This window comes from Piezobacter thermophilus, assembly GCF_055386745.1.
In genome coordinates this window covers 2994624-3051761 of record NZ_AP042380.1, presented here as the reverse complement: position 1 = coordinate 3051761, position 57138 = coordinate 2994624, and the positions used below count along the sequence as shown (strand labels likewise).

52 protein-coding genes and 1 other RNA gene (2 of these 53 running past the window's edge) are annotated in these 57138 nt (G+C 66.0%); 29 read left to right on the top strand and 24 right to left on the bottom strand.

The features are described from left to right. Positions 1–249, bottom strand: partial view of a transcriptional regulator FnrL gene (fnrL, locus tag ACZ5CM_RS14800; protein WP_464639739.1) — the 5' portion only. It extends 495 nt beyond the left edge of the window; 249 of the gene's 744 nt are visible here — the first part of the coding sequence; it begins with the start codon at positions 247–249; its stop codon lies beyond the left edge, outside the window. Between the two features lie 60 nt (positions 250–309). On the opposite strand from fnrL, the gene hemN reads away from it, so the two are divergent. From hemN to ACZ5CM_RS14750, 10 genes are all read left to right on the top strand, one after another. Next, positions 310–1665, top strand: a complete 1356-nt coding sequence (gene hemN, locus ACZ5CM_RS14795) for an oxygen-independent coproporphyrinogen III oxidase (protein ID WP_464639737.1) — start codon at positions 310–312, stop codon at positions 1663–1665. Between the two features lie 291 nt (positions 1666–1956). Further along, positions 1957–3885 carry an elongation factor G gene (locus tag ACZ5CM_RS14790; RefSeq protein WP_464639735.1) on the top strand — a complete coding sequence of 643 codons (1929 nt, stop codon included), beginning with the start codon at positions 1957–1959 and terminating at the stop codon, positions 3883–3885. A gap of 320 nt (positions 3886–4205) precedes the next feature. Continuing rightward, complete coding sequence (sdhC, locus tag ACZ5CM_RS14785; protein ID WP_464639733.1) at positions 4206–4589, top strand: succinate dehydrogenase, cytochrome b556 subunit; 384 nt, start codon at positions 4206–4208, stop codon at positions 4587–4589. A gap of 11 nt (positions 4590–4600) precedes the next feature. Beyond that, positions 4601–4978: a succinate dehydrogenase, hydrophobic membrane anchor protein gene (gene sdhD / locus ACZ5CM_RS14780; RefSeq protein ID WP_464639731.1), complete on the top strand. Its 378-nt coding sequence runs from the start codon at positions 4601–4603 to the stop codon at positions 4976–4978. Positions 4979–4990: 12 nt separating this feature from the next. Then, positions 4991–6796, top strand: coding sequence for a succinate dehydrogenase flavoprotein subunit (gene sdhA / locus ACZ5CM_RS14775; RefSeq protein ID WP_464639730.1), 1806 nt, complete (start codon positions 4991–4993; stop codon positions 6794–6796). Between the two features lie 81 nt (positions 6797–6877). Continuing rightward, on the top strand, positions 6878–7684 hold the full coding sequence (locus ACZ5CM_RS14770; RefSeq protein WP_464639729.1) for a hypothetical protein: 807 nt from the start codon (positions 6878–6880) through the stop codon (positions 7682–7684). 75 nt (positions 7685–7759) lie between these two features. Beyond that, positions 7760–8542, top strand: coding sequence for a succinate dehydrogenase iron-sulfur subunit (locus ACZ5CM_RS14765; RefSeq protein WP_464639727.1), 783 nt, complete (start codon positions 7760–7762; stop codon positions 8540–8542). Between the two features lie 201 nt (positions 8543–8743). Further along, positions 8744–8899 (top strand): hypothetical protein, encoded by a 156-nt coding sequence (locus ACZ5CM_RS14760; protein WP_464639726.1) that lies wholly within the window; start codon positions 8744–8746, stop codon positions 8897–8899. A gap of 462 nt (positions 8900–9361) precedes the next feature. After that, the gene (locus tag ACZ5CM_RS14755; RefSeq protein WP_464639724.1) at positions 9362–10531 is read left to right on the top strand and encodes a type III PLP-dependent enzyme; all 1170 of its coding nucleotides are present in this window, start codon (positions 9362–9364) and stop codon (positions 10529–10531) included. A gap of 63 nt (positions 10532–10594) precedes the next feature. Continuing rightward, the gene (locus ACZ5CM_RS14750; protein WP_464639723.1) at positions 10595–11443 is read left to right on the top strand and encodes an urea carboxylase-associated family protein; all 849 of its coding nucleotides are present in this window, start codon (positions 10595–10597) and stop codon (positions 11441–11443) included. Between the two features lie 26 nt (positions 11444–11469). Here ACZ5CM_RS14750 and deoD read toward each other — a convergent pair whose 3' ends face one another. The 3 genes from deoD to ACZ5CM_RS14735 all read right to left on the bottom strand — a co-directional run bounded on the left by deoD (position 11470) and on the right by ACZ5CM_RS14735 (position 14594). Beyond that, the gene (gene deoD, locus ACZ5CM_RS14745) at positions 11470–12174 is read right to left on the bottom strand and encodes a purine-nucleoside phosphorylase (RefSeq protein ID WP_464639722.1); all 705 of its coding nucleotides are present in this window, start codon (positions 12172–12174) and stop codon (positions 11470–11472) included. Between the two features lie 32 nt (positions 12175–12206). Then, entirely contained in the window at positions 12207–12518 is a 312-nt protein-coding gene (locus ACZ5CM_RS14740; protein WP_464639720.1) for an H-NS histone family protein, read from the bottom strand. 105 nt (positions 12519–12623) lie between these two features. Beyond that, positions 12624–14594 (bottom strand): methylmalonyl-CoA mutase family protein, encoded by a 1971-nt coding sequence (locus tag ACZ5CM_RS14735; RefSeq protein ID WP_464639718.1) that lies wholly within the window; start codon positions 14592–14594, stop codon positions 12624–12626. A gap of 341 nt (positions 14595–14935) precedes the next feature. On the opposite strand from ACZ5CM_RS14735, the gene ccrA reads away from it, so the two are divergent. The 5 genes from ccrA to ACZ5CM_RS14710 all read left to right on the top strand — a co-directional run bounded on the left by ccrA (position 14936) and on the right by ACZ5CM_RS14710 (position 20441). After that, positions 14936–16222, top strand: coding sequence for a crotonyl-CoA carboxylase/reductase (ccrA, locus tag ACZ5CM_RS14730; protein WP_464639716.1), 1287 nt, complete (start codon positions 14936–14938; stop codon positions 16220–16222). 371 nt (positions 16223–16593) lie between these two features. After that, a complete protein-coding gene (locus tag ACZ5CM_RS14725) occupies positions 16594–17313 on the top strand; it encodes a helix-turn-helix transcriptional regulator (RefSeq protein WP_464639714.1) in 720 nt (239 codons plus the stop codon). Between the two features lie 83 nt (positions 17314–17396). Next, positions 17397–18023, top strand: a complete 627-nt coding sequence (locus ACZ5CM_RS14720; RefSeq protein WP_464639712.1) for an acyl-homoserine-lactone synthase — start codon at positions 17397–17399, stop codon at positions 18021–18023. 160 nt (positions 18024–18183) lie between these two features. Continuing rightward, positions 18184–19716, top strand: coding sequence for an ATP-dependent DNA helicase (locus ACZ5CM_RS14715; RefSeq protein WP_464639711.1), 1533 nt, complete (start codon positions 18184–18186; stop codon positions 19714–19716). Then, a complete protein-coding gene (locus ACZ5CM_RS14710; protein WP_464639709.1) occupies positions 19713–20441 on the top strand; it encodes an SDR family oxidoreductase in 729 nt (242 codons plus the stop codon). Before ACZ5CM_RS14715 ends, ACZ5CM_RS14710 begins: the two co-directional genes overlap by 4 nt. A gap of 33 nt (positions 20442–20474) precedes the next feature. Here the strand turns inward: ACZ5CM_RS14710 and ACZ5CM_RS14705 are convergent, their stop codons facing one another. From ACZ5CM_RS14705 to ACZ5CM_RS14660, 10 genes are all read right to left on the bottom strand, one after another. Then, entirely contained in the window at positions 20475–21239 is a 765-nt protein-coding gene (locus ACZ5CM_RS14705) for a TIGR02186 family protein (protein WP_464639708.1), read from the bottom strand. 3 nt (positions 21240–21242) lie between these two features. Continuing rightward, entirely contained in the window at positions 21243–22169 is a 927-nt protein-coding gene (locus ACZ5CM_RS14700) for a sulfite exporter TauE/SafE family protein (RefSeq protein ID WP_464639707.1), read from the bottom strand. 79 nt (positions 22170–22248) lie between these two features. Continuing rightward, complete coding sequence (locus ACZ5CM_RS14695) at positions 22249–23172, bottom strand: sulfite exporter TauE/SafE family protein (protein ID WP_464639705.1); 924 nt, start codon at positions 23170–23172, stop codon at positions 22249–22251. A 166-nt stretch (positions 23173–23338) separates the two neighbouring features. Next, entirely contained in the window at positions 23339–24304 is a 966-nt protein-coding gene (locus ACZ5CM_RS14690) for an ABC transporter permease (RefSeq protein WP_464639703.1), read from the bottom strand. 10 nt (positions 24305–24314) lie between these two features. After that, positions 24315–25463 (bottom strand): ABC transporter permease, encoded by a 1149-nt coding sequence (locus ACZ5CM_RS14685; RefSeq protein ID WP_464639701.1) that lies wholly within the window; start codon positions 25461–25463, stop codon positions 24315–24317. Between the two features lie 135 nt (positions 25464–25598). Next, on the bottom strand, positions 25599–27206 hold the full coding sequence (locus ACZ5CM_RS14680; protein ID WP_464639699.1) for an ABC transporter ATP-binding protein: 1608 nt from the start codon (positions 27204–27206) through the stop codon (positions 25599–25601). Positions 27207–27315: 109 nt separating this feature from the next. Beyond that, entirely contained in the window at positions 27316–28311 is a 996-nt protein-coding gene (locus ACZ5CM_RS14675; protein WP_464639697.1) for a BMP family lipoprotein, read from the bottom strand. Positions 28312–28465: 154 nt separating this feature from the next. Further along, on the bottom strand, positions 28466–28879 hold the full coding sequence (locus ACZ5CM_RS14670; RefSeq protein WP_464639695.1) for a GNAT family N-acetyltransferase: 414 nt from the start codon (positions 28877–28879) through the stop codon (positions 28466–28468). Further along, a complete protein-coding gene (gene tsaB / locus ACZ5CM_RS14665; RefSeq protein ID WP_464639693.1) occupies positions 28879–29475 on the bottom strand; it encodes a tRNA (adenosine(37)-N6)-threonylcarbamoyltransferase complex dimerization subunit type 1 TsaB in 597 nt (198 codons plus the stop codon). Before tsaB ends, ACZ5CM_RS14670 begins: the two co-directional genes overlap by 1 nt. Continuing rightward, positions 29465–30019, bottom strand: coding sequence for a NifU family protein (locus tag ACZ5CM_RS14660; protein ID WP_464639691.1), 555 nt, complete (start codon positions 30017–30019; stop codon positions 29465–29467). The genes tsaB and ACZ5CM_RS14660 overlap by 11 nt, the downstream gene beginning before the upstream one ends. 191 nt (positions 30020–30210) lie before the next feature. On the opposite strand from ACZ5CM_RS14660, the gene ACZ5CM_RS14655 reads away from it, so the two are divergent. The 4 genes from ACZ5CM_RS14655 to ACZ5CM_RS14640 are packed head-to-tail and all read left to right on the top strand — an operon-like array spanning position 30211 to position 37221. Then, positions 30211–33195 carry an error-prone DNA polymerase gene (locus ACZ5CM_RS14655; protein WP_464642636.1) on the top strand — a complete coding sequence of 995 codons (2985 nt, stop codon included), beginning with the start codon at positions 30211–30213 and terminating at the stop codon, positions 33193–33195. A gap of 33 nt (positions 33196–33228) precedes the next feature. After that, the gene (gene gpmI, locus ACZ5CM_RS14650; RefSeq protein WP_464639690.1) at positions 33229–34746 is read left to right on the top strand and encodes a 2,3-bisphosphoglycerate-independent phosphoglycerate mutase; all 1518 of its coding nucleotides are present in this window, start codon (positions 33229–33231) and stop codon (positions 34744–34746) included. Continuing rightward, a complete protein-coding gene (locus tag ACZ5CM_RS14645; protein WP_464639689.1) occupies positions 34743–35879 on the top strand; it encodes a murein hydrolase activator EnvC family protein in 1137 nt (378 codons plus the stop codon). The genes gpmI and ACZ5CM_RS14645 overlap by 4 nt, the downstream gene beginning before the upstream one ends. 7 nt (positions 35880–35886) lie before the next feature. Continuing rightward, on the top strand, positions 35887–37221 hold the full coding sequence (locus ACZ5CM_RS14640; RefSeq protein ID WP_464639688.1) for a S41 family peptidase: 1335 nt from the start codon (positions 35887–35889) through the stop codon (positions 37219–37221). Between the two features lie 94 nt (positions 37222–37315). On the opposite strand, the gene ACZ5CM_RS14635 is transcribed toward ACZ5CM_RS14640, so the two are convergent. Together ACZ5CM_RS14635 and ACZ5CM_RS14630 are read right to left on the bottom strand one after the other, a co-directional pair. After that, positions 37316–37693: a hypothetical protein gene (locus ACZ5CM_RS14635; protein WP_464639686.1), complete on the bottom strand. Its 378-nt coding sequence runs from the start codon at positions 37691–37693 to the stop codon at positions 37316–37318. Between the two features lie 10 nt (positions 37694–37703). Next, complete coding sequence (locus ACZ5CM_RS14630; RefSeq protein WP_464639684.1) at positions 37704–38465, bottom strand: DUF6478 family protein; 762 nt, start codon at positions 38463–38465, stop codon at positions 37704–37706. Between the two features lie 238 nt (positions 38466–38703). Between ACZ5CM_RS14630 and ACZ5CM_RS14625 the strand changes: the two genes are divergently transcribed. Genes ACZ5CM_RS14625 through ACZ5CM_RS14615 form a run of 3 tightly spaced genes read left to right on the top strand, consistent with a single transcriptional unit; the run spans position 38704 to position 41862 of the window. Further along, a complete protein-coding gene (locus ACZ5CM_RS14625) occupies positions 38704–39591 on the top strand; it encodes a lysostaphin resistance A-like protein (RefSeq protein WP_464639682.1) in 888 nt (295 codons plus the stop codon). A gap of 58 nt (positions 39592–39649) precedes the next feature. After that, on the top strand, positions 39650–40591 hold the full coding sequence (gene accD / locus ACZ5CM_RS14620; RefSeq protein ID WP_464639680.1) for an acetyl-CoA carboxylase, carboxyltransferase subunit beta: 942 nt from the start codon (positions 39650–39652) through the stop codon (positions 40589–40591). Beyond that, positions 40588–41862: a bifunctional folylpolyglutamate synthase/dihydrofolate synthase gene (locus ACZ5CM_RS14615; protein ID WP_464639678.1), complete on the top strand. Its 1275-nt coding sequence runs from the start codon at positions 40588–40590 to the stop codon at positions 41860–41862. The genes accD and ACZ5CM_RS14615 overlap by 4 nt, the downstream gene beginning before the upstream one ends. Before the next feature lie 158 nt (positions 41863–42020). Here ACZ5CM_RS14615 and ACZ5CM_RS14610 read toward each other — a convergent pair whose 3' ends face one another. From ACZ5CM_RS14610 to ACZ5CM_RS14590, 5 genes are all read right to left on the bottom strand, one after another. Then, a complete protein-coding gene (locus ACZ5CM_RS14610) occupies positions 42021–43601 on the bottom strand; it encodes an ABC transporter ATP-binding protein (RefSeq protein ID WP_464639676.1) in 1581 nt (526 codons plus the stop codon). Then, entirely contained in the window at positions 43598–44704 is a 1107-nt protein-coding gene (locus tag ACZ5CM_RS14605; RefSeq protein ID WP_464639674.1) for an ABC transporter permease, read from the bottom strand. The genes ACZ5CM_RS14610 and ACZ5CM_RS14605 overlap by 4 nt, the downstream gene beginning before the upstream one ends. After that, complete coding sequence (locus ACZ5CM_RS14600) at positions 44705–45820, bottom strand: microcin C ABC transporter permease YejB (protein WP_464639672.1); 1116 nt, start codon at positions 45818–45820, stop codon at positions 44705–44707. Between the two features lie 5 nt (positions 45821–45825). Then, a complete protein-coding gene (locus ACZ5CM_RS14595; RefSeq protein WP_464642634.1) occupies positions 45826–47628 on the bottom strand; it encodes an extracellular solute-binding protein in 1803 nt (600 codons plus the stop codon). A gap of 376 nt (positions 47629–48004) precedes the next feature. Further along, a complete protein-coding gene (locus ACZ5CM_RS14590; RefSeq protein WP_464639670.1) occupies positions 48005–48511 on the bottom strand; it encodes a c-type cytochrome in 507 nt (168 codons plus the stop codon). Between the two features lie 115 nt (positions 48512–48626). Here ACZ5CM_RS14590 and ACZ5CM_RS14585 point away from each other — a divergent pair, with 115 nt between their 5' ends. After that, positions 48627–49460 (top strand): prephenate dehydratase, encoded by an 834-nt coding sequence (locus ACZ5CM_RS14585; protein ID WP_464639668.1) that lies wholly within the window; start codon positions 48627–48629, stop codon positions 49458–49460. 2 nt (positions 49461–49462) lie between these two features. Here ACZ5CM_RS14585 and ACZ5CM_RS14580 read toward each other — a convergent pair whose 3' ends face one another. Both ACZ5CM_RS14580 and nudC read right to left on the bottom strand, forming a co-directional pair. Then, the gene (locus ACZ5CM_RS14580; RefSeq protein ID WP_464639666.1) at positions 49463–49930 is read right to left on the bottom strand and encodes an SRPBCC family protein; all 468 of its coding nucleotides are present in this window, start codon (positions 49928–49930) and stop codon (positions 49463–49465) included. A gap of 47 nt (positions 49931–49977) precedes the next feature. Further along, complete coding sequence (gene nudC / locus ACZ5CM_RS14575) at positions 49978–50967, bottom strand: NAD(+) diphosphatase (RefSeq protein WP_464642632.1); 990 nt, start codon at positions 50965–50967, stop codon at positions 49978–49980. 182 nt (positions 50968–51149) lie between these two features. Between nudC and ACZ5CM_RS14570 the strand changes: the two genes are divergently transcribed. Together ACZ5CM_RS14570 and ffs are read left to right on the top strand one after the other, a co-directional pair. Next, complete coding sequence (locus ACZ5CM_RS14570) at positions 51150–53042, top strand: 5'-nucleotidase C-terminal domain-containing protein (RefSeq protein ID WP_464639664.1); 1893 nt, start codon at positions 51150–51152, stop codon at positions 53040–53042. A gap of 45 nt (positions 53043–53087) precedes the next feature. Then, positions 53088–53184, top strand: an RNA gene (ffs, locus tag ACZ5CM_RS14565) — signal recognition particle sRNA small type. Between the two features lie 104 nt (positions 53185–53288). Here the strand turns inward: ffs and ACZ5CM_RS14560 are convergent. Next, positions 53289–53789 (bottom strand): protein-tyrosine phosphatase family protein, encoded by a 501-nt coding sequence (locus tag ACZ5CM_RS14560; RefSeq protein WP_464639662.1) that lies wholly within the window; start codon positions 53787–53789, stop codon positions 53289–53291. Between the two features lie 142 nt (positions 53790–53931). On the opposite strand from ACZ5CM_RS14560, the gene ACZ5CM_RS14555 reads away from it, so the two are divergent. From ACZ5CM_RS14555 to ACZ5CM_RS14540, 4 genes are all read left to right on the top strand, one after another. After that, a complete protein-coding gene (locus ACZ5CM_RS14555) occupies positions 53932–55704 on the top strand; it encodes a DNA polymerase III subunit gamma/tau (protein WP_464639660.1) in 1773 nt (590 codons plus the stop codon). A gap of 76 nt (positions 55705–55780) precedes the next feature. Further along, entirely contained in the window at positions 55781–56125 is a 345-nt protein-coding gene (locus ACZ5CM_RS14550) for a YbaB/EbfC family nucleoid-associated protein (RefSeq protein ID WP_464639659.1), read from the top strand. A 78-nt stretch (positions 56126–56203) separates the two neighbouring features. Continuing rightward, entirely contained in the window at positions 56204–56797 is a 594-nt protein-coding gene (gene recR / locus ACZ5CM_RS14545; protein ID WP_464639657.1) for a recombination mediator RecR, read from the top strand. Positions 56798–56857: 60 nt separating this feature from the next. Next, positions 56858–57138, top strand: partial view of a PaaX family transcriptional regulator gene (locus ACZ5CM_RS14540; protein ID WP_464639655.1) — the start only. Its footprint extends 517 nt past the window's final position; the window shows 281 of its 798 coding nt (coding positions 1–281); the start codon lies at positions 56858–56860; the stop codon falls past the right edge of the window.

Genomic DNA, 57138 nt, shown 5'->3' with positions numbered 1-57138 from the left:
AAGACCCACCATCTGGGTGCGCCCGTCCTCCATCGTCTGGGTGAGGGTCGCGATGCCCGAGACCACGGAGCCCACGAATCCCATCTTGTCGCCCGACCAGATGATCGTTTGACCCGCTTCGAAAGTGCGATAATACTTGATCGCGTCGAGTTCCTCGAGCTCCTGCGGGTCGCAGTGGGCACAGACCGCGCGGTGCCGGATCGGGCAGTCGTCGCACTTGTTATGGAGGCTCATCACGGCTGCGTTCATGGGAAATCCAGTTGATCTGCGTCAAAGAGCATCTGCTCGGGTTCCATCTAATCTAGGCTGATGGGAACGAAATCACAATTCGCCAGGCTTGGTTTGTTCGAGGCCAAAGTGCCGCGGTACACCAGCTACCCGACCGCGCCCCACTTCAATAATGACGTGGGGCCTGAACTTTTTGGCGAGTGGATCGCGTCCATCCCGCCGAAAAGCGAGATTTCGCTTTATGTGCATGTGCCGTTCTGTCGCAACCTGTGCTGGTTCTGCGCGTGCCGAACGCAGGGCACGCAGACTGATTCGCCGGTCGCGGCCTATCTGGAGACGCTCAAGGCCGAGCTGAAGCTTCTGGGCGAATGCCTGCCCGAGGGTGTGAGGCTGTCGCGCCTGCACTGGGGCGGCGGCACGCCCACCCTGTTGCGAGGGGGGATGATCGACGAGCTGGCCGGCGCCATCTTCGAGGTGGCGCCGATGGCCGAGGGCGGCGAATTCTCGGTCGAGATCGACCCCAACGAGATCGACGAGGACCGCATGGCGGCGCTGGCCCGCAACGGGCTCAATCGCGCCTCGATCGGGGTGCAGGATTTCGACGACGAGATCCAGAAGACCATCGGGCGCATCCAGGGCTATGACGTGACCCGCGATGCGGTCGAGTTGATCCGCGCACACGGGATACCCAGCCTGAACGCGGATATCCTTTACGGGTTGCCGCACCAGTCGCGGGCCCGGATGACCGAAAGCGTCCAGAAACTGCTGTCGCTGCACCCCGACCGGGTGGCGCTGTATGGCTATGCGCATGTACCGTGGATGGCCAAGCGCCAGCAGCTGATCCCCTCGGACGCCCTGCCCACCCCCGAGGCGCGGCTGGATCTGTTCGAGACCGCCCGCCAGCTGTTCCTGTGGGACAATTACGCCGAAATCGGCATCGATCATTTCGCGACGCAGGAGGACGGCCTGACCCGCGCCCTGCGGGAGGGCCGGCTGCGCCGGAACTTCCAGGGCTATACCGACGACACGGCGCAGGTGCTGATCGGGATCGGGGCCTCGTCGATTTCGAAATTTCCGCAGGGTTATGCGCAGAACGCACCGGCGACGGGGGCGCATACGGGCGCGATCCGCGCGGGGCGGTTCTCGATCACGCGCGGGCACGTGTTCCGGGGCGAGGATCGCCTTCGTGCCCGGATGATCGAGATGCTGATGTGCGAATTCCGCATCGATGCCGCGGAAATCCGGGAAAGCTTCCATGTTTCGCGCGAGTGGCTCGCAGGCGAGTTCGCCCGCGTCAATCGCGATTTCGAGGGGCTCTTGCAGGTCTCGGAAGAGGGGTTGATCATTCCCGAAGCCGTGCGCCCGCTGACCCGGATGATCGCGCGCGATTTCGACGCCTATGACCTGAGCAAGGCGGGACACAGCTCGGCGATCTGAACCTCGCCGGGCCGGAGGGGGCGTGCGAGTGAACGTCCCGGCGCGCTCATGCGCGCCGGCTGACCGTGGAGATTGCAGGCTGAAATGCGGCCGAGACACTTGACGGGGCGGGGATTGGTTTCCAACATCCTCACGGCAGGGCGCGCCACATCCGGTCGGGGATCGGAAGGTGCGGTTTGCGCCGAGGCAGGATCTCAGATCAAGGCGAAACCTGCGGATGCCGGCCATCCGTCTGTTCTCAGGTCGTGTAGTGACCATGAATCATGAAGCGGACGAAAGGGGCAGATCATCATGCGAGTCTTCACCGTTCTAGGCCCGACCCAGTCGGGAAAGACCACTCTTGCCCGGGCCCTTGCCGGCCTGGACGGCCGACCCACCCGGTTCGACGTCTGCGGTGTCGTCACGCTGCACGAATTCACCTATCTGGACGAACCCTGGATGGCGATCGACCTTGATGGCGGCGCCGACAGCATGGCCTATGCGGGCCCGGCCCTTGCCATCAGTGATGCCGTGGTCCTGTGCGTACCGCCCGACCCGGATGCGGCGGTCCTTTCGGCGCCCTATCTTCGCTTGATCGAAGAATCCGGCGTGCCCTGTTTCCTGTTCATCAACCGGATGGACAGTGCCGATGGCCGCATCCGCGATATCGTTTCGGCACTTCAGGGATATGCCCGCCACCACATCACGCTTCGCCAGGTTCCGATTCGCGAGGGCGGCCGGATCGTCGGTGCGGTCGATCTCATTTCCGAGCGCGCGTGGAAATACCGCGAGGGCGAACCCTCGGCATTGATCGAGATCCCGCAATCGGTCGAGGAGCGCGAGCACGAGGCCCGCGCCGAGTTGCTGGAAGAATTGTCGGATTACGACGATCATCTTCTCGAACAGCTGATCGAGGACAAGCAGCCGCCCAGCGACGAGATCTACCATCTTGCGGCCGAGGTCGTTCAGCATCAGCAGCTGATCGCGGCCTGCATAGGTGCGGCGGCGCATGGCAATGGCGTTCGCCGCCTGATGAAGGCGCTGCGGCACGAGGCGCCGGGGCTCGACGTCCTTGGCGAGCGGCTGGGGGTCGGTGACGGCGCGGTGGCGCTGGGCGGTTTTGCCGACGTGAAGAAGCATATCGGCAAGATCACCGTGCTGCGGGCCCTGGGTGCCGGTGTGAAGGCCCATGATCAGCTGGATGGTGCCGCCATCGGCAGCCTTGTGGCGCTGGATGCCAAGACCCCTGTCGAGGCGTTGGCGCCGGGCGCGGTGGGGCTGGCGGTGAAATCCGATCACCTGGTCCCCGGCAGACTCTATGCGGCGGGCGGTGCCACGCCGTTTCCCGAATGGGCGCATGGAAGGCCCGGCGGCACCCGGCAGCTGGTTCTGCCCGCGCATGAGCGCGACGACGTGCGTCTTTCCAGCGCGCTGGCGCGACTGGCCGAGATCGATCCCGGCCTGGCGCTGACCCAGGACGAGATGTCCGGTCAGGCGATCCTGAGCACGCAAGGGCCGTTGCACATGCGCCGGGTGGCCGAGAAGCTGGAGACGGATTTCGGCGTCGAGGTCCGGGTGGAGCCGGTTCAGAGCGAATACCGCGAAACCATCACCCGCAAGGTGGAGCAGCATTATCGTCACCGCAAGCAGTCGGGCGGGGCCGGCCAGTTTGCCGACGTGGTCATCGACGTGGAGCCCCTGCCCCGGGGGACGGGTTTCGAGTTCGAGGAGATCGTCAAGGGCGGAGCGGTGCCGCGCAACTACATCCCCGCCGTCGAGCAGGGCGCCCGCGATGCGCTTGAGGAAGGGCCCAAGGGCCATCCGGTCGTCGATGTGAAGGTGACGCTGAAGGATGGCAAGCACCATTCGGTGGACAGTTCCGACTATGCGTTCCGGACCGCCGGCAAGATGGCGGTGAAGGAGGCTATCGCCAAGGCGAACCCGGTTCTCCTGCAGCCGATCCTGCGGGCCGAGATTCACCTGCCTTCGGATTTCGTGGGCGATCTGGTCCCGACCATCAGCAGCCTTCAGGGGCAGGTGCTGGGGTTCGAGGCGCATCCACAGGCGGCCGGCTGGGAGGTGTTCAACGCCCTGCTGCCGGCGATTGCGCGCGACGATCTGATTCATTCTCTCGCAAGTGCCACGCGCGGCACCGGCTGGGCCGAGTTCCATTTCGACCATTACGAGGAGGTGCACGGCCCGGTTCCGGAAGCGGCAAGGCGCAAGGTTGCCCCTGCCTGAGGTGACCGAAGGGGGGCTCTGCCCCCCTCGGCCCTGCGGGCCTCACCCCCCGGAGTATTTGGGGCAAGAGGAAGTCCGCATCCTGTCTCTGCCTCGACGTGTGATCACAAATGATCCAACCGGTATGCGGCTTCATGGGGCGAGTCGGGGTGGGAAAGCGCCCTCGGGTCTTCGGCTGCGATCACGGTCGTGGTATTTGTGATCGCAAATTTGCCATTTCCTTTGCATCGGACAAAAAAATCGATCCTGTTTCCGCTACCCCACGTGACAGGGCCATGAAATCGAGTAAAAACGACGCAACCCAACGGAAAGGAGCCGCCATGGCAAGTCCAACTCCGCGTGAGCGTCCGCTCAGCCCGCATCTTCAGATCTATCGTCCGCAGATGACGGCCATCTCTTCGATCCTGACCCGGATCTCGGGAAACGCGCTGATTGTCGGCGCGTTTCTTCTGGTCTGGTGGCTGATGGCCGCGGCGACCTCGGAAAGCTATTTCGCCTTTGTCGATGGCGTGATCACGTCCTGGTTCGGGGATCTGGTGATGATCCTGTCGCTGTGGGCGGTCTGGTATCACTACCTGGCGGGGCTGCGGCATCTGTATTTCGATGCCGGCAAGGGCATGGATATCGAAACCGCCGAAAGGCTTGGCTGGGCATGTGTCATCGGGTCGGTCGTGCTGACCGCCGTGACGCTGCTGATCATCTGAGGGAGGCAGGCATGCGCTATCTGACCGACCGCAAGCGCGCCGAGGGGCGCGGGGCGTCGCACACGGGCACCGAACATCACTGGTACATGCAGGTCAGCGCCTTCGGTCTGGCCCTGATCGTGCCGACCTTCATTGTCATCTTCGGGCAGGCGCTGGGCAGCGGGTACGACAATGTCATCGCTGTCTTTTCGCGCCCGATCCCGGCGATCGTGACCGGGCTGGTGCTGCTGGTGGGGATGCAGCATTTCCGCCGTGGTGCGCAGATCATGATCGAGGACTACACCAGAAAATCCACCCGCAAGGTGCTGATCATGTGCGTGATCGTGCTGAGCTACGGGCTGACCGCCACCGGCCTGTTTGCGCTGGGCAAGCTGGCGCTGACGCAGTGAGGACCTGACGAAATGGCTGCATATGAATACGAAAGTCACGACTACGATGTCGTAGTGGTCGGCGCCGGGGGCGCGGGGCTGCGGGCCACGCTGGGCATGGCCGAACAGGGGCTGCGCACCGCCTGCGTGACCAAGGTGTTTCCGACCCGGTCGCATACGGTTGCGGCGCAGGGTGGTATCGCCGCCTCCCTGGGCAACATGGGCCCCGACCACTGGCAGTGGCACATGTACGACACCGTCAAGGGGTCGGACTGGCTGGGCGACATGGACACGATGGAATATGTGGCCCGTGAAGCGCCCAAGGCGGTTTACGAGCTGGAGCATTACGGGGTGCCGTTTTCGCGCACCGAAGAGGGCAGGATCTATCAGCGCCCCTTTGGCGGTCATACGACCGAGTTCGGCGAAGGCCCGCCCGTGCAGCGCACCTGTGCCGCGGCCGACCGCACCGGGCATGCCATTCTGCACACGCTGTATGGCCAGAGCCTCAAGCAGAACGCCGAATTCTTCATCGAGTATTTCGCCATCGACCTGCTGATGAGCGAGAACGGCGCCTGCCGCGGCCTGCTGGCCTGGAAGCTGGATGACGGCACCCTTCATGTCTTCAACGCCAAGATGGTGGTGCTGGCCACGGGCGGCTATGGGCGGGCCTATTTCAACTGCACTTCGGCCCATACCTGCACCGGCGACGGCAACGGCATGGTGGCCCGCGCGGGCCTGCCTCTGCAGGACATGGAGTTCGTGCAGTTCCACCCCACCGGCATCTACGGCCCCGGAATGCTGATCACCGAGGGCGTGCGCGGCGAGGGGGGGTATCTGACCAACTCGGAAGGCGAACGCTTCATGGAGCGTTACGCTCCCACCTACAAGGATCTGGCCAGCCGCGACGTGGTCAGCCGCTGCATGACGCTGGAGATCCGCGAAGGCCGCGGCGTCGGGCCGCGCAAGGACCACATTCATCTGAACCTGTCCCACCTGCCGCCCGAGGTCATTCACGAGCGCCTTCCCGGCATCGCCGAATCGGCGCGCATCTTTGCCGGTGTGGACGTGACCAGGGAACCGATCCCGGTCCTGCCCACGGTGCATTACAACATGGGCGGGATTCCCACCAACTACTGGGGCGAGGTGCTCAACCCCACCAAGGACGACCCCGATGCGGTGGTCCCCGGCCTGATGGCGGTGGGCGAGGCCGCCTGCGCATCGCTGCACGGGGCCAACCGGTTGGGCTCGAACTCACTGATCGACCTGGTGGTGCTGGGGCGGGCGGCCTCGCTGCGGGCCGGCGAGGTGGTCGAGGCGGATGCGCCGGTGCCCGAGGCTCCGAAGGCGCAGATCGACAGGGCGCTGGACCGCTTCGACCGGTTCCGCCATGCCGACGGCAACGTCCCCACGGCCGAGCTGCGGCTTGAGATGCAGCGCACCATGCAGGAAGACGCCGCCGTGTTCCGCACCGACAAGACCCTGGCCGAAGGGGTCGAGAAGATGACCGCCGTGGCCGCCAAAATGGACGATCTGAAGGTGACCGACCGCTCGCTGGTGTGGAATTCGGACCTGATGGAGACGCTGGAGCTGGCAAACCTGATGCCCAATGCCCTAGCCACGATCGTCAGTGCCGAGGCGCGCAAGGAATCGCGCGGCGCCCACGCGCACGAGGATTATCCCGAGCGCGACGACGAGAACTGGCGCAAGCACACGCTGGCCTGGGTCGAAGGGAACAAGGTGACGCTGGACTACCGCCCGGTGCATACTAGGCCCCTGACCCCGCCCGAAGAAGGCGGGATCGACCCGGACAAGATCAAGCCCAAGAAGCGGGTCTATTGATCACATGCCCCGGCGCGCCCTCCGGCGGGCCGGGGGAAACCCCTTGGCGGAACAGGTGCAGTGACGCAGGAAACCGACAGAATGGCCCGCCGGCGCCTGATCGTCCATTGCGGCGTCCAGAAGACCGCCTCCACGTCGCTGCATCATTTCCTGCAGCGCAACGCCGAGGCGCTGGCCGATGTGCTGGAGGTGCTCACCCCTGCGCGGGGCACGCTGACGCGTCGGCTGGGACGGGCCGCGATGCAGTTCAGCCTTGACCCCTCGCCCGAGCGGCAGGCGGTCCTGAGCGGCCTTGCGGCATCGCTTCGCGACGGGTTGCGCGGTGGCGAGGTGCCGGTTCTGCTCAGTCACGAGAACCTGGCCGGCGCGATGATGGGGAAAGGCGGTGTCGTCACGCTTTATCCCTGGTTCGAGAAGATCATGGATCTTCTTGACGCCGCCCTTGCGCCATGCGCGCCGGAATACGTGATCTACACCCGCGAAATGAGCGACTGGAAACGAAGCGTCCACAGCCAGGCTGTCCGCTCGGACGGTTATGCGGGGTCGCTTGGCGCCTTTCTGGAGGAAACCGCCGGCTGCGGCACGTGGGAGGATCTGGCCGAACGGATGGTCGCCCATGTCGGCGAGCACCGGGTGCGGGTTTTCCGCCTCGAGGACGAGACCGACGAGACGCGGCCGGGTCTCCAGCTGCTTCGTCACGCGGGCGTGCCCGAGACGCGGCTTGCGGCGTTGAGTCCGCTTTCAGGGCGTCGCAACCGTGGTCTCAACGCGGGTGCTCTGGAATTCGTGCGGCTGCTCAACGGGTTGAATCTGGATGCCCCGGCGCGCGCACGCATTGTCGATCTGGTGAGTGCGAACCAGAACCTGTTCGTTGCGGGGGGTGCGTGATCCGATGTCCGCTGCCTGCCCGTCAATCATATCGTCTCCGATTTCGGAGGCCCCCACCCCCCAGGAGGTGAAAACATGGTCCAGCTGACCCTTCCCAAGAATTCCCGGATCGTGACCGGCAAGACCTGGCCGAAACCGGAGGGCGCCACCAATCTGCGCCAGTTCCAGATCTACCGCTGGAACCCCGATGACGGGCAGAACCCGCGCGTGGATACCTATTTCGTCGATCTCGACGATTGCGGGCCGATGATCCTGGACGCCCTGATCTACATCAAGAACAATATCGACCCGACCCTGACCTTTCGCCGGTCGTGCCGCGAAGGCATCTGCGGTTCCTGCGCCATGAATATCGACGGCATCAACACGCTGGCCTGCCTCTATACGATGGACGAGGTGAAGAAGCCGGTGGTCAAGATCTATCCCCTGCCACACATGGCCGTGGTCAAGGACCTGATCCCGGACCTCAACCATTTCTATGCCCAGCATGCCTCCATCATGCCGTGGCTGGAGACCCGTTCGCCCACGCCGCAGAAAGAGTGGAAACAGTCCGTCGAGGACCGCAAGAAGCTCGATGGCCTCTATGAATGCGTGATGTGCGCTTCCTGCTCCACCGCCTGTCCCAGCTACTGGTGGAACTCGGATCGCTACCTTGGCCCGGCGGCGCTGCTGCATGCCTATCGCTGGATCATCGACAGCCGCGACGAGGCAACGGGCGAGCGGCTGGACAATCTCGAAGATCCGTTCCGGCTGTATCGGTGCCACACCATCATGAACTGCACCAAGACCTGCCCCAAGGGCCTGAACCCGGCGAAGGCCATTTCGAAGATCAAGCACATGATGGTCGAACGCCAGCTTTGACGCCGCTGGCTGCGGGCGATGCGTTGCAACTCCGCCTGCGCCCCGCGGGCGGAGTTTCCTTTTCGGGGCGGGTCACGGGCAATGAGCGGTCAGCCATGCTTTCCCCGCATGTCGAGATTGCCGGGTTGGGGGGTGAAACCGGCGCCGGTCAGGCATAGTCTGGTTCCCGGGAGGAGCTTGTCGCAGCTCATGGAGAACAGCATGGAGAAAGGTGTCGAACTCCCGCTCAGCCCCGCCGAAAGCGCATTGCGGATCCTCGAAGACGCGTGGGCCTATTACGAGCCAGCCGAAGCCGCAGGGGGCATCGATGATGCCGGGGCCGAGGCCGAAGCGATCGAGTATCACCAGGCCGCGTGAAGACCTGACGGGCATGGCAAGTCCGGCCCCGACATGTCAGGTCTGGCATGGAGCGCCGGAATGACGGAGGGTGCCGGTCTTGCCGATCCTGTTGCTGATCCTTCTTGTCGGGGTGCTGATCTATTTCGCCTGGCGGCACCGGACGACGACGCTGACGCGTGACTGCCGCTGGCGGCAGGATCGCAGGCAGAGTTTGTGGCGATGCGCGTTCTGCGGCGCAGAATCAGCCGCAGACGCCCCCCCGCGGGATTGTCTGCGGCACCGGCGGGGCGGGGTGAAACGAAACTGATCGAGCTGCAAGAAAGGGCTTGAACGAGTCGGCCTCTTGCAGCATATGCGCGCGCAAGACGCCAACGCACGCGCCTCTGCCCAAGGGCCCGTCCCCGCGCGGTCATGCAGCGACGGTAACGTCTCCGCTCGAAATGCGGCCGGTTGTCCGGCCCGGTCCTGATGGAGATGGCCATGAATGCCCGCGCGGCCCGCTTTGCCGTAGGTTCCGGTGACCCCGCCTCGCGGATCGAGGCATTCATCTGGTCGAACAGGTTCGATCGCCCGACGTTGATCCTGGACCCGTCCATTGCCGTTCGCAACTTCCATGCGCTTCGGGAAGGGCTGGGACGCACCCGCATCCATTACGCGGTAAAGGCCAACCCCGCGCCCGAAATCATTTCGGCGCTGGCCGAGGCCGGTTCGCGGTTCGACGCGGCCAGCAGATCCGAGATCGAACTTTGCCTCTCTTGCGGCGTGCGGCCCGGGGATATCTCCTTCGGCAACACCGTCAAGAAGCCTGCAGACATCGCCTTTGCCCATCGCGCGGGCGTGTCGCTCTTTGCCGCCGATGCCGAGGCCGAGCTGGAAAAGATTGCCGCCCATGCCCCCGGCTCGCGCGTCTGTATTCGCCTGCTCGTCGAGGCGAGCGAAGCCGACTGGCCGCTTGCGCGCAAGTTCGGATGTGGCCGCGACCTGGTGCTGCCGCTTCTGGCGCGGGCGCGCGCGCTGGGTCTTGATGCGGCGGGGTTGAGCTTTCACGTCGGTTCGCAGACCCGGCGGGCGGCCATGTGGGCGCCGGTTCTCGATCAGGTGGCCGAGGTCTGGCATCGGGCCCGTGCTGCCGGGTACGATCTGAGGCTTCTCAATATCGGGGGCGGCTTTCCGGCATTCTATGGCGAACGGGTGGAACCCCCTGCACGCTATGGCGCGCGGGTCGTGCAAATGCTCGGGGAGCGCTTTGGCGAAGTGCCCGAGATCATGGCCGAACCGGGGCGCGGACTGGTGGCCGATGCCGGGGCCATCGCGGCCGAGGTGCTGCTGGTTTCCCGCAAGTGCGCCCGCGACATGCACCGCTGGGTGTATCTGGATATCGGCAAGTTCTCGGGGCTGGCCGAAACCATGGATGAGGCCATCCGCTATCAGTTCGTCACCCGGCGCGATGGCGAACCCACCGGTCCCTGCATTCTGGCCGGCCCGTCCTGTGACAGTGCTGATGTCCTTTATGAGAAGCATCTCGTTCAACTGCCGCTGAGCCTTGCCGCCGGCGACCGCATCCTGATCCGCAACTGCGGGGCCTACACGTTCACCTATGCTTCGGTGGGGTTCAACGGATTCCCGCCGCTGGATGTCGTGGTGATCTGATCGCCGGGGCTTTCCCCGAGACGCGATCGGTGTTCAATTTGGTGCAACGGAGGAGACACGCCGATGCCCCAGAGACCGCCCCCCGATGCCGATGCCCGCCGCGCCGTCGCCCCGGTGATCTGCTATCCGACGGACAGGTTGCCGCAACCCGATCTCGCGCTTTATCGCCGTGCCCGCAAGGGGGCGCAACGAACTGCGGAAGTGGTGGTGCCCCCGCGCGACGGGCGCTGTTTCACGGTGCCGGCGGGGCATTTCTTCCGTATTTCCGCGCCCGAAGGCCCGCAGGTGGGCGATCTGAACCTGTGGCACCTGCACGACCTGTCCGAGCGATTCTATTCCGGCAAGACCCGCGCCCTGCACGGCACCCATCTGAGTACCGGGGATCGCCTGTGGTCGTCCTTTCCGGCATTGCGGCCCATGGCCACCATCATCGAGGATACGCTCGACTGGTATGGAATCGACGAACATGGCGGCGCGGTCCATGACGTGATCGGCACCCGCTGCGATCCCTATACCGGCAATCTTCTTTCCGGCTGCCAGTATCACCACTGCTGCCACTCAAACCTGACCCGGGCGCTGGCCGATCACGCGGGAATGTCACTGTCGCAGGCCGAACCCCATGTGCATGACGTTCTCAACGTCTTCATGTGCACCGGTTTCACCCGCGACTCGGGACGGTATTTCATGAAGGCCAGCCCGGTGCGCCCTGGCGATTTCATCGAATTTTTTGCCGAGATCGATCTTCTGGGCGCACTCAGCGCCTGTCCCGGCGGTGACTGCTCGGCCGAGCATTCCAGCGATGCGGCCGCCTGCTTCCCGCTGCTGGTGGAAATCTTCGCCCCGCCGCCGGGGGCGCTGGAGGGATGGCAGAGCCCGCCGGTCAACGGCTATGACCGCAGCCACGGGCGATAAGCGCCGAAGGCGGGCGCGGGCGGAGGTCACGCGAAGGCGGCCTCCAGCGCGATCTCGACCATGTCGGCGAAGCTGGTTTCGCGTTCGGCCGAGGACAGGGCGGCACCGGAGAGCAGGTGATCGGACACGGTCAGCACCGCCAGCGCCCGGCAACCGTGCCGCGCCGCCAGGGTGTAAAGCTCGGCCGTTTCCATCTCGACCCCGAGAATGCCGTGCCGGACCATCTGTTCGTTCAGGTCGGGGCGTTCGTCATAGAAGACGTCCGACGAATAGATCCCGCCCACATGGGTGCGCGTTCCCAGCCTCTGCGCCGCCTGTGCTGCCGCCTGCAACAGCGACCAGTCGGCGCAGGGGGCGAAGTTGAGTTCCCGCAGGATCCCCTTCGAGGGGGTGCTGATCGAGGAAGCGGTCATCGCCAGGATGACGTCGCGCAGGGCCACATGGTCCTGCATGCCGCCGCATGATCCGATGCGGATCAGGGTTCTGGCACCGTAATCGCGGATCAGCTCGTTCACATAGATCGACAGCGACGGCATGCCCATGCCGCTGCCGTGAATCGTCACCCGGTGGCCTTTCCAGGTGCCGGTAAATCCCAGCATCCCGCGCACCTCGTTCACGAGGCGGGCGTTTTCCAGAAAGTTTTCCGCCGCCCATCTGGCCCGATACGGATCTCCGGGCAGCAGAACGGTTTCCGCGATTTCGCCGGGTTTGGCGCCGATATGAATTGTCATCAGGAATTTGTCATCCCGGTTCGCGGCGGATTTCAGATTTCGAGTTCGGAAATATCAACGCCCCGCGCCATGGCCTGAAGGAACCAGGCGGGTTTGCGTCCCCGGCCGGTCCAGGTTTGCGACGGATTGTCCGGATTGCGGTATTTCGGGGCCGCCTTGGATCCCCTGGTTTTCACGACGCCGGATAGTTCGCTCAGCGAAAATCCGTATTCCGCCGCGGCCCGCTCGGCCGCTTTCAGCGCTTCGATCTTTTCCTTCTGCTCGGCCGCGCGAATTGCCTTTTCGACGTCGCGCTTGAGTTTCAGAAGTTCTTTTCGCGACATCGCGTTCAGGTCGATATTCATGAAGGTTTTCCTACCAGTTTCCGTCAGCACCAATCACCTGACACGGAACGATAACGGAAATCGTTCCATCCGTCAGTGTCAAATTGACAGGGAAACAGTATTTTTCTATTCGGCCGCGATTGCCCTGGGATCGGCCAGCACGACGATATCCTTCATTATCGTGTTCAGTTCGAAATCTTTCGGGGTATAGACTTTTGCGACCCCCATTTTCCGCAGTTTCCGGGCATCCTCATCGGGAATGATTCCGCCCACGATGACCGGCACCTCGCCCAGCCCCGCCGCGCGCATGCGCTCCATCACCTCCTGCACCAACGGCAGGTGACTGCCCGAGAGAATCGACAGCCCGACCACATGCGGGTGCTCTTCCTGTGCGCGGGCCACGATCTCTTCCGGGGTCAGGCGAATGCCGTCATAGGTGATGTCCATGCCGCAGTCGCGGGCACGGAAGGCGATCTGCTCGGCCCCGTTCGAATGGCCGTCAAGCCCCGGCTTGCCGACAAGGAATTTCAGCCGCCGACCCAGCCGGTCGCTGACCGCGTCAACAGCGGCCCGCAAGTCGTCCAGCCCCTCGGTCCGGTTCGAGGGCGAAGGCGAAACCCCGGTCGGCCCGCGATAGGTGCCGTGCACCTGCCGCATCACCGCGGCCCATTCGCCGGTGGTGACCCCCGCCCTGGCGGCGGCGATCGAGGGTGGCATGATGTTCGCGCCGCTGCGGGCAGCCTCGCGCAGATCGGCCAGGGCCTTCTGTACCGCGGCGGTGTCGCGTTCGGCACGCCATGCGTCGAGGCGCGCAATCTGCTCTTCCTCGACTGCCGGGTCCACGACCATGATGCCGCCGTCCTCGCTCATCAGCGGCGAGGGCTCGGTGGTGGTGAAGCGGTTGACGCCGACGACCACGGTTTCGCCCGCCTCGATCCGGGCAAGCCGCTCGGCGTTGGACTCCACCAGGCGGGCCTTCATGTAGTCGATGGCCGCCACCGCGCCGCCCATGGCGTCAATGGTGGCCAGTTCGTGCCGCGCGCCTTCCTTCAGTTCCTCGACCTTGCGCGCAACCGCCGGATTGCCGTCGAACAGGTCGTCGTATTCCAGAAGGTCGGTCTCGAAGGCCAGGATCTGCTGCATCCGCATGGACCACTGCTGATCCCACGGGCGCGGCAGGCCCAGGGCCTCGTTCCAGGCGGGCAGCTGCACCGCCCGCGCGCGGGCCTTCTTCGAAAGCGTCACCGCCAGCATCTCGATCAGGATGCGATAGACGTTGTTTTCCGGCTGCTGCTCGGTCAGGCCAAGGCTGTTGACCTGCACGCCATAGCGGAAGCGGCGGAACTTGGGGTTGTCCACGCCATAGCGGGTCTGGCAGATCTCGTCCCACAGATCGACGAAGGCCCGCATCTTGCACATCTCGGTGACGAAACGGATGCCGGCATTGACGAAGAAGCTGATCCGCCCGACCATCGCCGGGAAATCCGCCTCGGCCACCCGCGGGCGCAGTTCGTCCAGCACCGCCTGGGCCGTGGCCAGCGCATAGGCCAGCTCCTGCTCGGGGGTCGCGCCGGCCTCCTGCAGGTGGTAGGAACAGACATTCATCGGGTTCCATTTCGGCACGTTGGCATAGCAGTACTCGGCCACGTCCGCGATCATCTTCAGCGATGGTTTCGGTGGGCAGACATAGGTGCCGCGGCTGAGATATTCCTTGATCAGGTCGTTCTGCACCGTGCCCTGCAGCTTCGAGACGTCCGCGCCCTGTTCCTCGGCCACCGCGATGTAGAGCGCCAGCAACCACGGCGCGGTGGCGTTGATCGTCATCGAGGTGTTCATCCGCTCCAGCGGGATGCCCTCGAACAGCACCCGCATGTCGCCCAGATGGCACACCGGCACGCCGACCTTGCCCACCTCTCCGCGCGCCAGCACGTGGTCGCTGTCGTAACCGGTCTGGGTGGGCAGGTCGAAGGCCACCGAAAGCCCGGTCTGCCCCTTTTCCAGATTGCGGCGATAGAGCGCGTTCGACGCCTTTGCCGTCGAGTGGCCGGCATAGGTGCGGATCAGCCAGGGGCGGTCTTTCCTGGGCATGTCGGTCATTGGTCGGGCTCCTGACAAGAGCAATTTAGTTGCGCAGACGGCTGTTTTGCCGCAACAAGGTTATAATCACGATTTCTGCGACGCGGCAAGGGTGCAGAATCCCGGTCCGGTTTCTTCAAAGGGTGGCCCGTTGCTCGCCATTCCCGTGTTTTCTCGGGGCCGCGCCGCGAGAACATGCCGTGTTGGGCCATCCGGAAGGGGTGGCCGATCTGCGGTTCGAAGGTCATAAAATTTCAAATTCGCATGAAATGCAGTTGCATTGTTGCGCGGCAATTCATATTCCCATCTCCATGATCCGCGATTCTGCATCGCGGCAAACGCGAGAACGACAGGAGGCCAGGATGGCTTTGGACACCGACGGCATCGCGCCGTACGAGGCGCCCGAAAAGGACCTCTATGAAATGGGAGAAATCCCGCCGCTGGGGTATGTTCCCAAGAAGATGTATGCATGGGCCATCCGCCGTGAACGGCACGGAGAGCCGGCCACCGCCATGCAGCAGGAGGTGGTGGACGTCTACAAGCTGGACAGTCACGAGGTGCTGGTGCTGGTGATGGCGGCCGGGGTCAACTACAACGGCGTCTGGGCGGCGCTGGGCAAGCCGATCTCGCCCTTCGACGTGCACAAGGCGGACTACCACATCGCCGGCTCGGACGCCTCCGGCATCGTCTGGGCGGTGGGAGACAAGGTCAAGCGCTGGAAGGTCGGCGACGAGGTGGTGGTCCACTGCAACCAGGACGATGGCGACGACGAGGAATGCAATGGCGGCGATCCGATGTTCTCGCCCTCGCAGCGGATCTGGGGCTACGAGACGCCGGACGGGTCGTTCGCCCAGTTCACGCGGGTGCAGGCCCAGCAGCTGATGCCGCGGCCCAGGCACCTCACCTGGGAGGAATCGGCCTGCTACACGCTGACGCTCGCCACCGCCTACCGGATGCTGTTCGGGCACCACCCGCACGAACTCAAGCCTGGTCAGAACGTACTGGTCTGGGGCGCCTCGGGCGGGCTGGGCTCCTATGCCATCCAGCTTATCAACACTGCCGGGGCCAACGCGATCGGGGTGATCTCGGACGAGGACAAGCGCGAGTTCGTGATGGATCTGGGGGCAAAGGGCGTCATCAACCGCAAGGATTTCAACTGCTGGGGGCAGCTGCCCAAGGTGAACACGCCCGAATACAACGCCTGGCTCAAGGAGGCGCGCCGCTTCGGCAAGGCGATCTGGGACATCACCGGCAAGGGGGTGAACGTGGACATTGTCTTCGAGCATCCCGGCGAGGCAACCTTCCCGGTCTCCACCTTGGTGGTGAAGAAGGGCGGCATGGTGGTGATCTGCGCCGGCACCTCCGGTTTCAACTGCACCTTCGACGTGCGCTACATGTGGATGCACCAGAAACGCCTTCAGGGCAGCCACTTCGCCAACCTGAAACAGGCGGCCTCGGCCAACCGGCTGATGCTGGAACGCCGGCTCGATCCCTGCATGTCCGAGGTGTTCTCCTGGGATGACCTGCCGCTGGCGCACATGAAGATGCTGCGCAACGAACACAAGCCCGGCAACATGGCGGTGCTGGTGCAGGCGCCGCGCACCGGGCTGCGCACGCTCGAAGATGTGCTGGAGGCCGGGCCGCACTGATCCGCGCATGTCCGGCCCGAAGGGGATGAACCGCCCGCGATTCGCTCGGCCGATCGCGGGCGGTTTCACGTCTTGATGGGCATTCCCGTCTTTTCAAGGACTTCCCGGTGCTGCCCCCGCCAGAAATGGGGAGTGGAAATCGGCGAATATTGCCGAAAATGGCTTCGTGTTATGGTTGTGTTAACCATACGTTAACTTTTCGGGGGCGAATCTGGCGATGCGCAACGAGTGGATACTGGACGTGTTGACGGATCTTCGGACCTTTGCCGCGGCAAACGGGCTGGGGGCCTTGGCCGAGCAGCTGGACGATACCACGCTGGTCGCGGCGGCCGAAATCGCGTCGCAGTCGAGGGAGGCCTTTGCGGAGCCGGATGGGGAACGGGGTGAACCTGGATCATGTGCTGGCGGACCTGTCTTCCGCCACCGCGCATGACGAGCTTCAGGAGCTGATCGAAAGGCTGCGGGACGCCTTTGGCGTCGATCACATGGTTTACCACTGGGTCGATGGCGCCGGTGACCAGTATGGTTTCGGCACCTATTCCGATACGTGGGTACAGCGCTATCTCGACCGGAACTACCTGCGGGTCGATCCGGTCGTTACCGGCTGTTTCCAGCGTTTCAACCCGGTGGACTGGAAAAGGCTGGACTGGTCGTCGCGCGCCGCGCGCGCCTTTCTCAAGGATGCGCTGGAACACGGGCTGGGCAATCAGGGCTATTCGATCCCGATCCGGGGTCCGGCCGGGCAATTTGCCCTTTTCACGGTAAACCACAATTGCGGTGACGAAGCCTGGGCCGAATTCACGGAAAGGCATGGGCGAGATCTGATCCTGATGGCGCATTTCTTTCATGGCAAGGCCATGGAAATACGCCCCGGCCGCCCGTCCGCCCCGCCGCAACCGCTTTCCCCGCGCGAGGTGGACGCCATGACACTGCTGGCATTGGGGTACAGTCGGGCGCAGGTGGCCGAGACATTGTCGATCTCGGAACACACGCTGCGGGTCTATATCGAAAGCGCCCGTTTCAAGCTGGGTGCGCTGAACACGACCCATGCGATCGCCCGCGCGCTGAGCCAGGGGTTGATTGTTGTCTGAGGCAACGCACGGCGCGTAAACCCGTTTACAACACCGGCTGTCCTAGCCCTCGTGCCGTCGAACGGGAAAAGGGGGGCCGTGAGGTGCTGCGCTATATCTACGCCGATCAGCTGAACAATTACCCACGGCTTGCCGACAGCATGTTCCGTGACCGGGCGGATCAGTTCCGGGATCGCCTTGGCTGGGCGGTGCAGGTGGACGGAAACGGTCACGAACGCGACCGTTATGACGATCTGAACCCCCTCTACGTCATTTGGCAGCGCCCCGATGGCCTCCATGGCGGGTCGATGCGGTTCCTGCCGACAACGGGGCCGGTGATGGTCAACGACGTATTCGGAGATCTGACCGGCGGCAGGCCGATCGTCAGCCCGCTGATCTGGGAATGCACCCGGTTCTGCCTGTCTCCCGGGGCCGTGCCGAATGTCGCCGCCGCGCTGATGCTGGCGGGGGGCGAGATCATGCACGGCTTCGGCATCCGCCACCTGGTCGGCGTGTTCGACGCGCGCATGATCCGCATCTACCGTGCCATCGGCGCCACGCCCGAACTGCTTGGCAGCCGGGGCGAAGGACGCGCGCGCATCAGCGTCGGCCTGTGGGCGTTCTCACCGCTTGCCCGGATGCGCGTGGCCCGTCGCGCCGGAATCTCGACCGAACTCTCGCAGCTGTGGTTCACCCGCGTTTTCGGACTGCGACCGAAGGAAGCGGCCTGAGCCGGAAGCGCAATCGAAATCACCCCCGCTGCGCCCAATCCCCCTTCCTCTTGCCCCAAATACTCCGGGGGAGTCGCCCGGCAACGGGCGACGGGGGCAGCGCCCCCGGAATCCCGGGCAGACACTGGGCAAGCCTGCGCGGCCCTTGTAGGGTCGCGGCATGAATGCACCTGCCGTGACCTTTTCCGACGATCAGGCCAGCGCCTATGACAGCCTTGCCGAGCTGCTGCGCGGCGCCGGGGTGGACGTGGAAAACGGCCTGCTGACCCCGCCGCGCGAGCCCGGCTCGGGTGTGGCCGCGGTGATCGGCAAGGCCGGGTCGGGCAAGACGCTGCTGCTGGCCGAACTCTACCGCGCACTCGAGGCGGCCGGGGTTGAGATCGTGTCCGGCGATTACGAAGGCCGCCGCCGCCGCGACCGGCGGACGCTGGCCATCCTCGCCCCCACCAACAAGGCCGCCAGCGTCCTGCGCCTTCGCGGCGTGCCGGCGACCACTATCCACCGCATTCTCTATACCCCCGTCTATGATCCGGAATACGAACGCATTGCCGAGTGGCTGGCCGGCAACGGCGCGCGGCCCGAGATCGAGGGGCTGAGCGAACAGGCACTCGACCGGGCCGCGGCCTTCTACGCCGGGAACAGATCGATCCCCGGTGCGCTTGCCGCCGCCGGGCTGCGCGGTTCCGATTTCATCACCGGCTGGAAACGGCGCGAAGAGCCGCTCGATATCGGCTTCGTGGATGAGGCCTCCATGCTCGACGACCGGCAGTTCGGAGACCTGAAGGAAATCTTCCCCAACCTCGTGCTGTTCGGAGATCCGGCCCAGCTGGCCCCGGTCAACCAGTCCGGGGCGATGGTATTCGATTCTCTGCCCCCCGCGCGCAAGCTCGAACTGCACCGGGTTCATCGCCAGCAGGCCGATAACCCGATCCTCGATCTTGCCCATGCGCTGGGCGATCCGGCGCTGGATTTCCAGGCGTTCGAGGGGATGATCGCCTATCTTGCCCGCCGCGACGATCGGGTGGTGATCGGCCAGCGGGTCGAGGTCGACCTGATGGCCCGCAGCCCGGTCCTGGTGTGGCGGAACGTGACCCGGGTGCGGCTGATTTCCGCGTTCCGCAAGGTCCACGGCGCCCCCGAGGACCGGCTTCTGGAGGGCGAGCCGCTGATCTGCGACGGGATCGAGCTGCCTCTCAGGCACCGCAAGAAGCGGCTCGATCTCGAGGCCCGGGGGCTGATCAAGGGGGCGCAGGTGATCTATCTCGGCCCCGGCCGCAGGCGCGGCTTTGCCCGCCTGCACGTGATCGGGGCCGAGGATCCCCAGGTCAGCGCGGCGTCGATCATCAAGATCGAAAAGCCGGATGAAGAGGAACCCTTCATCCCCGAGGCTGCGACCATGGGCGCGACCTTCCTGCACGGGGCGGCGGTCACGATCCACAAGGCGCAGGGGTCGCAATGGAACAGCGTGCAGGTGTTTGCGCCCGACATCTGGGCGGCCGCGCGTGCAGGAAGGGTCGAGGCGGGCCAGCCCCTGTGGAAGCGGCTTGCCTATGTGGCGATCACCCGCGCGCAGGAACGTCTGATCTGGGTCGTGCGGAACCGGCTGTCGCGCCCGTCGCACCTGCTGCGGGTGGACGATCTGCGCGCGGCCCCCCGCGCGGCCTTGCAACTGCAACCCGAGGAGGAAACATGACCAGAACCATCCTTATCACCGGGGCCAGCTCGGGAATTGGCCGGGCAACGGCCGAACTTTTCGCCAGCGAGGGCTGGACCGTCGGCGCCCTGGCGCGCCGGGCCGATCTTCTGGAAGAGCTGGAACTGGCCTGCGGGGCGATTCCGCTGGTTGCGGACGTGACCGACCCGGCCTCGGTCGAGGGGGCGTTCTCGAAATTCATCGGCCAGGTCGGGCGGCTGGATGTGCTGTTCAACAATGCCGGTATCTTCACGCCCCCCGGAACCATCGACGAAATCCCCCTGGATGACTGGTTTGCCGCCGTGGACGTGAACCTGCACGGCATGTTCCTGTGCGCGCGCGCCGCCTTTGCCGCCATGCGCGCGCAGGATCCGCAAGGGGGGCGCATCATCAACAACGGGTCGATCTCGGCCCATGTGCCGCGCCCGCGTTCGGTCACCTACACCGTGACCAAGCACGCGATCACCGGTCTGACACGGGCGCTGTCCCTGGACGGGCGCGATTTCGACATCGCCTGCGGCCAGATCGATATCGGCAACGCACGCACCCCGATGGTCGAGGAACTGGACAACCGCCTGCGCGAAAAGGGCGAGCCGCCGATGCACACGATGGCGGTCGAGGATGCGGCGGCCTCGGTTCTGCACATGGCAAAGCTGCCGCTGGAGGCCAATGTCCAGTTCATGACGGTGATGGCTACCAAGATGCCCTATATCGGGCGGGGATAGGGGGCATGCTCGCGGGCGATGCGGGCTGCCTCTTCAGCCGTGGCGAAGCAGCCGGAACACGGTCGATGCGCCCCAGCCCGCGGCAATCGCGATCGCCAGCGCCATGAGGCCATAGACCACGGGTTTTTCCCGCGACAGCGAGAACAGGAACCGCTCCAGCCCGACCTTGCGCACGTCGATCGAGGTCTCGTAGGAGGATACGATCTTGCCCCCCCTGGTCAGGAAGATCCGGGTGATGTATTCGCCTTCGGTCAGGTTTGCCGGCATGTCGATTTCGGTCCTGAACAGGGTCTGTTCGTCGAAGGCGACCTTTCCCTCGAGTGTCTGGTACAGCCCCTCGCTCTTGCGGATCCGGATGACGGCTTCGGTAAAGGCCTGCGCGTCCTCGATATCCATGGGGGCACCCACAGAGCGGATGGCGTGATCGATCGAGATCCGGTAGCGCTGGTTCTCGGTCTCGGAAAGAACCTCGGACATCGGGGCGGACGTGGCCACGGCATAGAAGCTTGGCGCCGAATCCACGGTGACCGAATCGGTGTTCACCCAGATTATCCCGTTCCACTTGGCCTTTCGGCGCACCACGACCGGTTGCGACGGCCCGGCCACGGTAATCACCACCTGCAGCGGCTCCTCCCTGATCGGGGATTCGCGCTTGACGGCGCCGAAGATCAGGATGTCGGAGCCGTCGAAACTGGTGGTGATGGCCACCTTGTCCCGGGACAGACCCAGGACGACCTCTTCTGCCGCCACGACGATGGATGGAAGCAGAAACAGGAGCGAAAGAACCCAGCGGCGCATGCTTCATTCCCCTCCTGCGATGGTAGCGAGCGTGAAGATCTCGGCCGGTTGGAGCAGCAGGTCGAATGCCAGCTTCAGGCAGACACCGAGAACCATCATGGCCAGCAGCACGCGCAGCTGCTCGGCTTTCATCTTCACGCCGATCCGGGTCCCGATCTGTGCGCCCACCACGCCGCCGACAAGCAGCAGCAGCGCCAGCATGATATCCACAGTGTAGTTCGTGGTGGCGTGCAGCATGGTGGTAAAGGCGGTGACAAGGATGATCTGGAACAGTGAGGTTCCGACCACGACCTTGGTGGGCATTCCAAGGATGTAGATCATCGCCGGCACCATGATGAAGCCGCCGCCCACGCCCATGATCGCGGCCAGGATGCCCACCGACATGCCCACGAGGATCGGCGGAATGACCGAGATGTAAAGCCCCGAGGTCCGAAACCGCATCTTGAGGGGCAGAGCGTGCACCCATGTCCGGCGCCGCCGCTTCGGTGGGGGCGTTCCGCCGGCCTTGCGGGCCTTGCGGAGGGCGTTCACGCTTTCGACGAACATCAGCCCGCCGATGATCCCGAGGAAGACCACGTAGGACAGTTTCACCAGCAGATCAACCTGGCCGATGCTCTTGAGATAGTTGAAGATCAGCACGCCAAGACCGGCGCCCATCAGGCCGCCGGCCTGCAGGACCAGGCCCATCTTGATATCGACGGTCTTTCGTCGGAAATGCGCCAGCACGCCGGAAAAGGACGAGGCGACGATCTGGTTGGCCTCGGTCGCCACGGCCACGGCCGGAGGGATGCCGATGAAGAACAGCATCGGCGTCAGGAGAAACCCGCCCCCTACGCCGAACATGCCTGACAGGACGCCGACGATCCCTCCCAGACCCAGCAGAAGGAAGGCGTTCACAGAGACTTCGGCGATAGGTAGATAAATCTGCATATGTTAATGTAACCCCGGTCGCGCCCGCCGATCAACGCAAAATGCGCGGGCCCGGCGGGCGGAAATCGTATCGTGGCATTCACTGCACATTTGCCGCCGCCAGCGAGAACAGATCGGCCGGTTGCGTCATCAGTTCGACCGCCAGTTTGCCACTGACCAGAAGAACCAGCCCGGCCAGCAGGACGCGCAGCTGCTCGGCCTTGAGCTTCAGCCCGATCTGCGTGCCGATCTGCGCTCCGATCACGCCGCCGAGGATCAGGTAGACGGCAAGAACGATGTCCACCGTCTGGTTCGCGACGGCATGCAGCAGCGTAGTGAAGGCGGTCACGAACAGGATCTGGAACAGCGAGGTGCCGACCACGACCTTGGTCGGCATGTGGAGGATGTAGATCATCGCCGGCACCATGATGAAGCCGCCGCCCACGCCCATGATCGCGGCCAGGATGCCGACCGACAGCCCGACCAGCAGCGGCGGGATGACCGATATGTAGAGCCCCGAGGTGCGGAAGCGCATCTTGAAGGGCAGGGCATGGACCCAGCCCCGCTTCTGCCGCCGCCGCCGGGCGTTTTCCGTCGGGTTGCGCGACTTGCGCAGGGCATTGACGCTTTCGACGAACATCAGCGCACCGATGATGCCCAGAAAGATCACGTAGCTGAGCCGGACCAGAAGATCGACCTGCCCCAATCGTTCGAGGAAGTTGAACAGGACCACGCCCAGCGCCGACCCGACCAGACCCCCGATCAGCAGAACCGTGCCCATGGACAGGTCCACCGTCTTGCGCCTCAGATGCGCCAGCAGCCCCGAAAAGGACGAGGCGACGATCTGGTTGGCGCCAGTGGCCACGGCGACGGCCGGCGGCACGCCCACGAAGAAAAGAAGTGGCGTGATCAGGAACCCGCCGCCAACGCCGAACATGCCGGACAGCACGCCGACGATCCCGCCCAGGCCGAGCAGGACATAGGAGTTCACCGAGACTTCTGCGATCGGGAGATAGGTTTGCATGCGCCCCTGTAGGCAACATATTCAGAAAAATCAACATGACTTTCGAAGCATTCGTGCCGGTAGCGGCAATCGGCCGCCACCCGCGCCATGAGCGGGCTTCGCAGGGTTCGGCCTGTGCAAGAAGGCCTTCGGGGTGCACGCGGCCGGGGCAGCTGCCGGATCGGCTTCAACGTTCCTTCATGTAGGGCTCGCCGCCCGCACGCGGCGGGATGGCCTTGCCGACAAAACCGGCCAGGATCACCACCGTCAGGATGTAGGGCAGCGCGTCCATCACCTGCACCGGGATGGTGATGCCGGCGATGTCGATATTCTGATAGCGCAGCGCCACCGCCTGCAGGAAGCCGAACAGAAGCGTGGCCCACATGGCCTGCCATGGCCGCCACTTGGCGAAGATCAGTGCCGCCAGCGCGATGAAGCCCCGCCCCGCGGTCATGTCCTTGACGAAACCCGCCTGCAGGGCGGTGGCCAGATAGGCCCCGGCAATGCCGCACAGCACGCCGCAGATCATCACCGCGCCATAGCGCAGCCCGACCACCGACACCCCCGCCGTATCCACCGCCGCCGGGTTTTCCCCCACCGCCCGCAGGCGCAGCCCGAACCGGGTGCGATAGAGCAGCCACCAGGTGGCCGGCACGGCCAGGAAGGCGGCATAGACGAGGATCGAATGCCCCGAGATCAGATCCGCATAGACGGGGCCCAGCCCGGGAACCTCGCGCAGGGTATCGGCCAGGGGCAGGTCGATCGGGGCAAAGCGGCCGTCGCCGCTCAGGGCCGGGGTCCGCCCGCCCTGCCGGAACCAGTCCTGCGCCACCAGCACCGTCAGCCCGGCGGCCAGAAAGTTGATGGCCACGCCCGAGATCAGCTGATTGCCCCGGAAGGTGATCGAGGCCAGCCCGTGCAGCGCGCTGAGCACCAGCGAGGCGGCGATGCCGGCCAGCAGGCCCAGCCAGACATTGCCGGTCACGGCCGCCAGGGCGGCCGAGAAGAACGCCGCCGCCAGCATCTTGCCTTCAAGGCCGATATCGAAAATGCCCGCACGTTCCGAATACAGCCCGGCCAGACAGGCCAGCAGCAGCGGTGTGGCCAGCCGGATCGTGCTGTCGAGAATCTGGATCAGTGTCTGGAAGTCCATGAAGCTTTCCTCACTCGCCGGGCCGGGTCGGCTTGCGCTCGGGCAGCGGCGCGCCCTCGCCCCGGTCGCGGCGCCTCCGCGAGCGGGCCAGGAACAGCCGCTCGAGCGGCATGCGCACCATGTTGTCCAGCGCCCCGGTGAACAGGATGACGAGGGCCTGGATGACCACGATCAGCTCGCGCGGGATGGAGGTCCACAGCGCCAGCTCGGCCCCGCCCTGGTAGAGGAAGCCGAACAGGATGGCGGCGAGAAAGACCCCGAAGGGGTGGCTGCGTCCCATCAACGCCACCGCGATGCCGATGAAGCCCGCCCCTTCGGTCGCGTTCAGCACCAGCCGCTCGGCTTCGCCCATCACGTTGTTGATGGCCATCAGCCCGGCCAGCGCGCCCGAGATCAGCATGGCGATCATGGTGATGCGGAAGGGCGAGATGCCGGCATAGCGGGCGCCGGTCTCGGAGTGGCCATAGGCGCGGATCTCGTATCCCAGCCGGGTGCGCCAGATCAGCGCCCAGACCAGGAAGCAGGCGCCGATGGCGACCAGCAGGCTGACATTGGCGGGTGCGGCCTTCGAGAACGGAATGCCGAGCGGTGCGAGGATCTCGTTCAGCGTCGGCAGATGCACGGCCGAGGGGAAGCGCGCGGTGGCCGGATCCATCGACCCTTCGGGGCGCATCACGTTGACCAACATGTAGTTGAGCAGTGCCGCAGCGATGAAGTTGAACATGATCGTGGTAATCACGATGTGACTGCCGCGGCGGGCCTGGAGCCAGGCCGGAATCGCCGCCCAGGCGGCCCCGAACAGCATTGCGGCGATGCTGGCAGCGACCAGAGCCAGACTCCAGTGCGGCCAGGGAAGGTAGAGGGCGACCATCGCCACGCCCAGCCCCCCCAGCATCGCCTGACCTTCGCCACCGATATTGAACAGTCGCGCATGAAAGGCCACCGCCACCGCCAGACCGGTGAACATGAAATTGGTGGCGTAATAGAGCGTGTAGCCCCAGCCATAGGTGGAGCCGAGCGCGCCCTCGACCATCAGCCTGACCGCCGCCACCGGGTCTTCGCCGATTGCGAGGATGACCAGCGCCGACAGCACCGCGGCAAGGATCAGCGAAATCAGCGGGATCAGGACCACATCGGCCCACTTCGGCATCCTGTCCATCTCAGACCCCCTTGTGCGCGACAGGCAAGTTCCGACCCGGCAAGCCGCTTGCAAGCGGCTTGTCACGCGATTTTGAAATCGCGTTGGAAGGCGTTTCCAAACGCCTTCCCCCCGACGGGGAGGGTCGCGGGCCCGTCATGCCGCCTCTCCTGAAACCCCGGCCATGAGCAGACCCAGCTCCCTTTCATCGGTGTCGGCGGGTCGGCGCTCGCCCATGATGCGGCCGTCGAACATCACCACCACCCGGTCGGCCAGGGACAGGATTTCCTCAAGCTCCACCGACACGAGCAGCACCGCGCAGCCCGAATCGCGCAGCGCCACGATCTGCCTGTGAATGAACTCGATCGCGCCGATATCGACCCCGCGTGTGGGCTGCCCGACCAGAAGCAGGTCGGGGTTGCGCTCGATCTCGCGTGCGACCACGATCTTCTGCTGGTTGCCGCCCGAGAAATTCCTGGCCGTCAGCCAGGCATCGGCGGGGCGGATGTCGAATTTCCCGATCTTTCGCTTGGTATCTGCGCGCAGCGCCGCATTGTCCATCCACAACCGGTTCTTCTGATAGGCCGGGTCGTGGTGATAGCCGAAGGCCACGTTTTCCCAGGCGTGAAACTCCATGATCAGGCCTTCGCGCTGCCGGTCCTCGGGCACATGCGCAATTCCGGCGCGGCGGCGCGCCTGCCCGTCCGCTCCGGCCCCTTCCAGCGGCAGCACCGCCCCGTTCAGGCGGACGGTCCCGGTGCCGGGGCGCATCCCGCCCAGCAGTTCGAGCAGCTCGGACTGCCCGTTGCCTGCTACCCCGGCAATGCCGACGATTTCACCTGCATGAACATCAAGGTCGATCCCCTTGACCCGTTCCACGCCCTTGTCATCGGCCACGCGCAGATTCTCGATCTGCAGCACCTTCCGCCCCGGGCGCGCGGGGGCCTTGTCCACTCGCAGCAGAACCTTGCGCCCGACCATGAGCTCGGCCAGCTCCTCGGGGCTGGTATCGGCCGTGCGCAGCGTCGCGGTCATCTCGCCCCGGCGCATCACGCTGACCGTGTCGGTGGCGTCCATGATCTCGCGCAGCTTGTGGGTGATGAGGATGATCGTCTTGCCCTCGTCCTTCAGCCGGTGAAGGATACGGAAAAGCTGGTCGGCCTCAGAGGGCGTCAGCTTGCCCTCGTCCTTCAGCCGGTGAAGGATACGGAAAAGCTGGTCGGCCTCAGAGGGCGTCAGCACGCCGGTGGGTTCGTCGAGAATCAGGATCTCGGCCTGCCGGTAGAGCGCCTTGAGGATCTCCACCCGCTGCTGCATGCCGACCCCGATCTCCTCGATCACCGCGTCCGGGTCCACGTCCAGCCCGTAGTCGCGGGCCAGGTCCTTCAGGATCCGCCGGGCCCGGGCCAGCGAGGGACGCAGCAGCCGCCCGTCCTCGGCCCCCAGCACCACGTTTTCCAGGACGGTGAAGTTCTCAACCAGCTTGAAATGCTGGAACACCATGCCGATTCCGGCCCGGATCGCGGCCTGGCTGTCGGGAATGGCGGTCTTGCGCCCGTTGATGAGGATGTCGCCCGAATCGGCCTTGTAGAACCCGTAGAGGATGCTCATCAGCGTGGACTTGCCGGCCCCGTTCTCGCCGATGATCCCGTGAATGGTTCCCGGCGCCACGGAAAGCGAAATGTCGCGGTTGGCCTGCACCGGCCCGAAGGCCTTGGAAATGCCCCGCAGTTCGATGGCGGGGGGTGTTGCCGAGGCGTTCATGCGGTCTCCCTCCGGCAGCGAGCGGACACCTGCCGGACCCGCCGGGGGGCTTCGCATCGAAGGCCCGGCAGGATCCGGCTAGCGCCCGGATCGCGGTTGGTCCGCTCGGTCAGAAGCTCAGGGCCGGGCAGCTGTCGTCGGACATGTAGTCGTGCACCTTGATCTCGCCGCCGGCAATGGCGGCCTTGGCCTCGTCCACACGGGCCTTCATCTCGGCCGAGATGAGAGGCGCGTTGTATTCGTCCAGCGCGTAATCGACGCCGCCATTTGCCAGCCCCATGACCGAGAACCCGGTTTCCATCTCCGGCCCGTCCTTGAGCGCCTGATAGACGGCATTGTCCACCCGCTTCATCATCGAGGTCAGGACCTTGCCGGGATGCATGTAGTTCTGGTTGCTGTCCACGCCGATCGACAGGATCCCCTCGTCGGCCGCGGTCTGCAGCACGCCCACCCCGGTGCCGCCGGCAGCGGCATAGATCACGTCCGCGCCCTGGGCGATCTGCGCCTTGGCCAGCTCGGAGCCCTTCACGGGATCGTTCCACGCCGCCGGGGTGGTGCCGGTCATGTTGGAGATCACCTCGGCCTCGGGGTTCACCGCCTTCACGCCCTGGGCATAGCCGCAGGCGAATTTGCGGATCAGCGGGATGTCCATGCCGCCGATGAAGCCCACCTTGCCGGTCTTCGAGGCCATCGCCGCCAGCATGCCGACCAGGTATGACCCTTCATGTTCGTTGAATACCACCGAGCGCACGTTCGGCTTGTCCACCACCATGTCGATGATGACGAACCTGGTGTCGGGATAGTCGTCGGCGACCTGGCTCAGCGCATCGGCAAAGGCAAAGCCCACCATCACCACCGGGTTTGCACCGTTTTCGGCGAATCGCCGCAGGGCCTGTTCGCGCTGAGCCTCGGACTGAAGTTCGATATCGCGGAACTTGCCGCCGGTTTCCTCGGCCCAGCGTTGCGCGCCCTTGAAGGCGGCCTCATTGAAGGATTTGTCGAACTTGCCTCCCAGGTCGAAGATGATCGCCGGTTCCGCCACGGCGAGGCCTGCGCTCAGCGCCAGCGAGGCGGCGGCGCCCATCAGGGACTTCATAAAGGTCATTGGAATACTCCCGGTTGTTATTGTTCCGGGCGGCAGGAGCCCCGGCCGTCCCGGCGGGCGGAGTCTCCCGCCCTGATTGGCCAATTTACCCCGCAGGCAGGGGCGGCGGTCAACCGCTTTTTGACCATCCGGTCCGGGAATCGTCCGGCTGCCGTCACGGCAGGTCGCGGGCATAGATCAGCGCATCCACCGCCGCCGCGTCCGGACGCCGGTAATATCCACGCCGGCGCCCGCAGGGGGTAAAGCCCGTCGCCTGGTAAAGAGCGATCGCGGGGGCGTTGTCGGCGGCCACTTCCAGGAAGGCGCGTCCTGCGCCGCACTGCGCGGCCCGCCGCGTCCAGGCGGCCATGAGTGCCCGCGCCAGCCCGCGGCGCCGATGTGCGGGATGGGTGGCGATGGTCAGAAGCTCGGCCTCGTCCGCGACCACCCGCACCAGCGCGAAGGCGCGTGTGTCGCCCACCGCAAAACACCCCGGCTGTGCCAGGAGATCGGCGAATTCGGTTTTGCTCCAGGCCCGGCCCTGCGCGAAGGCGGCGGCGTGGATGCGGGCCATTTCGGCAGGGGTCATCAGTCCAGCAGGGCAGGCGGCCGGTCGCGCGACGGTGCGGCATCGGCCGGGCGGATGTAAAGGGGCGAGGGCGGCGGCTCCGGTGCCGGCCAGCGCGCGGCGGCGATGCGTGACACCGCTTCGACCAGCCGGGCCGGGGCGGGTTGCGGGGCAAGCTCCATGCCCGCCCGCGCCGCATGTGCCGTGGCTTGGGGCGGATCCATGATCGCGTGGGGCGCGTTACCCATTTCCACGTAAAGCTGTCCGCGCGCGGCGGGCACCGTGATCAGCCCGGTGCATGTCAGCCTGCGCGCCGCGAAACCGTCCACGCCATAGGCCGGCACCCCCAGCCCCAGCGCCAGCCCCCGCGCGGCCGCCACCGAGATGCGGATGCCGGTGAAATTGCCCGGACCCACGCCGACCCCCAGCGCGGCAAGATCGCGCCAGCCGGCGCCGGCCTCGGCCAGAAGCTCTTCGAGCAGCGGCATCAGCCGCTCGGCCTGCCCGCGGCGCATCTCTTCGGCCCGCGCCGCCACCAGCCGGTCGCCGCACAGCAAAGCGGCCGCGCAATGCGCGGCCGACGTGTCGAAGCCAAGGATGAGCAGATCAGACACCAACCGGTCGCACCTCGGTTACTTCGGGGATGTAGTGGCGCAGCAGGTTCTCGATCCCCATCTTCAGCGTCAGCGTGGAAGAGGGGCAACCGGCACAGGCGCCCTGCATGTGCAGATAGACCACCCCGCGCTCGAACCCGTGGAAGGTGATGTCGCCGCCGTCCTGGGCCACTGCCGGGCGCACGCGGGTGTCCAGAAGCTCCTTGATCTGGTTGACGATCTCGGAATCGTCGCCGCTGAATTCGGCATGTCCGCCGCCGTCGCCCTCCATCGCCGGGGCGCCGGACTGGAAATGCTCCATCACCGCGCCCAGGATTGCCGGCTTGAGATGATCCCATTCCACCGCGTCATCCTTGGTCACGGTGACGAAATCATTGCCCAGGAACACGGCCTTCACGCCCTGGACCGCGAAGATGCGGCTGGCCAGGGGCGATTTTGCCGCCGCCTCGGCCGAGGGAAAATCGGCGGTGCCGGTTTCAAGAACCGTCTGGCCGGGCAGGAATTTCAGGGTCGCCGGGTTGGGCGTCGACTCGGTCTGGATGAACATTTCGGGATCTCCGTTGGCTTGCTCTGGATATGCGGCCGCCCACCGCACGAGTCAAGCTTTGGAATGATTCCAGACTGGCCGTGGCCCGTCCTTTCCCGCCGATACCGTGGCGATTGGGGGAAGACATGTTTGACTTTTACGAACAAAATAAGAACATGTTCCGGCTCCACCCCTGTTGCCGGGCATTTGCCATGTTCGCCGAATTGTCGATCACCTCGAACTTCACCTTCCTGACCGGGGCCTCGCATCCCGAGGAATTCGTGGACCGCGCCGCCGCGCTGGGGCTGTCGGCAGTCGCGATTGCCGATGACAACTCGGTGGCCGGGATCGTACGGGCGCATCTGCGGGCGCGCGAGATTGCGCGGCTGGTCGCCGAACGGGAGGCGTGGGATGCTACCCATGATCCCGTCGGCCCCTCGTGTCCCGCGCACATTCCGTCCCCCTCCTCTTTTCCGGTCCGCGCCGCCCCGCGCCTGATCCCGGCTGCGCGGCTGGTGCTTGCCGATGCGCCGCCGGTGACCGTCCTGCCGGAAGACCGCGCCGGCTGGGCAAACCTGTGCCGCATCCTGACCACCGGGCGGCTGCGCACCGGGAAGGGCCGTTGCGACCTGCAGCTTGCCGATCTGCTGGAGCGCCCCGACGGGGTGCAGCTGCTGCTCTGGCCCGGCAACTGGGCGCGGTTTGCCGATGCGCTGCACCGGCGCTTTGGCGGGCGGATGCACCTGCTGATGCGCCCGCATTACGATGGCCGCGATGCCGAACGCTTCGCCGGGCTGGACCGGGCCGCGGCGGGGCTGGGGATTCCGACTCTGGCCTGTGCCGCCCCGATCATGCATCACGGCCGCCGCCGCAGGCTGGCCGATGTGCTGAGTGCGATCCGCCTGAAGTGCCGGGTGGACGATCTGGGCCGCGCGGCGCTGCCCAACGCCGAGAGGCGCCTGCGTTCGCGGGACGAGATGCGCCGCCTGTTCGCCGGCCATGAACGCGCCGTGGACCGGGCGCAGGCGCTGGCCGGGCGGCTGCGGTTTTCGCTGGACGAGCTGCGCCATGAATACCCCTCCGAGGTGTCGGGCGGCGAATCCCCCGCCCGCCGGCTGGCGCGGCTGGCACGCGCGGGGCTCGCGCGGCGCTATCCCGCCGGCGCGCCCGGGCGGGTGCGCAGGATGCTGGAGCATGAACTTGCCGTCATCGCCCGGCTGAAATACGAACCCTACTTCCTGACCGTGCATGACATCGTGGATTTCGCCCGCTCCCGCGGCATTCTCTGCCAGGGGAGGGGCTCGGCGGCCAATTCGGTGGTCTGCTACTGCCTGGGAATCACCTCGGTCTCGCCCGAGGTCGGGTCGATGGTGTTCGAACGCTTCGTTTCCGAGGCGCGCAACGAGCCGCCCGACATCGACGTGGATTTCGAACACGAACGCCGCGAGGAGGTGATCCAGCACATCTACGACCGCTACGGCCGCCACCGGGCGGGGCTGTGCGCCACCGTGATCCACTATCGCGGCAAGCGTGCGATCCGCGAGGTCGGCCGCGCCATGGGACTGGCCGAGGATACGCTTGCCGCGCTTGCCTCGCAGCTGTGGGGGTGGGGCAGCGACGGCGCGCTGACCGACGCGCGGCTGCGCGAGATCGGCCTCGATCCCGGCGACCGGCGGCTGCGCCAGACGCTGGCGCTGGTCAGGGAAATCATCGGCTTTCCCCGCCATCTGTCCCAGCATGTGGGCGGGTTCGTGATTGCCGAGGGACGCCTGGACGAACTGGTCCCCGTAGAGAATGCGACGATGGAGGGGCGCACCGTCATCTGCTGGGACAAGGACGACCTTGACGCGCTGGGCATCCTCAAGGTGGACGTGCTGTCGCTGGGCATGCTCACCTGCATCCGCAAGGCGTTCGAGCTGATCCGCGCCCATCACGGGGAAGACTGGACCCTGGCCACCCTGCCGCCCGAGGACCGGGCGGTTTACGACATGCTGTGCCGGGCCGATACGGTGGGCGTCTTTCAGGTGGAAAGCCGGGCGCAGATGAACTTCCTGCCACGCATGAAGCCCCGCAACTTCTACGACCTGGTGATCCAGGTGGCGATCATCCGCCCCGGCCCCATCCAGGGCGACATGGTGCACCCCTATATCCGCCGCCGCAACGGCGAGGAGGCGGTGACCTTCCCCTCGGACGCGCTGGGCGAGGTGCTGGGCAAGACCATGGGCGTGCCGCTGTTTCAGGAACAGGCCATGCAGATCGCCATGATCGGCGCCGGGTTCTCCCCGGAACAGGCCGACCGGCTGCGCCGGTCGCTGGCGACCTTCCGGCGCCGCGGCAGCGTCAGCGAATTTCGCTCCCTGTTCATGCGCGGCATGGCGGCCAACGGGTATGACGAGGAGTTCGCCGCGCGCTGCTTTTCCCAGATCGAGGGATTCGGCGCCTATGGCTTCCCCGAAAGCCACGCGGCCTCTTTCGCGCTGCTGGTCTATGCCAGCGCCTGGATCAAGTGCCACCACCCCGGCATCTTCGCCTGCGCGCTGCTGAATTCCCAGCCGATGGGGTTCTATGCGCCGGCCCAGATCATCCGCGACGCCCGCGCCCACGGGGTTGAAGTGCGCCCCGTGGATATCAACGCCAGCTTCTGGGACAACGTGATGGAGCCCGACGGACGCGGCGGGCTGGCGCTGCGGCTGGGGTTTCGCCAGATCCGGGGCCTGCGCGAAGAGGATGCCGTCTGGATCGCGGCGGCGCGCGGCAACGGCTATCGCAGGGTCGAGGATGTCTGGCGCCGGGCCGGGATCGTCCCCGCGGTGATCGTCCGCCTGGCCGAGGCGGACGTGTTCGCCAGCCTCGGCCTGAACCGGCGCGAGGCGATGTGGCAGGCCAGGGCCATCGGCCGGGCCCGGCCGTTGCCGCTCTTTGCCGGCGACATCGAGGGCGAGGCGATCCGCGAACCCCCCGCGCATCTGCCGCGGATGAGCCTTGGCGAAGAGGTGGTGGAAGATCATGTCGCCATGCGGCTGAGCCTTCGGGCGCATCCGGTGGCCCTGCTTCGCCATCTGTTGACGCCGGGTGCCGATCCGGTCTCTGTTCGGGGCGCCGGGATGGGCGGAGAGGCGCCGAACCGGGCATCGGCGGCGGCAAAGGCGCACAAGGTCGGGCGAAAGGCGGTTCAACCTTGCCGCCCGAGGCGCTAGAAGGCGCCTGACAATCCGATCGGAGGCCCGCGCATGTCCACTCCCAAGCCCGTCGTTCTGTGCATCCTCGATGGCTGGGGCATTTCCGAAAGCACGCAGGCGAACGCGCCGCATCTTGCGGATACGCCCTGCTTCGACGCGCTCATGGCCAGCGCGCCGCACGCGACCCTAGTCACCCATGGGCGCGATGTCGGCCTGCCCAGCGGGCAGATGGGAAATTCCGAGGTCGGCCACACCAATATCGGCGCCGGCCGGGTGGTGGCGATGGATCTGGGGCAGATCGACCTGGCCATCGAGGACGGCAGCTTCTTCACCAATCCCGCGCTGCGCGACTTCATCGACCGGCTGAAACACAGCGGCGGGGCGGCGCATCTTCTGGGGCTGGCCTCGGATGGCGGGGTGCACGCCCATATCGACCACATGCTGGCTGCGGCGGGGGAAATCGCGCGGGCGGGCATTCCGGTGGTTCTGCATGCCATCACCGACGGGCGCGACGTGGCACCGAAATCGGCGGATGAGCACATGGCCGCGCTTGAGGCCCGCAAGCCTGCCGGCGCGCGGATCGGCACGGTCATCGGGCGCTATTATGCCATGGATCGCGACCGGCGCTGGGACCGGGTCGAACGGGCCTTTGCCGCCGTCATCCACGCCCGGGGGCTGCCGGTCGAAAGCGCCTCTGCCGCCGTGGCCGAGGCCTGGGCGCGGGGTGAGACGGACGAGTTCATCCAGCCCGCGGTGATCGGGGACTACGGCGGCATCCGTGACGGAGACGGGCTGTTCTGCGTCAATTTCCGCGCCGATCGGGTGCGCGAGATCCTCGCCGCCATCGGCGACCCGCAATTTGCCGATTTCGAGACCGGCCCGCGGCCGAAGCTGGCGGCTCTGATGGGCATGGCCGAGTATTCCGACCAGCACAACGAATACATGACCACCATGTATCCCAAGCAGGCGATCAAGAATACGCTGGCCGAATGGGTGGCCCGGCACGGGTTGCGGCAGTTCCACCTGGCGGAAACCGAGAAATACCCCCATGTCACCTTCTTCTTCAACGGCGGGCGGGAACGGCCCGAGCCGGGTGAAGACCGCTACATGGCGCCTTCGCCCAAGGTGGCGACCTACGACCTGAAACCCGAGATGTCGGCGGACGAGGTCACGGAACATTTTGTTGCGGCGATCGAAAAGGGGTATGACCTGATCGTGGTCAATTACGCCAACCCCGACATGGTCGGCCATACGGGCGACCTGGATGCCGCGATCCGCGCCTGCGAGGCGGTGGACCGCGGCCTTGGCCGCGTCGTGGCCGCGCTGGAGGCTGCGGGCGGGGCGATGATCGTCACCGCCGATCACGGCAACTGCGAAACCATGATCGACCCGGAAACCGGTGGTCCGCATACCGCCCACACCACCAACCCGGTGCCGGTGATCCTTGTCGGTGGCCCCGAGGGCGCGCGGCTGCACAACGGGCGGCTGGCCGACCTGGCGCCGACGATCCTGCAGCTGATGGGCCTGCCCAAGCCGCCCGAGATGACCGGGGAAAGCCTGATCGCATGATGCTGCGCGCCGCGATTGCCGGGTTTGCGATCTGGGCTGGCGCGGCCCATGCCCAGACCGCCGACCCGGCCGAGGCGGCGCTTGCTGCGGCAAGGCAGCTGGAACAGGCGACCCGCTCGCTGGAGCAGGCGCAGAAGGCCTCCGACCGGGTCAAGGCCCTGAGCGAAACCATACGCGCCTACGAGGCCGGTCTTGCCGCCATGCGCGAGGGGCTGCGCCGGGTATCGATCCGCGAAACCCGGCTGGAGCGCCAGTTCAAGGCGCGCGAGGACGAGATTTCCCAGCTTCTGGGGGTGTTGCAGACCATCGAATTCGCGCCGCCGCCAGTGCTTCTGGTGCATCCCGCCGGACCGTTGGGCAGCGCGCGGGCGGCGATGATGCTGGCCGAGGTGACGCCGGCGCTGAAGGCGCGCGCCGAGAAGCTGCGCCGCGACCTGGAAGAGGTAAAGACCCTGCGGATGCTGCAGAAGAAGGCGGCGACCCGGCTCGAAGCCGGTCTGGCCGGCATCCAGAAGGCGCGGGCCGAACTGAGCAGGGCGATTGCCGACCGCACCGACCTGCCGCGCCGCTTCACCGAGGATCCGGTGCGTACCGCGATCCTGATCGCCTCGACCGAGACGCTGGACGGGTTCGCCTCGGGCCTGTCACAGATCGCCGACGGCGAGATTGCCGCCTCGGCCGCGGATATCCGCGACCTGAAGGGAAAGCTGCCCCTGCCGGTGCGGGGGGTGGTTCTGCGCCGGGCGGGCGAGGCGGACGCCGCCGGGGTCAAGCGCCCCGGCCTGATCGTGGCGACCCGCCCGCGGGCGCTGGTGACCACGCCCGCGGCGGCGACGATCCGGTATCTGGGGCCGTTGCTGGATCTGGGCAACGTGGTGATACTCGAGCTTCAACCGGACATGCTGGTGGTTCTCTCGGGGCTGCGCGAGGTGTATGGCGAAGCCGGACAGGTGATTCCCGAAGGCACGCCGGTGGGGTTGATGGGGGGCGAGGGGCCCGAAATCGGCGCCCTTCTTTCACCAACCGGTGATGGCACTGGCGAAGACCTTTCGGAGACGCTTTATATTGAGGTAAGGGAAGATAACCGCCCCGTTGACCCGGAGACGTGGTTTCGCACCGACAAGGATGGATGACACAAGAATGAGAAAATTCGTGATTGCGGCGTTGAGCGGCACGCTGGCCGGCATCATCGCGACGGCGCAGGTGGCAGGGCCGCTTGTCGCCAAGGAGGCCAAGCAGAACGCCAGCGTCTACGAGCAGCTCGACCTGTTCGGAGACATCTTCGAGCGTATCCGCGCCCAGTACGTGGAAAAGGTCGATGACAAGAAGCTGATCGAGGCGGCGATCAACGGGATGCTGACCTCGCTCGATCCGCATTCGAGCTATCTGCCCCCCGAGGCGGCCGAGGCCATGCGGGTCCAGACCCGGGGCGAATTCGGCGGGCTGGGGATCGAGGTCACGCAGGAAGACGGCTTCGTCAAGGTCGTCTCTCCCATGGACGGAACGCCCGCGGCCGAAGCCGGCATCCAGGCGGGCGACTTCATCACCCATGTGGACGGCGAAAGCCTTCTGGGGCTGACGCTGGACGAGGCGGTGGACCTGATGCGCGGCCCGGTCGGGTCGGAAATCGTCATCACGGTGGTGCGCAAGGGGGTGGACGAACCCTTCGACGTGTCCATCATCCGTGACACCATCAAGCTGACCGCCGTGCGCGCCCGGACCGAGGGGCGGGCGGTGGTCCTGCGCATTTCCACCTTCAACGAGCAGACCCAGCCGAACCTCGTGGAAGGGCTGAAAAGGGAAGTCGAGGCCGCCGGCGGCATGGACAAGATCGACGGCTTCGTCCTGGACCTGCGCAACAATCCCGGCGGGCTTCTGAACCAGGCGATCAAGGTTGCCGACGACTTTCTCGAAAAAGGCGAGATCGTCAGCACCCGCGGGCGCAACCCGGAGGATGGCGAACGCTTCAACGCAACCCCCGGCGATCTGGCGCAGGGCAAACCGATCGTGGTGCTGATCAATGGCGGGTCGGCCTCGGCCTCGGAAATCGTGACCGGTGCATTGAAGGATCACCGCCGGGCAATCGTGGTGGGAACCAAGAGCTTCGGCAAGGGGTCTGTGCAGACGGTGATGCCGATGCGCGGGGGCGGTGCGATGCGCCTGACCACGGCCCGCTACTACACGCCGTCGGGGAGGTCGATCCAGGCGCTGGGCATCTCGCCCGACATCATCGTCGAACAGCAGCCGCCCAGGGACGACACGGAAGAGGCGAAGAAAAAGCGCCCGGCCCGCTCCGAGGCGACCCTGCGCGGGCGTCTGAACAACGACAGCCTGACCGAGGACGAGATCCGCCAGATCGAGGAAGAGCGTGCACAGGCCGAGGCCTCTGCGGAACTGCGCAACCGCGATTACCAGCTGGCCTATGCGATCGACATTCTTCGCGGGCTTGCGGCGCTGCGTTCGGCGGCCGAGTGAAGAGGCGGCACCGCGCCTCGGTGGCGTGGGCGTGACGGATAATGGCGGAGGTGCCGGCAGCGCCTCCGCCTTTTTTGGCGCGGATGCGGGGCCCTTACATCGTTTCCAGGCAGTGGCGGCGGAAGGCGCGCTTGAGCATGTCCAGTTCGGCCCGCAGCAGGTCCACCTCGGCCCGCAGGTCGTCGGACAGTACCTCTCCCGCGATCAGGCAGAAATCGCCCAGCTTCTCGCCGTCGGTTTCGTCGAAGACCAGGATCGTGTGCACGCCATCGGCCAGCGCCCGTTTCGGGATCGGGATGGTCAGATCCCAGCACGAATCATCGAGGTTTTCGGTCAGTTGCACGTCTTCGACCGGTTCGTCCAGGTAGCGGACCCCGACCGGCGGAGGCATGCCGTTGAGGTCGGCGCCATAGATCCGGCCCTCCCACACGCCGTTGCGCAGCCGGATCTTGGTCAGCTTCAGCTTGCTCATGGATGGCCTCCTAGAATGCGGCGCGGCGGTGGCGCGAAAAGGTGATGTCGCGAATCGTCACCTGGTTCATGTCCGGCGCTTCGAAAATCAGGTCCAGCCAGATCTTTTCGATCCGTTTTTCGTTCATGCGCGAATAGGCCAGGTCGAATTCGACCACGACGTCCTGTTCCTTCAACGGCAGTTCGCGCACGATCTGTTCGGTATTGGGGCCGTGCCGGATATTCAGTCGGGCGAAGATTTCCAGCGGCTTTTCCGTCTCGACGATCGTTTCCACGCGCATCAGGTGATCGCGGGTCATGCCGTGGGCGGCCTCGGGGGGCAGGTCGATCACCAGCGACAGGAAGGATCCGTCGAACTTGAAAACGTCCATCCGCAACCCGTACGCGGCCAGATCCTTTTCGCGGGTGTTCCGCACCTGCCGAAGCGTCAGCTCGGAAAACTCGCAGTCGTGGAACATGGTCACTTCGTCGCCCAGCTTCGACCTGCTGGGGACCGAGCTGATCCCCGGAACCGGCAGCGGGCCGCGCCACAGTTCGGGTCGCCATGCCCAGTCGGTCCCGTGCGGCCTGGGGAACGAGGAATTGCCCTCGCGCGGGAGCGCCAGCCGGCCGTCGGCCACGTGGATCAGCTGATCGAGATGGGTGCGCAATTGCCGGGCGCGGTTGCGCTGCTGGCGCAAAAGCGCCAGATCCGCCGTTTTCGCATTCCGGGCAGCCCGGCGCCAGCGGCGCAACGCGCCCGCGTGAAAAAGCCGATCCGTGATCCTGCCCATTGACCCCCTCGTCGCCCCGGCCGGGGCTGATCCTGATTTGTCGCCATTTTAGCGAATGCTGCGCGGGCAGATAAACAGGCAATTGTTTCCAAATCCGAAATATTATTCTTGACCGCCCGGGCGCGCCGGGCGGCTTGCAGGCATCGCGGAACTGTTGCAGATGTGTCCGACAGTCCTTGGAAACAGGCGCCTGCCGGCAGGAGGGCCGGCATGCTACCCGGGCGCAGAGGGGTCGGGAATGAAGATCGGGGCCTATGCTGCGCATGAAAGGCTGGTCGCGCCGGCCCGCAGATACCCCGAGCTGTGGCGCCTGGTCCTCGGCCTCGGTCTGGTGGCCGTGGTTGCCATCTTCTTCAACTCGGCGCTGCAGGCGGTCCTGGCCGCCGCATGGCCGGAATTCCGCCCGGCCGAGATGCGCTCTGGCAGCCGCCCCGGCCCGATGCTGGTACTGCTGGGCGGATTCGCGTTCCTGACCTTCGGTACCTTCGTGGCCGCCCGCGTCCTGCAGCATCGCGACCCGCTGGGCATCATCGGGCCGCTGCCGCAGGCGGTGCGGCAGTTCTGGCGGGTGTTGCGCCTGCTCGGCCTGCTGGGCGCGGTCGTTCTGGTGTTGCCACCCTATGATTTCGGCGAACCCTTGCGTCCCAATCTGCCCCTGTCGCGCTGGCTGATGCTGCTGCCGCTGTCGCTGCTGGCGGTGTTCATCCAGACCTCGGCCGAGGAAATCCTGTTTCGCGGCTATCTTCAGCAGGGACTTGCTGCGCGGTTCAAAAGCCCCCTGGCCTGGGCTCTGATCCCTTCGCTGTTGTTCGCTTCCGGGCACTACACGCCGGCCGAGGCCGGGGACAATGCCCTTCTGGTGGTGCTGTGGGCAGGGGTCTTCGGTGTTCTCATGGCCGATCTCACGGCGCGCGCCGGAACCCTTGGCCCGGCCATCGCCGTGCATCTGTTCAACAACGTCGTGGCGCTCGTGATCTTCGCCACGCCCGGAAGCCTCGACGGTCTGGCGCTGTATCACCTGCCCTTCGACATGGCCGATACCGAAAGGCTGCGGCCGTGGCTGGCGGTCGATTTCGCGATGATGGTGCTGACATGGCTTGCGGCGCGGGTGGCGATCGGGCGCTGATTGCATTTGCCGCCTGTCGGGCTTATCTGGGCGGCACGTATTTGCCGAGGGGGTGCGCATGAACTGGATCACCAACTATGTCCGGCCGAAGATCAACTCGATCTTTTCGCGGCGCGAGACACCCGAGAACCTTTGGCACAAATGCGAAAGCTGCGGGACGATGCTGTTCCACCGGGAGTTCAAGGACAACCTGAACGTCTGCACCAGTTGCGGCCACCACATGGCGATCAGCCCGCGCGCCCGATTTGCCGCCCTGTTCGACGGCGGCGTGTTCACCGAGGTCGACGTGCCCGAACCGGTGGTCGATCCGCTGCACTTCCGCGATCAGAAGAAGTACCCCGACCGGATGAAGGCGGCCCAGAAGGTCACCGGCGAGAAGGAGGCGATGCTGGTCGCCGCCGGCGAGATCGGGCGCACCCCGATCATCGCGGCCGCCCAGGATTTTGCCTTCATGGGCGGTTCCATGGGCATGTATGTGGGCAACGCGATCATTGCCGCGGCGGAAGAGGCCGTCCGGCTGAAGCGGCCGCTGATCCTGTTCTCGGCCGCCGGCGGCGCCCGCATGCAGGAGGGCATCCTGTCGCTGATGCAGATGCCGCGCACCACCGTTGCCGTCCAGATGCTGAAGGAGGCGGGACTGCCCTATATCGTGGTGCTGACCCATCCCACCACGGGCGGGGTGACGGCCTCGTATGCGATGCTGGGGGATGTGCATATCGCCGAACCCAATGCGCTGATCTGCTTTGCCGGGCCGCGGGTGATCGAACAGACCATCCGCGAGACCCTGCCCGAGGGGTTCCAGCGCGCGGAATATCTGCTCGATCACGGGATGATCGACCGGGTAACGCCGCGCGGCCAGTTGCGGGACGAGCTGATCCGCATCACCCGGCTGCTTCTGGGGCTGAGCCCGGCGGTTGCCGCCGACCTTCCGGCGCCGGAGACATCCGCATCGAAGGAAGGCGAAGGTTCTTCCGGCGAAGGCGACGACGCCGGGAGATGAGCGGGACCGCTTCGGACGCCATCCTGACGCGGATGATGGCGCTGCATCCCAGGGTGATCGACCTGACGCTCGACCGGGTGTGGCGGCTGCTGCGGGCGCTGGGCGATCCGCAGGAGTGTCTGCCGCCGGTGGTCCATGTGGCCGGCACCAATGGCAAGGGCTCGACGCTGGCGATGATCCGTGCGGGGATGGAGGCGGCGGGCAAGCGTGTGCACGCCTATACCTCGCCGCACCTGGTGCGGTTCCACGAACGGATCCGGCTGGCGGGCAGACTGATCTCAGAACCGGATCTGGCGGCGATTCTGGACGAATGCGCGGCTGCCAATGGCGGTGCTCCGATCACTTATTTCGAGATCACCACCTGTGCGGCGCTGCTGGCATTCTCGCGGGTGGCGGCGGATTTCACCCTGCTGGAGGTGGGGCTGGGCGGGCGGCTGGACGCCACCAATGTGGTTGCACGCCCGGCGCTGACGATCATCACACCGGTGTCGCTCGACCACGAGCAGTTTCTGGGGGATACGCTGCAGAAGATCGCCGCCGAAAAGGCGGGGATTCTCAGGCGCGGCGTGCCCTGCGTGGTTGGCCCGCAATCCGAGGTGGTGATGGAGGTCATCGAGGACAGGGCGGCCCGTCTGGGCGTGCCGTTGATCGCACATGGTCAGCACTGGCATGTCGGGCAGGAACGGGGGCGACTGGTGTTCCAGGACGAATCGGGGCTTGTGGATCTGCCCCTGCCCAGCCTGCCCGGGGCGCATCAGCTGGAAAATGCCGGCGCGGCGGTGGCGGCGCTGCGGCATCTGGGCTTCGACGAGGCCGCCTGCGAGGCGGCGGTGACGCGCGCGCAGTGGCCGGCGCGGATGCAGCGGTTGCGGCGGGGGGCGCTGGTCGAAGCGGCGCCCGGTGTCGAGCTGTGGCTTGACGGCGGGCACAACCCGGCGGCGGGCCGGGCGCTGGCGGCGCATCTGGTGACGTTGCCGAAGCGGCCCACGCATCTGGTCTGCGGGATGCTGAGGACCAAGGATGCGGCGGGCTATCTGCGGCCGCTGGCCGGGGTGGCCGATGGTCTGACCGCGGTATCCATTCCCGGTGAGGCGAACACCCTGCCGGCCGAGGAGACGGCGGCGGTGGCGGCCTCGGTCGGACTGGCGGCGACCACCGCCGGCAGTGTCCGGGAGGCATTGGCACGGATCGCGGTGGATGCGCCACGGGCGCGGGTGCTGATCTGCGGGTCGCTGTACCTGGCGGGGGCGGTGTTGCGCGAGAATGGCTGAAGGGGGGCGCTGCCCCCCTCGGCCCGGAGGGCCTCACCCCCCGGAGTATTTGGGGCAAGAGGAAGAGGGCGCATGGTTGCGCGCCAGGCGGTGGCTTCGCATGTCCGGGCGCATGTCCGGGAAGCTCAAAACCGGTGTCCGCTTTCGAGCGGCATGCTTTATCGCGTGGCGGCCAGCAGAGTCCGGGTGTAGTCGGTCTGCGGATTGTTGAAGAGGTCCTCGGCCGGGCCGGCCTCGATCACGTCGCCCTGTTTCATCACCATCACCTTGTGTGACATGGCGCGCACCACCTTGAGGTCGTGGCTGATGAACAGATAGGCCAGCCCGTGCCGACGTTGCAGCTCGCGCAGCAGGTCCACGATCTGCACCTGCACCGTCATGTCCAGTGCCGAGGTCGGTTCATCCAGCACCAGCAGGCGCGGGCGCAGCACCATGGCGCGGGCGATGGCGATGCGCTGGCGCTGGCCGCCGGAAAATTCGTGCGGGTAGCGGTCCATCATGGCCGGGTCGAGGCCGGTTTCCTCCATTGCCTCGGCCACCAGTTCGCGCCTGTCCCGGTGCGGGTCGATATTGTGGATGGCAAGGCCTTCGGCGATGATCTGGGCGCAGGTCATGCGCGGGGATAGCGATCCGAAGGGATCCTGGAACACGATCTGCATGTCCTTGCGCAGCCGGCGCAATTCGCGTGTGGACCATTGCCGGATGTCCTGGCCGCGGAAGGTGATCCGGCCTTCCGAGCCGATCAGCCGCATGATGGCCAGTGCCAGGGTGGTCTTGCCCGAGCCGCTTTCGCCGACGATTCCCAGCGTTTCGCCCGCACGCACCGAGAGGTTGGCGGCGTTCACGGCCTTGACATGGCCGACCGTGCGCTTGAGGAAGCCGCGCTGGATCGGGAACCAGACGCGCAGGTTTTCGGTGCGCAGGATTTCTTCGGCCTCTGCCGCGACGGGGTCGGGCCGGCCGACGGCTTCGGCGGCCAGGAGTTTGCGGGTATAGGGGTGGCGGGGACTTGCGAAAAGCCGTTCGGTGGGGCCGGTTTCGACGATCTCTCCGTCCTTCATCACGCAGACCCGGTCGGCGATGCGGCGCACGATGCCGAGGTCATGGGTGATGAACAGAAGCCCCATGTTCTCCTGCGCCTTCAGTTCGGCCAGAAGGTCGAGGATCTGCGCCTGGATGGTCACGTCCAGCGCGGTGGTGGGTTCGTCGGCGATCAGGATGTCGGGTTTGTTCGCCAGCGCCATGGCGATCATCACCCGCTGGCGCTGGCCGCCTGAAAGCTGGTGGGGGTAGGCGCCCAAGCGGGCCTCGGGGTCACGGATGCCCACCCGTTCGAGCAGCTCGATGATGCGGGCGCGGGCGGCGTCTCCGGTCAGGCCCTGGTGCAGGGCGAGGCTTTCGGCCAGCTGTTTCTCGATCGTGTGCAGGGGGTTGAGCGAGGTCATCGGCTCCTGGAACACGAAGGAGATGTCGTTGCCCCGCACCTTGCGCAGCAGCACCTCGTCGGCGCCGATCATCTGCCGGCCGTCATAGGTGACCGAGCCCTCGACGATGGCCGAATCGCCCAGCAGCGAGACGGTGGAGAGCGCCGTGACCGATTTGCCCGAGCCCGATTCGCCCACCAGCGCCACGGTTTCGCCGCGGTCCACGGTGAAGGAGACGCCGCGCACGGCCGGGGTGATGCGGCCGTCCTGCCGGAAGGAGACGCGCAGGTTGTCCACTTGCAGCAGCGCCGTCATTGGAACGTCTTTCGCGGGTCGAAGGCATCGCGCACGCCCTCGAAGATGAAGACCAGCAGCGACAGCATGATGGCGAAGGTGAAAAACGCGGTGAAGGCCAGCCAGGGCGCCTGCAGGTTCTGTTTCGCCTGCAGCGTCAGCTCGCCCAGGCTGGGCGATGACGAGGGCAGGCCGAAGCCGAGGAAATCGAGGCTGGCCAGCATCCCGATGGTGCCGGTGACGATGAAGGGCAGCATGGTCAGCGTCGCCACCATCGCGTTGGGCAGCATGTGGCGGAACATGATGGTCATGTTGCCCACCCCCAGCGCCTTTGCCGCGCGCACATATTCGAGGTTGCGCGCGCGCAGGAACTCGGCCCGGACCACGCCGACCAGCGAGGTCCAGCCGAACAGCACCGCGATGATGACCAGCATCCAGAAGGACCTCTGGAAGATCGCGAACATGATGATGATGACATAAAGCGAGGGCGTTGCCGACCAGATCTCGATGATGCGTTGGAAGATCAGGTCGGTCCGCCCGCCGAAGAACCCCTGAATGGCGCCGGCGGCGATGCCGACAAGCGAGGCGATGGTGGTCACGATCAGCGTGAACAGGACCGACAGGCGGAAGCCGTAGATCACCCGCGCCAGCACGTCGCGCTTGGTGTCGTCGGTGCCCAGCCAGTTCTGGCCATTCGGGGGCAGGGGGGCGGCGCCGGGCCGTTCCACGATGGTGTCGAAGGAATAGGGAATCGGCGGCCAGATGGCCCAGCCCTTCTCGATGGGCTGCCCCTCCACCATGCCGTCGGCGGCATCCTCCATCACGCCCTCGGGGTCGTCGAAACAGATGTCCAGCCCCCCGGTGACGATGAGGCATTGCACCTCGGGGTCGGTATAGCTGGCTTCGGTTTCGAAATCGCCGCCGAAGGCGGTTTCGGGATAGAAGCGGAAGACCGGCATGTAGTATTCGCCGCGATACTGCACGAGGATCGGCTTGTCATTGGCGATGAACTCGGCAAACAGCGTTACCCCGAACAGGATTGAGAAGATGATGAGCGACCAGTAGGCGCGGCGGTTGCGCTTGAAGTTGCGCCAGCGGCGCTGGTTGAGGGGGGACAGGGCCATTCAGCCCTCCCGCCGTTCGAAGTCGATCCGGGGATCGACCAGCACATACATCAGATCCGACAGGATCCCCACGATCAGGCCCAGAAGGCCGAAGATGAACAGCGTGCCGAAGATCACCGGGTAGTCGCGCGCCACCGCCGCCTCGAAGCCCAGCCGGCCCAGCCCGTCGAGCGAAAAGATCGTCTCGATGATCAGCGACTGGCCGAAGAAGACGCCGATGAAGACAGCCGGAAAGCCGGCAATCACGATCAGCATGGCGTTGCGGAAGACATGGCCGTAGAGAACGCGTGTCTCGCTCAGCCCCTTGGCGCGGGCGGTCATCACATAGTGCTTCTTGATCTCGTCCAGAAAGCTGTTCTTGGTCAGCAGCGTCAGCGTGGCAAAGGCCGATATGGTCGAGGCCAGCACCGGCAGGGTGATGTGCCAGAAATAGTCCACCACCTTGCCCCACAGGCTCAGGGAGTCCCAGTTGTCCGAGGTCAGCCCGCGCAGCGGGAAGATTTGCCAGTAGGATCCCCCTGCCAGCAGCACCAGCAGCAGGATGGCGAACAGAAAGCCGGGAATGGCATAGGCCACGATGATCAGCGCGCTGGTCCAGGTGTCGAAGCGCGACCCGTCCCGCACCGCCTTGCGGATGCCCAGCGGGATCGACACCAGATAGGCGATCAGCGTGGACCACAGCCCGAGGCTGATCGAGACCGGCATCTTCTCCAGCACCAGATCGGTGACCGAGATCGAGCGGAAATAGCTCTCGCCGAAATCCAGCCGCATGTAGTTCCACATCATGTTCAGGAACCGCTGCAATGGCGGCTTGTCGAAGCCGAATTCGCGCTCCAGTTCCTCGATGAACTCGGGGGGCAGGCCGCGGGCGCCGATATACCGGCCGCCGACATCGCCGGCAGCGGCGGCGCCGGCATCCTCAAGCCCCGTGTTCAGGCCCATCTCGGGCTGGGTTCCGGCAAAGCCGCCGAACACGTCGCCCGCCCCCTGCGCCCGGGCGATGGCCTGTTCCACCGGGCCGCCCGGCACGAACTGCACCAGGACGAAATTGATCACCATGATGCCCAGAAGCGTCGGGATCACCAGCAGCAGCCGGCGCAGGATATAGGCGCCCATGCCCCCTACCTCAGCGCGCCCGAGGCTTTCAGCGCCTCGGCTTTTTCCGCATTGAACCACCAGAAATCGAGGAATCCCAGATCGTAGGGCGGCAGCGGATCGGGGTATTCGTACTGGTCGTAATAGGCCACCCAGTAATTCGCCTTGTACCAGACCGGGATCATGAAGAATTCGTAGCGCAGCGCCCGGTCCAGCGCCCGCAGCATGGTGATCTCTTCCTTGCGGCTGGTCGCGCGCAGCGAGGCGTTGATGATCGCATCCACCAGCGGACTGGCCAGCCCCGCCGGGTTGAACAGCGAAAACGCCGCCTCGGAGGAACCATAGCGCTGCAGCAGCCCGGTGCCGGTTCCAAGGAAGGCCGCATAGGCATCGAAGATCATGTCATAGTCACGATCCCGCCGGCGCAGCGTGTATTGCGCGGCATCCACCTTCTCCAGCCGCGCGTCGATCCCCATCTTGCGCAGATTGGTCATGAAGCTTTCCACCACCGCCCCGAGCGTTCCGTCCGAGGAAGAGTTGAACAGGAAGGTCAGCGTCAGCAGCTGCCCCCGCGCGTTGCGCCGCTTGCCGTCGCTGCCCACCGGCCAGCCGGCCGCGTCCAGCAGCTTCATGGCCTTGCGCAGGTTGCGCCGGTCGGTCAGGCGCTTGGGGCTGGAGGTATGGGGCAGCCGCGCGGGTTCGCTCAGCAGCTCGGGCGGGACCACATCGCCCAGAGATTCGAGGAATTCCCGTTCCGCCCCTTCCGGTACCCCGGTCGCCATCAGCGGCGTGTCCTGCGCGAATGAAACGCGCTGGCGGAACAGCCCGTATTGCAGCGATTCGTTGGTCCATTCGAAATTGTAGCCCAGCGCGATCGCCTCGCGCACGCGCTTGTCCCGGAAGATCTCGCGCCCAAGGTTGAACACGAATCCGGTGGGCGTGGGCGGGGTGCCGTCGGGCAGTTCCCTTTTCACCACCGCGCCGCTGCGAACCTTGGGGAAATCGTAGCCGGTGGCCCATTTGCGCGAATCGCCCTCAAGGCGAAAGGTGTACTCGCCGGCCTTGAAGGCCTCGAAGGCGGCGGTGTCGTCGCCGAAATACTCCACCCGGATGCGGTCGAAATTGAACCGCCCGCGGTTGATCGGAAGATCCCGGCCCCAGTAATCGGGATTGCGCCGATAGACGATCCGGCGGTTCACATCCACCGTTTCCACCATGTAGGGCCCCGATCCGGGCGGGGTCTCCAGCCGGCTTTCGTCCAGCCGCGCGCCGGTTTCCTCGAACCAGCGTTGCGGCCAGACCGGCACGCCGCCGACCTGGTCGATCAGGCTTCGCCGCGAGATGCCGGGGGTGAAGTAGAACTTGATGGTCAGATCGTCGATCACCTCGGCGCGGGGGATGCGCTTCTTCACCGCCACCGCGTAGGAGGGCAGCCCCTGTTCCAGCAGCAGCTCATGGCTGAACAGAACGTCGCGGGCCGTCACCTGCGTTCCGTCCGAGAACCGCGCCTCGGGGCGCATGAAGAACACCACCCAGTCCTTCGATTTCGGATATTCCAGCCCTTCGGCCAGCAGCCCGTACTGTTCGCCATAGGTATCGGCGGGCCCGTCGCCCATCAGGCTTTCATACATGATCCAGCTGAGTTGCCCGCGCCGGCCCTTGCGCGAATAGGGGTTCATGGAGTCGAAGGTGCCAAGCGCCGAGAGGGCGATCTCCCCGCCCTTCGGAGCATCCGGGTTTACGTAAGAGAAATTCGTGAAATCGGGCGGATAGGTCAGATCACCGTAGAATGAATAGCCGTGGCTGCGGATCAGCTCGCCCCCGTCCATGCCGTCCGTGCCGGCCTGCGCCCGCGCTTTCCCGCCCACCAGCACGAAGGACGAAAGTCCTGCAAGGACTGAGCGCCGGGTAAGCCGCAGTCCGGGCAACCGCAGCCGAGCCTTGTTCCGGGCAGATTCCATCGGGTTGTCCTCCGCTGTCCCGGGGCCGGCCGGGCCCCGCCGTTGTCGCTGCAAGCTAATGGCGCCGGGGCCGGATGTTCAAGGTGTTTGCGGGTTACAATTGCGTCAACCTCAATGACCGGCGGCCCCTTCCGGCAGGCCGGGCAGAGCCGCCCGTATCGAAAGGCGCGCCGGATGCTGCGGTTGCGTATGAAAAAGCCACCGCGCAGAGGCGGTGGCTTTCACCCCGGCGCAGGGTGCCGGGTCAGTCGTCGAGACTGTCCAGATAGGCGATGATGTTGGCGCGCTCCTCGGGCTTGGCGAAGCCCTTGAACGACATCTTGGTTCCCGGGACATAGCTTTTCGGGCTGGTCAGGAACTCGTTCAGGGCCTCCGGCGTCCATTCGCCCCCGTGATTTGCCATGGCGTCCGAGTAGCTGAACCCCTCGACCGCGCCAACGGGCCGGCCGACGACGCCGTAAAGATACGGCCCGGTGCTGTTGGCGCCCTTTTCCACCTTGTGGCAGGCGGCGCATTTCTTGAACAGCTTGGCGCCCTTCTTGAGATCCGCCTGTGCCAGAAGATCGGCAAAGCTCACTTCGGTCGCGGCTTCTTCGGTGTCGCCGGCGTCTTCCGTTTCGATCACGTAGGCTGGCTCGCCCTCGCCGCCCACATGATAGAGCACTTCTGCGGCCCACTTGCCCACCAGGAAGATCAGAAAGGCACCCAGAACGCCGCCGGCCGCCTTGGTCACAGTCATCGTGTCAAACATTGATCGCGAGTCCATTTGTCCGTTTGCGGGGGTGTCTAAGGCTTCCCCTCGCGCGAGGCAAGGTATAGACAGCGCGACCAAACGCCCATTTCGCACCTGTTGCACGGAAAACGACATGACCAGACGCATCGCCTTCCAGGGAGAGCCCGGCGCCTACAGCCACGAGGCCTGCCGCAAGGCGCGCCCGGACATGGAGCCTCTGCCCTGCCGCACCTTCGAGGAAACCATCCAGGCGGTGAAGTCGGGCCGGGCGGATCTGGCCATGCTGCCGGTGGAAAACTCGACCTACGGGCGGGTGGCCGACATCCACCGCCTGCTGCCGGAAAGCGGGCTGTTCATCGTGGACGAGGCCTTCGTGCGGGTGCATATCAACCTGATGGCGCTGCCCGGCGTTCAGATCGAGGAAATCGAAACCGTGCGCGCCCATCTGGTGCTGCTGCCGCAGGCCGAGGCCTTTCTGAAACGCTATGGCATCCGTGGTGAGGCGGCCGCCGACAGCGCCGGCGCAGCGGCCGAGATCGCCGCCCGCGGCGACCGGACGCTGGGCGCGCTGGCCTCGGATCTGGCGGCCGAGATCAACGGTCTTCACATCCTTGCCCGGCACATCGAGGACCACGCCCACAACACCACCCGGTTTCTGCTGATGGCGCGGGATGCGGATCACAGGCGCCGGGGCTCGGGGCAGATGATGACCACCTTCGTGTTCCAGGTGCGCAACATACCGGCAGCGCTCTACAAGGCGATGGGCGGCTTTGCCACCAACGGCGTGAACATGACCAAGCTGGAAAGCTACATGGTGGACGGGTCCTTCACCGCCACCCAGTTCTATGCCGACATCGAGGGCCACCCCGACGATCCCAATGTCAGGCTGGCGCTGGAGGAACTGGGCTATTTCACCGCGAAATTCGAGATCCTGGGCGTCTATCCGGCCGCGGCCGAGCGCGGGTGATCTCAGGCAAGCCGTGTGAAGCGCTCCTCGACCATGCGGGCGTAATCCGCGACGCGCCGCTTGAACTGGCGGTCGAGTTTCTTCTTCGTCAGTTTCATGGACTGGATGAACAGGCGCCCGGTCAGGGTCGTGGGTTTGAGCTCGACCGCCACCAGCATCCGCGTCCGCCGCGGCGACAGCGCGACCAGTTCGACCTTCATTCCGCCCGAGATGCTGGGGCTTGTGATGGCGAAGGTCATCCCGTTGGGCGGATCGAGCCGTTCGAGGCATATGCCGACCGTCCGGGTCCGGCCGCGTATCAGGAAGGTCGCGTCCCAGGTCATCCCCTCGGATGGTGCCGCGCTGTCCGAGCCGCGCCGGATCTCGATGCCGCGCCGAATGGCCGAGCGCTCGACGGATTCGAAATCCGACAGGACCCCGAAAACCTCGTCGATCGGCGTTTCGATATCTTGCCTGCTCGAAAATTTCACGGGTTCCTGCCTGTGTCGTGATTGTCCGATTGCGCGGGATTGTCCTATTAATCCAGCCGGTCCGCAACCCAGTTCGACAACAGGAAATGCGCGATCGAGCCGCGGCGGGCGGGCCTGATGCGCGGATGCGCGCCGGCAAGGGCGGCAAGCATGTCCGACCGGCCGACCCAGAAGGCGTCTTCGATTTCGACCGGGTCGATACGGATTTCGGTCGCCAGGGCCTCGGCGCGGCAGCCGATCATCAGCGACGCCGGAAACGGCCAGGGCTGGCTGGCCAGGTAGCCGACCTTGCCCACCGGGACGCCGGTTTCCTCCAGCACTTCGCGGCGCACGGCGGCCTCGATCGTCTCGCCCGGTTCGACGAAGCCGGCCAGCAGTGAATACATGCCCTCGGGCCAGCCGGGCGAGCGGCCCATCAGTACCGAATCGCCATGGGTGACCAGCATGATGACCACCGGGTCGGTGCGCGGGAAATGATGCGCTCCGCAAGAGGGGCACATCCTTTGCCAGCCCGCCATCGCCACCCGGCTGGCCTGCCCGCAGCGCGCGCAGAAGCGGTGGATGGCGTGCCATTCGGTCAGGCCCTTGGCGGTGGCGGCCAGCTCTGCGTGCTGCGCGGACAGGCGGGACATCAGCTGGCGCAGATCTGCAAAGACGTGATCTTCCGGCAGCTTCGGGTGATGCTGCTCGGTCGGGTCGAACATGCGCCCCAGCGCTGCCGTGTCCGCCCCTTCCGGGTTCCAGAACGAAATGTCGCGGGCGAATCGGGGCGCTCCGCCCGCCCGGGTGTCCAGCCCCAGGAAGATCGGCCCTTCGGGATGGCCCAGCGGTTCGTCCGGCAGTATCGGGTGGGTCATCGGCAGAAGGACCAGCGCGTCGCGTCTCGTGCCCCTCACCAGCGGCTTGCCGCGCCACAACACCACGCAGGCGGCGTCCGCGCGTGCGGCCAGACGGGCGATTTCCCCGTCATCCCCGCGTAGTTGCGCCGCCCGGTCCAGCCCCGCGCCGGCGAAAGTCACCTGCTCGGCCACCTGCATGATCGTCTCCGCCCTTGCCCGTTTCGGGGCTGCCACGGCTGGCGGTCGTTTTCAATGGCAAAGCGGCAACGGTCGGAAAGGGATCGCGGGGGCGGCTGTGGCTGATTCTTGCTCTGACGGCTGGCGAGGTTATGGGATTTCAATGGGTTGGCGCAGTTGACAGGGGCAGGCGGAGGATCGTGATGGGGCATTCGGTCGGGGACGGCGCCACGGCCCGCCTGCGGATCCTGGCGACGTCCGATCTGCACATGCACCTTCTGGGATATGACTACCGGGCCGACCGCCCCGATCCGGGCGGCAGCCTGTCGCGGATCGCCACGCTGGTTCGGCAGGCTCGGCAGGAAGCTGCGGCGCATGGGGCAGTAGTGCTGCTGTTCGACAATGGCGACACTCTGCAGGGGACGCCCGCGGGCGAGGTTGCCGCGCAAGGGCGGGCCTTGCCGCACCCGATGATGCAGGCCTTCGCCCGGATGGGCTATGACGCGATCGGCCTTGGCAATCACGACTTCGATTTCGGCCTGCCGGCACTGGACCGGGCAGTCGCCTCGGCCCGCTGCCCGGTGGTCTGTTCGAACCTGCGGGTGAGGCAGGCCGATTGCCTGCGATCGGTCGAACCGCATGCCCTGCTGCACCGGACCGCGACCGCCGAAGGCCGGGACGGCGCGGCCGTGACCATCGGGGTGCTGGCCCTTCTGCCTCCGCAGACGGCGGCGTGGAATGCCGCGCTTCTGGGCGGCCGGGTCGAGATCGAGGACATGCTCAGCGCCGCCCGTCGCAAGGTGGCGGAGCTTGTCCGCCGCGGGGCGGATCTGGTGGTGGTTCTGGCCCATTCCGGGGTTGGCGGCGAGGACGAAGCGAAGGGGGCGGAAAATGTCGTGGTGCCGCTTGCGGCCATGGAGGGGGTGGACGCGGTGATCGGCGGGCATTCGCACCTCTCCCTGCCGGGGCCGGCCTATCGGGGAGTTGCGCATGTGGATGCCGAGGCCGGGAAGGTCCATGGCCGGCCGGTGGTCATGCCGGGCCCCTACGGGCGGCATCTGGGCGTGATCGACCTGGATCTTGCCATGGGCGCGGATGGCCGCTGGCGCCCGGTTGCCAGCGCGGTCGAATTGCGCCCGGTATCGCGGTCGGACGGTGGCGGGCGCATGCGGCCCCTAGTCGGGGAAGATGCGCGCATCCGGGCGCTGGCGCAGCCGCTGCACGATGAAACCCGCGCGGCTCTGGCCGCTCCGGTCGGGCGGACCGTCCGCCCGCTGCACAGCTACTTCAGCCTGTTTGCGCCGGATCGTGCGCTGGCGGTGGTGGCTGCCGCGCAGGTGGCGGCGCTGCGCCCGCATCTGGACCGGGCCGGAGTCGGTGCGCTGCCCGTCCTTTCCGCGGTGGCGCCGGCGCGCTCGGGGGGGCGGTCGGGGCCGGGAAACTACACCGACATCCCGCCGGGACCGATTCTGCGCCGCCACGTGGCCGATCTTTGCCCCTTTTCCAATATCCTGGGGGCTGTCATCATGGATGGAGCGGGCCTGTACGCGTGGCTGGAGCAGTCGGCCAGCCTGTTTCGTACCGTCCGTCCGGGGCAGCGGCGCGTCGAGCTGATCGATCCGCGGGTGCCGGGGCATGATTTCGACGTGATTCACGGGTTGAGCTGGGAGATCGACCTGTCGCAGCCGCCGCGCCATGCGCCCGGTGGCGCAGGCGGGGCCGATGGTGGGCGGCGAATCGTGAACCTGTGCCATGGCGGGCGTCCGGTACGGGCGGGGGATCGTTTCGTCGTCCTGCTGAACAGCTACCGCGCCAATGGGGGCGGTCACTTCACGGCGTTGCGACGGGCGCGGCCGGTGGAGCTTCCGCATGTCCCGGTGTCCGAGGCCGTTGCCGCGTACCTGGCAGGAAAGAGAGCCGAGGGCGGCGCGGACGGTTTCGTCGCAACCTGGCGGTTCACGCCGCAGCCGGGCGGCTCGGTCTTGGTCCGGACCGGGCCCGGCGCGCGTGCCCATCTGCAGGAACTGGCGGGGATGGATGTCGAAGACGATGGAATTGACGAGGACGGCTTTCTGCGCCTTGTCCTGCACCTGTGAGCGCTCCGCTTGCCAATCCCTGTGCGCGCGCCTATATCCGCCGTCGAGAGGTTGGCGCGGGCAGACGTCTCGCCAACCCGGTCAGGTCCGGAAGGAAGCAGCCGTAACGAGCCCCGTCTGGGTCGCTGTCCAACCTCTCACCGCCGGGGCCGTGCATCGGGTGTGGCAGGGGGCTCTGCCCCCTCGGCCCTGCGGGCCTCACCCCCGGAGTATTTTCGGCAAGAGGAAGATCGGGCAGCGGTTTCGTCATTCGGATCCGGGGACGGGGGCGGCAAGGGCCCATTGCATCTGGTTTTCCGTTTCGACGGCACAGGGGCGCACCCGGTGCAGGTGGGCAAGGGCGGCGCATGCCGGTTCGCCGGATTCGATCATCAGCCGCAGGGCCACCATGCCGGATCGGCCGCAGCCGCCGCGGCAGTGGATCAGCACCCGTCCGCCGCCGGCAAGCGCCTGTCGTGCGGCGCGGCTGGTTTCGGGCCAGAGGCGCTCGACCTCGGGCGGGGGGATGCCGAAATCGGGGATGGGAAGGTGGCGCCATCGGCATCCCATGCCTTGCACGTCGGTGCCCAGGAAGCGCGCGCCGACGGCGATCATCTCGACTTCCATGGTCAGGCTGATCACGAGGCCCGGCTGCCAGTCGCGGATCAGCGCGAGGTCCTCGCGGTAGTGGCCGCCGCGGCCGGGAAGGGGGCAGATCGCCAGCGTGCCCCGGCCGACCTGCAGCGCATGGATCGTCATTCCCGGCATCCGTCGAGGTCCTTCCCTCCGTCCCTGGAATGTCATAGCCGAGGTCCGGCATTCGCCCAAACGGAAACCGTCCCGGCAAAGGTGGACGCCGCCGGGTCGTCGCTCTAGGCTGATCGGCAGCCACGAATCCGCCAGAGCAGACATGACCGAGACTCAGTCCAGGCCCTATCAGGTGCTTGCCCGCAAATACCGGCCCGAAACCTTCGCCGACCTGGTCGGGCAGGAGGCGATGGTGCGTACGCTGAAGAACGCCTTTGCCGCCGACCGCATTGCGCAGGCCTTCATCATGACCGGCATCCGCGGCACCGGCAAGACGACGACCGCGCGGATCATTGCCAAGGGGATGAACTGCATCGGCCCGGACGGGCAGGGCGGTCCGACCACCGAGCCCTGCGGGCAGTGCGAACATTGCGTGGCGATCATGGAGGGCCGCCATGTGGACGTGCTGGAGATGGACGCGGCCTCGCGCACCGGGGTGAACGACATCCGCGAGATCATCGATTCGGTGCGCTACCGCGCGGCCTCCGCCCGTTACAAGATCTACATCATCGATGAAGTCCACATGCTGTCCACCAGCGCCTTCAACGCGCTGCTCAAGACGCTGGAAGAACCCCCCGCGCATGTGAAGTTCATCTTCGCCACCACCGAGATCCGCAAGGTTCCGGTCACCGTGCTGAGCCGCTGCCAGCGCTTCGACCTGCGCCGGATCGAACCCGAAGACATGATGAAGCTGCTGCGCCGCATCGCCACCGCCGAGGGCGCGGCGATCTCCGACGATGCGCTGGCGCTGATCGTGCGGGCGGCCGAAGGGTCGGCGCGCGACGCCACCTCGCTTCTGGACCAGGCGATCAGCCATGGCGCCGGCGAAACCACCGTCGACCAGGTGCGCGCCATGCTGGGGCTGGCCGACCGGGGACGGGTGCTGGACCTGATGGAGATGATCCTGCGCGGGGATGCCGCAGCCGCGCTGACCGAGCTGGGCGCACAATATGCCGAAGGTGCGGACCCGATGGCGGTGCTGCGCGACCTGGCCGAGATCACGCACTGGGTTTCGGTGGCAAAGATCACCCCGGCCGCGGCCGAGGATCCCACGGTTTCTCCCGACGAACGTGCCCGCGGCGCGAAGATGGCGGCAGAGGTGCCGATGCGGGTGCTCTCGCGCATGTGGCAGATGCTGCTCAAGGCGCTCGAGGAGGTCGCCGCCGCGCCCAACGCGATGATGGCTGCCGAAATGGCGTTGATCCGGCTGACCCATGTGGCCGATCTGCCCACGCCCGAGGAACTGGTGCGCAAGCTGCACAACGCCCCGCCGCCGCCATTGTCTCCGCCCCCGGGGGCGCCCACGCCGGCAGGGCCGGGCAAGGGTGCTGCCGCGGGCACCGGCCTGCCGGTCTCGTCCCCTCCCACGACACGCGGCGGCGGCAATGGCGGCGGGGCGCCGGTGATGGTGCTGGCGCAGGATGCCGAAACCACGCTCGCCCGCTTCCCGACATTCGAACATGTGATCGACCTGATCCGCGCCAGGCGCGACGTGAAGCTGCTGGTCGAGGTGGAAACCGGCCTGCGCCTCGTCTCCTATCAGCCGGGCCGGATCGAGTTCAGCCCCGCCGACGGCGCGCCGCCCGATCTGGCGCAGCGGCTGGGGGCGCAGCTTCAGGCATGGACCGGCAGTCGCTGGACGATCTCGGTGGTGGCCGAAGGCGGCGGCCCGACCATCGCCGAGATGCGCGACGCACGCGAAAGCGCGCTCAGGGCCGAGGCCGCCGAACATCCGCTGGTCAAGGCGGTGTTCGCGCGTTTCCCCAAGGCGAAGATCACCGCCATCCGCACCCCCGAGGAAATGCAGGCCAGTGCCCGCGCCGAAGCCCTGCCCGAGGCCGAAGAAGAGGCCTGGGACCCCTTCGAAGAGGACTGACTGGCCCGACCGCGCCCTTGTGACCGAAGGGTTGCATGCGTATCTGTGAACGGAACCGACAATCAGGAGAAACCCGATGCTCAAAGGACTCGGCGGCCTTGGCGACATGGCCAAGATGATGAAGGCCGCGCAGGAAATGCAGAAGAAGATGGAGCAGCTCCACGAAGAGATGCACAATCTTCTCGTGACCGGGGAATCCGGCGCCGGGCTGGTCAAGGCCACCTGCACCGCCAAGGGCGAACTGAAGTCGCTGGATATCGACCCGTCGATCTTCAACGCCGAGGACAAGGAAGTGGTCGAGGACCTGATCCTCGCCGCGATCAAGGACGCCCAGCTGCGGGCCTCGGAAACCGCGCAAAGGGAAATGAGCAAGATCACCGAAGGCATGGGACTGCCCAAGGACATGAAACTTCCGTTCTGATCCGGCCCGCTCCTTCCTCTTGCCAAAAAATTCCCGCCGGAGGCCCCCGGCACCTGCAACCCCCGCACCGGCCGCCGCATGAGCACCTCGCCCGAAATCGAATCCCTGATCGAACTGATGGCTCGCCTGCCGGGCCTCGGGCCGCGATCTGCACGCCGGGCGGTGCTGCACCTGATCCGCAAGCGCGCCCTGCTGCTGGCGCCGCTCGCGCAGGCGATGCAGGAGGTGGCCGAAACCGCCCGGGAATGCCTCAACTGCGGGAATGTGGGCACTTCCGAGATCTGCGACATCTGCTCGGCCGAGGCGCGCGCAACCGGACAGCTCTGCGTGGTCGAGGACGTGGCCGACCTGTGGGCGATGGAACGGGCGGGCGTGTTCAAGGGGCGCTATCACGTCCTGGGGGGAACGCTGTCGGCGCTCGACGCGGTGGGCCCTGACGATCTGCGCATCCCCCGCCTGATCGACAGGGTGCAGAGCGAGGGGATTACCGAAGTGATCCTGGCGCTCAACGCAACGGTCGATGGCCAGACCACCGCCCATTACATCGCCGACCGGCTGGCCGGCCGGGTGCGCCTGACTTCGCTGGCCCAGGGCGTGCCGATCGGCGGCGAACTCGACTACCTCGACGAAGGCACCATCTCGGCCGCACTGCGCGCCCGCAAGGAACTCTGAAACCGCAGGCCGTGGCCCGTGCGACTTGGCCGGCCCTGCCGCCGGGGGTAATGTCCCGCCATGAATGATGTTTCCGGGAACTGGTTTGCACAGGCCGTGGCACGGCTGACCGAACCGCAGCATCAGCGGGTGTGGTCGGTCATCGTGACCGTGTTCGGAGACCTGGCCCAGGGCCCCGGCGACCGGCTCAGCGGGGGCGCCCTGAACCGGATCATCGGCCCCATGGGCATAAGGCCCGAGGCAATTCGCGTCGCGCTTCACCGTCTGCGCAAGGATGGCTGGCTGCAAAGCGAACGCAACGGGCGCGAAAGCCGGCATTTCCTGACCGAGTTTGGCCGCCG

Bases quoted from the DNA above. Each gene is read 5' to 3' on its own strand.
- hemN (WP_464639737.1), top strand. From the start codon at position 310: ATGGGAACGAAATCACAATTCGCCAGGCTTGGTTTGTTCGAGGCCAAA.
- ACZ5CM_RS14615 (WP_464639678.1), top strand. From the start codon at position 40,588: ATGAGCGGGACCGCTTCGGACGCCATCCTGACGCGGATGATGGCGCTG.
- accD (WP_464639680.1), top strand. From the start codon at position 39,650: ATGAACTGGATCACCAACTATGTCCGGCCGAAGATCAACTCGATCTTT.
- ACZ5CM_RS14750 (WP_464639723.1), top strand. From the start codon at position 10,595: ATGCCCCAGAGACCGCCCCCCGATGCCGATGCCCGCCGCGCCGTCGCC.
- ccrA (WP_464639716.1), top strand. From the start codon at position 14,936: ATGGCTTTGGACACCGACGGCATCGCGCCGTACGAGGCGCCCGAAAAG.
- ACZ5CM_RS14760 (WP_464639726.1), top strand. From the start codon at position 8,744: ATGGAGAAAGGTGTCGAACTCCCGCTCAGCCCCGCCGAAAGCGCATTG.
- ACZ5CM_RS14765 (WP_464639727.1), top strand. From the start codon at position 7,760: ATGGTCCAGCTGACCCTTCCCAAGAATTCCCGGATCGTGACCGGCAAG.
- ACZ5CM_RS14710 (WP_464639709.1), top strand. From the start codon at position 19,713: ATGACCAGAACCATCCTTATCACCGGGGCCAGCTCGGGAATTGGCCGG.
- ACZ5CM_RS14670 (WP_464639695.1), bottom strand. From the start codon at position 28,879: ATGACCCCTGCCGAAATGGCCCGCATCCACGCCGCCGCCTTCGCGCAG.
- ACZ5CM_RS14770 (WP_464639729.1), top strand. From the start codon at position 6,878: ATGGCCCGCCGGCGCCTGATCGTCCATTGCGGCGTCCAGAAGACCGCC.
- ACZ5CM_RS14560 (WP_464639662.1), bottom strand. From the start codon at position 53,789: ATGCCGGGAATGACGATCCATGCGCTGCAGGTCGGCCGGGGCACGCTG.
- nudC (WP_464642632.1), bottom strand. From the start codon at position 50,967: ATGCAGGTGGCCGAGCAGGTGACTTTCGCCGGCGCGGGGCTGGACCGG.
- sdhA (WP_464639730.1), top strand. From the start codon at position 4,991: ATGGCTGCATATGAATACGAAAGTCACGACTACGATGTCGTAGTGGTC.
- ACZ5CM_RS14790 (WP_464639735.1), top strand. From the start codon at position 1,957: ATGCGAGTCTTCACCGTTCTAGGCCCGACCCAGTCGGGAAAGACCACT.
- ACZ5CM_RS14735 (WP_464639718.1), bottom strand. From the start codon at position 14,594: ATGACCGACATGCCCAGGAAAGACCGCCCCTGGCTGATCCGCACCTAT.
- ACZ5CM_RS14655 (WP_464642636.1), top strand. From the start codon at position 30,211: ATGTTCGCCGAATTGTCGATCACCTCGAACTTCACCTTCCTGACCGGG.
- gpmI (WP_464639690.1), top strand. From the start codon at position 33,229: ATGTCCACTCCCAAGCCCGTCGTTCTGTGCATCCTCGATGGCTGGGGC.
- ACZ5CM_RS14590 (WP_464639670.1), bottom strand. From the start codon at position 48,511: ATGTTTGACACGATGACTGTGACCAAGGCGGCCGGCGGCGTTCTGGGT.
- ACZ5CM_RS14605 (WP_464639674.1), bottom strand. From the start codon at position 44,704: ATGGCCCTGTCCCCCCTCAACCAGCGCCGCTGGCGCAACTTCAAGCGC.
- ACZ5CM_RS14660 (WP_464639691.1), bottom strand. From the start codon at position 30,019: ATGTTCATCCAGACCGAGTCGACGCCCAACCCGGCGACCCTGAAATTC.
- ACZ5CM_RS14725 (WP_464639714.1), top strand. From the start codon at position 16,594: ATGGGGAACGGGGTGAACCTGGATCATGTGCTGGCGGACCTGTCTTCC.
- ACZ5CM_RS14705 (WP_464639708.1), bottom strand. From the start codon at position 21,239: ATGCGCCGCTGGGTTCTTTCGCTCCTGTTTCTGCTTCCATCCATCGTC.
- ACZ5CM_RS14675 (WP_464639697.1), bottom strand. From the start codon at position 28,311: ATGACCTTTATGAAGTCCCTGATGGGCGCCGCCGCCTCGCTGGCGCTG.
- ACZ5CM_RS14625 (WP_464639682.1), top strand. From the start codon at position 38,704: ATGAAGATCGGGGCCTATGCTGCGCATGAAAGGCTGGTCGCGCCGGCC.
- ACZ5CM_RS14690 (WP_464639703.1), bottom strand. From the start codon at position 24,304: ATGGACTTCCAGACACTGATCCAGATTCTCGACAGCACGATCCGGCTG.
- ACZ5CM_RS14610 (WP_464639676.1), bottom strand. From the start codon at position 43,601: ATGACGGCGCTGCTGCAAGTGGACAACCTGCGCGTCTCCTTCCGGCAG.
- ACZ5CM_RS14570 (WP_464639664.1), top strand. From the start codon at position 51,150: ATGGGGCATTCGGTCGGGGACGGCGCCACGGCCCGCCTGCGGATCCTG.
- sdhC (WP_464639733.1), top strand. From the start codon at position 4,206: ATGGCAAGTCCAACTCCGCGTGAGCGTCCGCTCAGCCCGCATCTTCAG.
- ACZ5CM_RS14680 (WP_464639699.1), bottom strand. From the start codon at position 27,206: ATGAACGCCTCGGCAACACCCCCCGCCATCGAACTGCGGGGCATTTCC.
- sdhD (WP_464639731.1), top strand. From the start codon at position 4,601: ATGCGCTATCTGACCGACCGCAAGCGCGCCGAGGGGCGCGGGGCGTCG.
- ACZ5CM_RS14630 (WP_464639684.1), bottom strand. From the start codon at position 38,465: ATGGGCAGGATCACGGATCGGCTTTTTCACGCGGGCGCGTTGCGCCGC.
- ACZ5CM_RS14640 (WP_464639688.1), top strand. From the start codon at position 35,887: ATGAGAAAATTCGTGATTGCGGCGTTGAGCGGCACGCTGGCCGGCATC.
- ACZ5CM_RS14700 (WP_464639707.1), bottom strand. From the start codon at position 22,169: ATGCAGATTTATCTACCTATCGCCGAAGTCTCTGTGAACGCCTTCCTT.
- ACZ5CM_RS14715 (WP_464639711.1), top strand. From the start codon at position 18,184: ATGAATGCACCTGCCGTGACCTTTTCCGACGATCAGGCCAGCGCCTAT.
- ACZ5CM_RS14635 (WP_464639686.1), bottom strand. From the start codon at position 37,693: ATGAGCAAGCTGAAGCTGACCAAGATCCGGCTGCGCAACGGCGTGTGG.
- ACZ5CM_RS14600 (WP_464639672.1), bottom strand. From the start codon at position 45,820: ATGGGCGCCTATATCCTGCGCCGGCTGCTGCTGGTGATCCCGACGCTT.
- ACZ5CM_RS14740 (WP_464639720.1), bottom strand. From the start codon at position 12,518: ATGAATATCGACCTGAACGCGATGTCGCGAAAAGAACTTCTGAAACTC.
- ACZ5CM_RS14685 (WP_464639701.1), bottom strand. From the start codon at position 25,463: ATGGACAGGATGCCGAAGTGGGCCGATGTGGTCCTGATCCCGCTGATT.
- recR (WP_464639657.1), top strand. From the start codon at position 56,204: ATGAGCACCTCGCCCGAAATCGAATCCCTGATCGAACTGATGGCTCGC.
- ACZ5CM_RS14695 (WP_464639705.1), bottom strand. From the start codon at position 23,172: ATGCAAACCTATCTCCCGATCGCAGAAGTCTCGGTGAACTCCTATGTC.
- ACZ5CM_RS14585 (WP_464639668.1), top strand. From the start codon at position 48,627: ATGACCAGACGCATCGCCTTCCAGGGAGAGCCCGGCGCCTACAGCCAC.
- ACZ5CM_RS14555 (WP_464639660.1), top strand. From the start codon at position 53,932: ATGACCGAGACTCAGTCCAGGCCCTATCAGGTGCTTGCCCGCAAATAC.
- ACZ5CM_RS14645 (WP_464639689.1), top strand. From the start codon at position 34,743: ATGATGCTGCGCGCCGCGATTGCCGGGTTTGCGATCTGGGCTGGCGCG.
- ACZ5CM_RS14755 (WP_464639724.1), top strand. From the start codon at position 9,362: ATGAATGCCCGCGCGGCCCGCTTTGCCGTAGGTTCCGGTGACCCCGCC.
- ACZ5CM_RS14595 (WP_464642634.1), bottom strand. From the start codon at position 47,628: ATGGACGGGGGCGAGCTGATCCGCAGCCACGGCTATTCATTCTACGGT.
- deoD (WP_464639722.1), bottom strand. From the start codon at position 12,174: ATGACAATTCATATCGGCGCCAAACCCGGCGAAATCGCGGAAACCGTT.
- ACZ5CM_RS14550 (WP_464639659.1), top strand. From the start codon at position 55,781: ATGCTCAAAGGACTCGGCGGCCTTGGCGACATGGCCAAGATGATGAAG.